Here is a 57671-nt window from a genome sequence, read left to right as displayed (position 1 = left end):
TCGACGCAGCAATAGCCGGCCAGGGAGGCGACGGTTTCGGCCAAAGCGGCGGAAATGCCGCCGTGTAAAAAGCCCATGGGTTGAAGGGTGCGCCGGTCAACGGGCATTTCGGCTTCCAGCCAGTCATCGCCTTTAGCGCTAAATTTAATTCCCAGATGAGCTATGGCGCAATTCTGCCCGATAAGATTCAGTTGATCGAGGCTATAATTTTTTTTCCAAATAGGCATATTTTTACCGCTTTATAGGGTGGCTAAAATAATTTGAGCGGGATCGATGCTCAGCCAGTATGTTTCACCGCATTTAATTTCTTCGGCTTTTCCCGCCAGCGCGCAGAAAGTCAGGTTTTCCGCCGGTTGCAACATGATTTCCCGGCCTTCTTCCATATCCGATACGGCACTGACTACCGCCTGAAAACGGTTGTGCGCATTGTGCGGCATATGTTGATGTATTTTAACCCAAGGGGCTTTGAACATCAGCATGACTTCTTTACCGCAAGCTAATTGTAAGCGCTGCGCACTTTTTTGAGTTATCAACACCCGCATCGGTTCAGTTAAGCCATCGATCAGAATTTCCACCGGGCAACGGCCTCCTTCCTCCGGTAGACGGCTGACCTTACCGAAAAACTGGTTGCGGGCGCTACTTTGCAGTGAAAAACGCGCAGTGGCGGAAAGCGCGTTATTCAGCGCAATATTTTCGTCTTGCAGAACCCGGAAGGCTTTTTCCTGTGTCAGCTCCAGCAAATCATAGAGTTGTAATAGACGTTGTGCATAGGCGGTAAGTACGGTACCGCCGGCATTACGTTCCAGTAGCGGTTTCGGGCTGATTTTGTTCATTGCCTCCAGATTATCCCAAGCGCTTTTATAACTGACCTTAGCATTTTTGGCCGCCCGGTTGATTGAACCGCAGCGATTAATCTCTTTCAGCAGAAGGATTCGTTTAGGATCAACGAACAGGGTCCGGTGCAGCTTAATGGTGAGTAAAATTTCTGTTTGCAGCATGGTTTTCCCCCTGTTTTCCATGTGGCCTCATTTTAATGGAAAGTTTAATTTTAATGTAGCTTTTATTTCAGGAAAGGTTATATAATTCGTTACATATGTTGTTAATTATATAGCGAGGTCTATAATGTTAAAATTCAAAAAACTGATAACTGCTATAGCTGCCGGCGCAATGTTGGTTTCCCTATCCCTTCAGGCAAAGGTTACCGTATTTGCCGCTGCTTCCATGACTAATGCGCTGCAGGAAGTGGCTGCCGCATATAAGAAAGTTAATCCAGAGGAAGAAATCGTATTTTCCTTTGCCTCTTCCTCGGTACTTGCCCGTCAGATTAGCGAAGGCGCCCCGGCGGATATTTTTGTTTCCGCCGATCAGAAGTGGATGAATTATCTGGCCGAGAAGCAATGGATTATTGCAGACAGTCGCTCCGATTTAGTTGGTAATCGCTTGGTAATGATTGCGCCGAAAAGCAGTAAAATCACGGCGCTGGATCTAACCGATGAGATATGGCAAAGGGAGCTAAAAAGTTCTTTTCTGGCGGTGGGGGATCCTGAACATGTGCCGGCGGGTATCTATGCGAAAAGCGCATTTATCTATTTAAACCAATGGTCGGCACTGGAAAATAAATTAGCCCGAACCGATAACGTACGCAAGAGCCTACTGCTTGTGGAAAAGGGAGAGGCTCCCTTAGGGGTGGTTTATGCCACGGATGCCGCAGTCAGTTCGAATGTGAAAGTGGTTGCGGTTTTTCCGCCGGAATCCCATGCGCCGGTGGAATATCCGGTTGCCTTGGTGAAGGCGCATGATAATGCGGAAAGCCGGGCCTTTCTAAATTATATGAAATCCGCCGCGGCAAAAGAAATTTATGCCAAGTTCGGCTTCTCGGCGAAATAAAAAGAGCGGTCATTTTTTTTAAAGTTTTTTTATAATTTTGCAGCCTGAACGGGACGGATGTTTATTTTTCCCGCAGATAGGCGAAAATCCTCGGCATTATAAATATTAGGAATTCGGATAAGTAACCTTATGTTAGCTTCATTAGTTGAATATTTTCGCTTATCAGCATCGGAAATTAACGCCGTATTACTTAGTATTAAGGTAGCGTTAGTGGCGATGTCGGTCAGTTTGCCCTTTGCCGTTTTGGTCGCCTGGTTACTGGCACGCAAAAATTTTCGCGGCAAATCCCTGCTGGACGGTATTGTACATCTTCCCCTGGTATTGCCGCCGGTGGTGATCGGCTACTTATTATTGATCATTATGGGACGCAACGGCGCTATCGGCAAATATTTGCTGCAATGGTTTGATTTCAGTTTCGGTTTCAGCTGGTACGGTGCGGCGCTCGCTTCCGCTATTGTGGCCTTTCCCTTGGTCGTGCGCGCTATTCGTTTGGCGCTGGAAAGTGTCGATTTCAAGTTGGAGCAGGCGGCGAGAACGCTGGGCGCCTCTCCGGTTCGGGTATTTTTCACCATTACTTTGCCGCTGTCGTTGCCGGGGATTTTAGCCGGGGTGATTTTGGGATTTGCCCGTTCTCTCGGCGAGTTCGGTTCGACGATTACCTTCGTTTCCAATATTCCGAATGTTACCCAGACCATTCCCTTGGCCATGTATAGCTTTATCGAAACGCCCAATGCGGAAAGCGCGGCGGCGCGCTTGTGTTTGATTGCAATTCTGATTTCATTGGTTTCATTATTGCTGTCCGAATGGCTGGCAAAATATACGCAGAAAAAACTGGGGCAGCGCGATGTTAGAGATTAAGCTTAAAAAGCAACTCGGTCAATTAGGGTTAAGCGTCGATTTAAAGATTCCCGGCAAGGGAATTACCGGGCTGTTCGGGTTATCCGGTTCCGGTAAGTCTTCATTGATTAATCTGGTTGGCGGACTGATTCGTCCTGATGAAGGATTCATTCGCTTAAACGGACGTACTTTGGTGGATAGGGCGCAGAAAATCTGGTTGCCGCCAAATTTACGCCGTATGGGTTATGTATTTCAGGATGCGCGTTTATTTCCCCATTACAATGTGCAGGGTAATTTAGGCTACGGCATAAAAAAATTTCAGCGGGCGGAATTCGAGCATATTGTGGAACTGTTAGGCATAGGCCATTTACTGAAGCGCTATCCGCAGACCCTGTCCGGCGGTGAAAAGCAGCGGGTGGCTATCGGACGGGCTTTACTGACCAATCCGGAAATGTTGCTAATGGACGAGCCGCTTTCCGCTTTGGATTTACCGCGCAAAAGAGAATTACTGAGCTATCTGGATAAATTATCGGAGCAGATCAATATTCCGATTTTATATGTAACCCACAGTCTGGACGAACTGTTCCGGTTGGCGGAGCGGGTTGTACTGCTGGATAATGGTAAGGTAAAAGCTTTTGATAGCTTGGAGAATCTGTGGCAGGGCGAGTTACTTGCACCTTGGAAAACCCAAAGTGAGCAAAGTGCGGTACTTTCGTTACCTATTTCAACTCAAAATATTGCTTACAAAATGACCGCTCTTCAGCTCGGTACGCAGCCGCTTTGGGTAAAAGCGGTGCCGGGCGAAATCGGTCAAAAAGTACGTATTCGGATTTATAGCTCCGATGTGTCCATTGCGCTGAATATTGCTGAAAAAACCAGTATTCGTAATATTCTGAGCGGGATAATCAGCGAGATTAAGGCATTTGAGGATCATAGCGAGATTGAAATCCGTATCGGCGAACAGAAAATTTGGGCCAGTGTGAGCCGATGGTCCTGCGAAGAGTTGGGGTTGCAAAGGGGGCAACAGATTTATGCACAAATTAAGGCGGTATCGGTACTTTAAGCGGGGCGGCCCTGCGCCCCAGAGCGGGTTATTTTTTCCGTGCCAGCATAGTAACGAATTTCATTCGGATACGATTGCCCTTTTCATCGGTTTTATGTAATTCACCCATTTCTTCATTATATTTAATCAGCTCCCAATCTCGGTAATATTCTTTCAGCTCATTTTGTTTGAAGGTAAAAGAAAAGGCCAGAGGGCAGGGAACATCCTCGGTAGACATGGCGGCGACGATTAAATTATAGCCGCCTGAATTGGTATGGGCCTGCATATTTTCGATAATGGCCGGTACCGCCTGCGGGTTCAGGAACATAAAGACCACGGTGGACAGGATAAAATCGTAATTCTCGCGGATATCGGCCCGGTTAATATCATAAAGAGCGGTTTGAATTTTCAGATTTTCCTTTTGCGCCGTATCGGATAGAAAAGCGATGCTGTTAGCATTATGATCCCAGGAAGTAACCTCATAGCCCGCCAAGCTTAAATACAGGGAATTGCGTCCCTGTCCGCAGCCCAAATCAAGCACCTTACAAGGCGCAATCAGGGTTGCGGCTTGCTTCACTTCCGAGTGAGTGGGGGTCATATTATATTTTTTACTGAAATAATCTTCTTTCCGGCAATAGAATTCGAGATAGCATGCCAGATCTTCACTCAGGGGTTCCACCTTATGCCAGCACTGGGGTTCGACAAAGGGCGTTTCTTGTTTTGCATCAAAAATATGCTCGGACAGAATATTTCCTTCTTCATCTAAGCGGTAGAATTTTAATTTACCTTGCAGCAGGGTGATTTTCGCCCAGGTACCGATTTTGGTATTGTGCTTTTCCTGAAACATTTGCGGCAGGCTGTCTTTATGCCAGACCGGCATTCTCTTATAGCAGATCAGTTGATTTTCCATCGGGGCTTCCTTTTCGGCAGGGACTAAAATAGTTGAGAGTAATAGTAGGGTATTTGTCGATAAGATGCAATAACAAACTGCCTTGCATCGGGCTTTTAATAACCCTAAGAAATATAGGAAGGATTCTTGTATAAATTTTTATTCTATCAATAGATGCTACATGCGGCATTTTGTATAAAGTTCAATCAAAAGAGGAATAAAGAGCGATTTATCTAAAAATTGTGATCTGGATCACTAAAATTCCTGAGGGGGAACGGAGTTCCCTTATTGACGGGCGTCTGTTTCTTTGGCAAGATTAAGCTCGCTTAGAGGGCGGAGTTTGACATTCTCAGTTTAAGAAAGTTCAGACTTTATAAAATAAACAAAATTCTGAAACAAGGAATTATCATGATGAAAAAGACATTAGTAGCACTAGCAGTTGCAGCTATGGCGGCAACTTCAGCAAACGCAGCGGTCGTATATGAACAGGACGGCGCTAAAGTTGAATTAAGCGGTTCTTTCCGTGCCTATTTAGGTAAAATGGGTAACGATCAGCGCGGCGATTTAGTTAACGACGGTTCTCGTGTTTATATTAAAGCCAGTCAGGATTTAGGTAACGGTTTATCCGCTTTCGCCGGTTATCAGTTACGTTTTGAAGATAAAGACAATACTAAAACAAATAAAGAAGCTACTGCAAACAGTAAGTTCGGTAGCCCTACAACCCGTGAATTATATGCTGGTATCGCTCATCAGGATATCGGTAAATTAAGCTTCGGTCGTCATACAACCAACGCCGATGATATCGTACAGGATGCTGCATACTACGGTAGTGGCGATTTAAATCCGTTAACTACTCGCAGTGATAAATCCGTGAAATTCCGTTCTGCCGAATGGAACGGCTTCAGCTTCGGTTTAGATTATCTGTTCGGTGATTCAGACAGAGAAGTTAATGATAAAGCTAACTATAAAAACGGTTATGCGGTAACTGCATTCTATAACTATGATATCGATCAGGATCAGAAATTAAACTTTGGCGCAGTATTCAGCCAGGATAGATATGATGCAATCGGTACCAGCGAATCAGCATTTAAAAAGACCGTTTGGGTCGGACATGTTGGTTATAACTACGGTCCGTTCGATTTAGGCTTAAGCTACGGTCAGTACAAAGACAAATATGAAGAACGTTTCAGCAATGAGCCTACAGTAAAAGGCCGTTATTCTTTAGTTGATGTGGGCTACCGTGTAATTGAACCTTCACGTCTATACGGTCAGTGGGAACGTTTAGATGCTAAGAAAGACGGTACTGACGGTCGTGATGTAACTAACCGTTATATTGCCGGTATCGACTATAAATTACATAAAAACGTTGTAACCTATGTTCAATACACACATCAGCGCGATAAATTTGCAGATGGCGCCGAAACTGAAAAAGATAATGTTTACGGTGTAGGTTTACGCGTATTCTTCTAATTTCCTATGTTTAGGTAATTTAATAAAGCCGTTCTTTGAACGGCTTTTTTTAGTGGCGGAAAAGCTTGAACAATGGTTAACCTCGCTAAGGCGGATTCGGTCGTATGCCTAATAAATGCCGGGTAAAAGCAAGGGATTTTATTGAGTTGACCATTTAAAATAGGACGCCTTGGGATTACAATATTTGCAGCGCATAAAAGTGCGGTTGTTTTTCCGAAAGTTTTACTAAGCAAAGATTGATCTGGATCGGTTTTTTTAGTTTAAAAAATAGACTATTGGCTGTGTTTGTTCAGAATTTACTATCTTTGCTTCAAAAAATCTAATAAAATTTGTACAATTTGTTAAAAATATGTGAATGATTATTTTGAAACATTCAGCATTATTTTAAACCTGTTTATCAACTGTTCGGTGTTTAATTTTGTTATCGAGGTTAAACGTAATTTATTAACTTATAAAAGGAAAAGATTATGTCAAAAATGGTTCATGACGTAGATCCAATTGAAACCAATGATTGGCTGGCGGCGATTGATTCTGTCATCCGCGAGGAAGGGGTAGAAAGAGCGCAGTTTATTATTGAAGAATTAATGCAGCATGCGCGCGCCAATGCGGTTTCATTGCCTAGCGGTAGCAAAACCGACTACATCAATACAATTCCGACTTCGGAAGAACCTAATTATCCCGGTAATCTTGATTTAGAGCGCCGTATTCGCGGTGCGATTCGTTGGAATGCCATTATGATGGTGTTACGCGCCTCCAAAAAAGATTTGGAGCTGGGTGGTCATATGTCATCTTATCAGTCTTCGGCGACAATTTACGAAGTCTGTTTTAACCATTTATTTAAAGCCCGTACCGAAAAGAACGGCGGCGATTTAGTTTTCTTCCAGGGACATATTTCTCCGGGAATCTATGCTCGTGCTTTCCTTGAAGGTCGTTTAAGCGAAGAACAGTTGGATAATTTCCGTCAAGAAGTGCATGGTAAAGGCCTGTCTTCTTATCCACACCCTAAATTAATGCCTGAATTCTGGCAGTTCCCGACCGTATCTATGGGATTAGGTCCGATTAATGCCATTTATCAGGCGCGTTTCCTGAAATATTTACATAACCGCGGATTGAAAGATACGGCGGATCAAACCGTTTATGCTTTCTTGGGCGACGGTGAAATGGACGAAGTGGAATCCCGCGGTGCGATTTCTTTTGCCGCTCGTGAGAAACTGGACAACCTGGTATTTGTAATTAACTGTAACTTGCAACGTTTGGACGGCCCGGTTACCGGTAATGGTAAGATTATTCAGGAATTAGAAGGCCTGTTTAACGGTGCCGGTTGGGAAGTTATCAAAGTTATTTGGGGTCGTCGTTGGGATCGCCTGTTACAGCGCGATACTTCAGGCAAACTTCTGCAGTTAATGATGGAAGTAGTAGACGGCGACTATCAGACCTTCAAATCAAAAGACGGCGCTTATGTGCGCGAACATTTCTTCGGCCGTTATCCGGAGACTGCCGCATTAGTCGCTGAAATGACCGATGATGAAATCTGGGCCTTAAACCGCGGCGGTCATGATCCGCTGAAAGTCTTCGCCGCTTTCAATAAAGCGAAACAGGTGAAGGATAAACCGGTGGTATTATTGCTTAAAACCATTAAAGGTTATGGTATGGGCGATTCCGCAGAAGGTAAGAATATCGCTCACCAGGTTAAGAAAATGGATATGTCGGGCGTTAAACACGTACGTGATCGCTTTAATATCGAAGTTTCCGATGCGGATATCGAAAAACTGCCTTATGTGAAATTTGCCGAAGGTTCCGAAGAGTATAAATATTTACACGAACGTCGTCAGGCCCTAAACGGTTACTTGCCGACTCGTTCGCCGCGTTTCTCTCAGAACTTTGAAGTACCGGCCTTAGAGGAATTCGCTCAGTTGTTTGAAGCGCAGTCCCGTCCGATTTCAACCACTATGGCTTTTGTACGTTCATTGAACGTGCTGTTAAAAGATAAATCCGTGGGTAAACATATTGTGCCTATTATTGCGGATGAAGCCCGTACTTTCGGTATGGAAGGTTTATTCCGTCAAATTGGTATCTATAACCCGCACGGCCAGAACTATACTCCGCAGGATCGCGAACAGGTGGCTTATTATCGTGAAGCCAGCGACGGTCAGGTATTGCAGGAAGGTATTAACGAATTAGGGGCGACCTCTTCATGGTTAGCGGCGGCCACCTCTTATTCAACCAACGATGTGCCTATGATTCCGTTCTTTGTTTACTATTCGATGTTCGGCTTCCAGCGCGTCGGCGATTTAATGTGGGCGGCAGGCGACCAGCGTGCGCGCGGTTTTATGATCGGCGGAACCTCAGGTCGTACGACTCTGAACGGTGAAGGGTTACAGCATGAAGACGGCCACAGCCATATTCAGTCTTTAACCATTCCGAACTGTATTTCTTATGATCCGGCCTTTGCCTTTGAGGTACCTGTAATTATTCAGGACGGTGTACGTCGTATGTACGGTCCGGAACAGGAAGATGTGTATTACTACATCACCACATTAAACGAAACCTATGAACAGCCGGCAATGCCGAAAGGTGCCGAAGAAGGTATCCGTAAAGGTATCTATAAATTCGAAACCGTTACCGGTCAGGGTAAAGCTAAAGTTCAGTTAATGGGCTCAGGTGCGATTTTACGTCATGTGCGTGAAGCGGCGAAAATCTTAGCCGACGAATACGGCGTAACTTCCGATGTTTATAGCGTTACTTCATTTACCGAATTGGCTCGCGAAGGCGCGGACGCGGAACGTTATAACTTCTTGCACCCTAATGCGGAGGCTCGCGTATCTTATATCGCTCAGGTAATGAACGATGCGCCTGCAATTGCCGCAACGGATTATATGAAACTGTTCGCTGATCAGGTGCGTGCTTATATTCCTGCACAAAGCTATCGCGTATTAGGTACCGACGGTTTCGGTCGTTCCGACAGCCGTGATAATTTACGCGAACACTTTGAAGTTAATGCGCATTATGTAGTTGTTGCAGCGTTAACCGAGTTAGTGAAACAAGGTTCTGTTGATAAGCAAGCGGTTGCCGATGCAATTGCAAAATACGGCATTAACGCAGATAAAATTAATCCGCTCTACGCATAATTAACGGGGAAATCAATAATGTCAAAACAAATTCAAATTCCGGATATCGGCGGTGATGAAGTAACGGTAACCGAAGTGATGGTTAAGGTCGGCGATACTCTAGCAGTCGATCAAAGCGTAATCAATGTTGAGGGTGATAAAGCCTCAATGGAAGTTCCGGCACCGGAAGCCGGCGTGGTGAAAGAAGTATTGGTGAAAGTCGGAGATAAAGTATCCACAGGTTCTCCGATGCTGGTACTTGAGTCCGCAGACAGCGCTTCTGCCGCACCGGCAGAAGCGCCGGTCGCCGCTGCAGCGGCACCAAGTGCGGTCAGTTTAAGCGATGTTTTTGTACCTGATATCGGCGGCGATGAAGTTAATGTAACCGAAATTATGGTGAATATCGGTGATAAGGTTGAAGCGGAACAATCGCTGATTACCGTTGAAGGCGATAAAGCTTCGATGGAGGTTCCGGCACCTTTTGCAGGTACGGTGAAAGAAATTCTGATTAAATCCGGCGATAAAGTTTCTACCGGTTCCTTGATTATGAAATTCGAAGTTGCGGGTACCGCCGGCGCCGAAACACAGCCGGCGGCACAGGCTGCCGCAGCACCGTCCGCCGCAGCGCAAAGTGCGGTTCAAGATGTTAATGTTCCCGATATCGGTGGCGATGAAGTTAATGTAACCGAAATCATGGTGAAGGTTGGCGATACGATTGCCGAAGAACAATCATTAATTACCGTAGAAGGGGATAAGGCTTCTATGGAAGTTCCGGCGCCTTTTGCGGGAACCGTAAAAGAAATTCTGATTAAATCCGGTGATAAAGTTTCCACAGGTTCACTGATTATGCGGTTTGAAGTGGCGGGAGCCGCGCCTGCACCATCTGCACCTGCAACCGCTCAGCAGCCTTCTGCTGCACCGGCAGCTGCAGCCCCTGCAGCCGCTGCAACCGCCTCGGCAAGTCAGAACGAAGTAACTGCAAGCGCCACATTTGCTCATGCGACTCCGGTAGTACGTCGTTTGGCGCGTGAATTCGGCGTTAACTTGGATAAGGTTAAGGGAACCGGACGCAAAGGTCGTATTCTGAAAGAAGACGTTCAGGCCTATGTTAAGGCGGCGATTAAAGCGGTGGAAAGCGGTAATGTTGCGCCGGCGGCGGCCGGTGCGGCAAATGGCGCAGGATTAGGTCTGTTGCCGTGGCCGAAAGTGGATTTCAGCAAGTTTGGTGAAACGGAAGAAGTGGAATTGGGTCGTATCCAGAAAATTTCCGGCGCTAACTTGCATCGTAACTGGGTGATGATTCCACATGTTACCCAATGGGATAAAGCGGATATTACCAATCTGGAAGCCTTCCGTAAGGAACAGAATCAGTTGGCGGAAAAACAGAAACTGGATGTAAAAATCACTCCATTGGTATTTATTATGAAAGCGGCGGCAAAAGCGCTCGAAGCTTATCCTCGCTTTAACAGCTCTCTGTCTGAAGACGGTCAGCGTCTGACCCTGAAAAAATACGTTAATATCGGTGTGGCGGTAGATACGCCGAACGGTTTAGTGGTACCTGTATTCAGAGATGTGAATAAGAAAGGTATTATCGAGCTTTCCCGCGAATTGGCGGAAATTTCGAAAAAAGCCCGTGCCGGCAAACTTACGGCTTCCGATATGCAGGGCGGCTGCTTTACGATTTCCAGCCTTGGCGGTATCGGCGGAACCCATTTTACGCCTATCGTAAATGCGCCTGAAGTGGCTATTCTGGGGGTTTCCAAATCGGAAATGACTCCGGTATGGAACGGTAAAGAATTTACCCCTCGTCTGATGCTTCCGTTGTCATTGTCCTATGACCACCGTGTTATCGACGGCGCCGACGGTGCGAGATTTATTACCTTTATCAACGGTGTGTTAAGCGATTTACGTCGTTTAGTCATGTAATCCCAGATATGAGGGTATGCTTGAGAGCATAGCCTCATATCCTTAAAGAGAGGTTAGAATGAATAAAGAAATTAAAACGCAGGTTGTGGTACTGGGTGCCGGCCCTGCAGGATATTCGGCGGCATTCCGTTGTGCGGATTTGGGGCTGGATACGGTAATCGTAGAGCGTTATTCTACATTGGGCGGGGTTTGTTTGAACGTCGGCTGTATTCCGTCTAAGGCGTTATTGCACGTTGCTAAGGTTATCGAAGAAGCTAAAGCTTTGGCGCAGCACGGAATTGTATTCGGCGAACCAAGTACGGATGTGGATAAAATTCGCGCCTGGAAAGAAAAAGTTATTTCCCAGCTTACCGGCGGTTTGGCCGGTATGGCGAAACAGCGTAAAGTTCAGGTGGTTAACGGCTATGGTAAGTTTTCCGGCCCTAATACCCTAATTGTTGCCGGAGAAGAAGGCGAAATTACCATTAATTTTGACAATGCCATTATTGCGGCGGGTTCTCGTCCGATTCAGTTACCTTTTATTCCTCATGAAGATCCGCGGATCTGGGATTCTACGGATGCACTGGCATTGAAAGAAGTACCGAAAAAACTGCTTTTGATGGGCGGCGGTATTATCGGCCTGGAAATGGGAACGGTTTATCATGCGCTGGGTTCCGAAATCGATGTGGTGGAAATGTTCGATCAGGTTATTCCTGCCGCGGATAAAGATATTGTGGCCATTTATACCAAACGTATCGAGAAAAAATTCAATCTGTTGTTAGAAACTAAGGTTACTGCGGTAGAAGCCAAAGAAGACGGTGTTTATGTTTCTATGGAAGGCAAAGCGGCCAATGAAACCCGTCGTTATGATGCGGTACTGGTGGCCATCGGTCGTACTCCGAACGGCAAACTGATCGATGCTCATGTCGCCGGCGTGGAGGTAGATGAGCGCGGCTTTATCCATACCGATAAGCAAATGCGCACCAATGTTCCGCATATTTTCGCTATCGGCGATATTGTGGGACAGCCGATGCTGGCCCATAAAGGGGTTCATGAAGGCCATGTGGCAGCGGAAGTGATTGCGGGACAGAAACATTATTTCGATCCTAAAGTCATTCCGTCCATTGCTTATACCGAGCCTGAAGTGGCATGGGTCGGTAAAACCGAGAAAGAATGTAAGGCCGAAGGCATTAACTACGAAGTGGCTAAATTCCCTTGGGCGGCTTCCGGTCGCGCCATTGCTTCCGATTGTGCGGACGGTATGACGAAGCTGATTTTCGATAAGGATTCTCATCGTGTGATCGGCGGTGCAATCGTCGGTACCAACGGCGGCGAATTATTGGGTGAAATAGGTTTAGCCATCGAAATGGGCTGTGATGCGGAAGATTTGGCATTAACCATTCATGCGCATCCGACCTTACACGAATCTGTCGGTTTGGCCGCGGAAGTATTCGAAGGTTCGGTAACAGATTTACCGAATCCGAAGGCGAAAAAGAAAAAATAATTTTCCGATTTAGCGGATTTTACTAAGCTTAAGGGGCGATTGAATAATTTTCAATCGCCCCTTAATTTTACAATATAAAGAAAGGTTTTTAGGCGTATTTTTGTGAGTTTTCAAAAAATATGTGATTTTTATCACATAAAATACCTTTCTGTACAAATAAAATCTGGAAATTTATGGTTTTTTCCGTTAGGATAGTTCGGTTATTAATCTTGTATATAATTTAAACGATGATGTTGAAGAAAGTTTTTGTAATTGCGGGCGCCTTATTACTCGCCGCTTGTTCGAATTCTCCGAGGCATACGGACAATGCTTATAGCGAGAAAGATGAAGCCGGATTAACCAGTCTTATCGGCCAGATAAAAACCAATCAGCCCTATAACCTTAATCATAAAGCCTTGCCTTTCGGAACCAAAGCGCTGAATCAGGTGTACAGCCAATGGGCGGGAACCCGCTATCGTCTGGGTGGCACCAGCGCCAATGGGATTGATTGTTCCGCCTTTATGCAACAGACCTTTGCGGCCGCTTTCGGGGTAAGTTTACCGCGTTCCACCTCGGAACAGCGTTCTGTCGGTAAGGCTATCCGCCGTAGCGAATTAAAGCAGGGGGATTTGGTTTTCTTCCGGGCCAACAGACATGTGGGCGTATATATGGGAAATAACCAATTTATGCACGCCAGTACGAGAGACGGCGTAACCATCAGCTCCCTTGATGACGCTTATTGGGCGCGTAACTATACCCAGTCCCGCCGGGTTCTGTGATCAACGGAAAAGAGCGGTCGAAAATAATCTAGTTTTTTTATCCGATGCTTAACCCTTTGCCTTATGGCAAGGGGTTTTGTTTTTCAGCAAAAATAAGAAGAACGGAATAATGGAGAAAAAATAACGCTGCCGAAAATAAAAAAAGAAGCGTTCCTTTGTGGGGGAGGGAACGCTTAAAATGTTGGAGTGATTATCTATTATTGTTTGAATGGTTCACATGATAATTATTCTCAACTAGGCTGTCAATAGCTAAATAAAAATAATTCTCAATTAACTGGTCTGACATTTCTTTCAGATAAGAAAGCGCCGCATAAGCCCTTAGCTATAGGTTTAGCGCTACGCTGTGGGTGAGACTTAGCCCAATGGGTCTTTCCCCCTCGAATTCGAAACTTGCGGCATAGCTGTATACTTCAACTCCTGCCGCAATAGCTTGGCGCAGTAATTTATCGTAATCGGGATCAATATGTTGCGCCGTGGTAAAAGAATCGAAGCCGTTGTGCAGACCGGCAAAGAAAATTACCGCACGATGACCTTGTTTTTTCATTTCCATCAGTTCGCGCAGATGTTTCTGACCGCGGCTGGTAACCGCATCGGGAAACATTCCTTTATTTCCTTCCACCAGGGTAACGGATTTAACCTCCACATAGCAGTCGGGTAAGCCCGGTCCCTTAAGTAAAAAATCAATACGGCTGTTTTCCGCGCCGTATTTTACCTCGGGTAAGATTTCGTGGTATGCGGCTAATTCAGTAATGACTTTGTTGCGTAGAGCCTCTAGGGTCAACTGGTTGGAACGATGAGTATTGATACAAACCAGCCGTCCCTTTTCCAGCTGGGTTAATTCCCATGAACAGGGATATTTCCGGGTCGTGCTGTCCGAGCGGGAATACCAGATTCGGTCGCCCTCTTGTCCGCAACCGATCATAGCGCCGGTGTTGGCACAGTGCAGAGTGATAATTTCTCCCTCGGGCAGGCGGACATCGGCTAAAAAACGTTTATAGCGTTTCAGTAAAGTGGCGGACTCGAGTAAGGGGAATTGCATAAGGTACCTCTTGAAATGGTTATGGGAGTTTGCGGAGCATCGGGTTACTTTAGATGAAATTGATGTTCCGGGGAAATTAAATTTACCTGTTGCATTAATTGTTTCGGCAAATAAAAAATCTTTCCAATTTTATCCTGATTAGTGATACAGTTAAACGGGCTTGACTTTTTGTCATACTATAGGGGTCTGGCGGGGTAACCTATCGTTCAGACTGGTCAATCAACCAATTTTAAGGAAAGATTATGCTAATTGGTGTACCTAGAGAGCTGCTTGATAATGAAAGCCGCGTGGCGGCCACGCCGAAAACTGTACAACAAATTCTTAAACTCGGTTTTGAAGTCATTATCGAACATGATGCGGGATTCAAAGCCAGTTTTGAAGATGAGGCCTTTCAGCAGGCAGGTGCCCGGCTCGGTGATCAGAACGCCGTCTGGAATGCGGATATTATTTTCAAAGTTAATCCGCCGAACGATGAAGAAATCGCATTGATCAAAGAAGGGGCTACTTTGGTCAGTTTTATCTGGCCGGCTCAGCGTCCGGATTTAATGGAAAAGTTGTCCGCGAAGAAAATTAATGTGCTGGCGATGGATGCGGTACCGCGTATTTCCCGCGCTCAGGCCCTGGATGCGCTGAGTTCGATGGCAAATATTGCCGGTTACCGCGCTGTGGTGGAAGCGGCCCATGAATTCGGCAGTTTCTTTACCGGCCAGATTACCGCTGCGGGCAAGGTGCCGCCGGCTAAAGTATTGGTTATAGGTGCGGGTGTGGCCGGATTGGCGGCGATAGGTGCGGCTAACAGCTTGGGTGCCATTGTGCGTGCTTTTGACTCGCGTCCGGAAGTGAAGGAACAGGTTGAAAGTATGGGAGCCAGTTTCCTTGAAATTGATTTTAAAGAAGAAGGCGGCAGCGGCGACGGCTATGCGAAGGTGATGTCCGAGGAATTTAATCGCCGTGCTCTGGCCCTGTATGCGGAACAGGCGAAAGAGGTGGATATTATTATCACCACAGCATTGATTCCGGGGAAACCTGCGCCGCGTTTGATTACCAAAGAAATGGTGGAATCCATGAAAGCGGGGAGCGTCATTGTTGACCTGGCCGCGGCAACGGGAGGAAACTGCGAATTATCTAAGGCCGGTGAAGTGGTCGTAACCGATAATCAGGTGAAAATTATCGGTTATACGGATCTGCCGAGCCGTTTACCTACTCAGTCTTCACAGCTATACGGGACGAATTTGGTTAACCTGTTGAAATTACTTTGCAAAGAAAAAGACGGTAATATCAATATTGATTTTGATGACGTAGTGCTACGCGGGGTAACGGTTATTCGCGACGGAGAAATTACCTGGCCGGCACCGCCGATTCAGGTATCCGCCCAACCGCAGCAAAAAGCGACTGCGGCAGCCGTTGCGCCAAAAGAACAGAAAAAAGCGGATCCGCGCATTAAATACGGCGTTATGGCGCTGGTCGCAATACTCTTCCTGTGGCTGGCTTCCGTAGCGCCTTCCGCATTTCTTTCTCACTTTACCGTATTCGTACTGGCCTGTGTGGTCGGCTATTATGTGGTATGGAACGTCAGCCATGCTCTGCATACGCCGTTAATGTCCGTAACCAATGCTATTTCGGGTATTATTATTGTTGGTGCGGTGCTGCAGATTGCACAGGGCGGATTCTTTATCAGCATTTTGGCGTTTATCGCTATTTTAGTGGCAAGTATCAATATTTTCGGTGGCTTTAAAGTTACTCAGCGTATGCTTGCAATGTTTAGAAAAGGTTAAGGAGAAAACGATGTCCGTAGGTTTAGTACAGGCGGCTTATATTGTTGCCGCATTACTTTTTATTATGAGTTTGGCCGGACTTTCTAAACATGAAACTGCAAAAGCCGGTTGTTGGTACGGTATCGTCGGTATGACGATAGCCTTGATCGCCACGGTTTTCGGCCCGGCGACAGAGGGACAGTTCTGGATTTTACTGGCCATGGCCATTGGTGCTGTGATTGGTATCCATCGCGCATTAAAAGTCGAAATGACGGAAATGCCGGAACTGGTGGCTATTTTGCACAGCTTCGTTGGTTTGGCCGCCGTGTTGGTGGGATTTAACAGCTTCGGGCTGCATATAACCCCTGTGTTTTCAATGCCTGAAGGGGTGGAATTGGTAACCGAAGCGGCTAAAGCCAAATTTGCCGCGGATCAGGCCGCTTTTGATGCGGAACAGGCAACCCTTGCCACAATTCATAATGTTGAAGTCTTTTTAGGTATTTTTATCGGGGCGGTTACCTTTACCGGTTCCATTGTCGCTTTCGGTAAATTGCGCGGAATTATTAATTCCAAAGCGCTGACTTTACCGCATCGGCATAAACTGAATTTGGCGGCCTTAGTAGTTTCCGCTTTGCTGATGATTGCGTTTTTGAATAATCCGCACAATATTTTCCCGTTATTACTGATGACGGCAATCTCACTGGCTTTCGGCTGGCATCTGGTGGCCTCTATCGGTGGTGCGGATATGCCGGTAGTGGTTTCCATGCTGAACTCCTATTCCGGTTGGGCGGCGGCGGCGGCGGGCTTTATGCTGGATAATGACCTGCTGATTGTAACCGGTGCCTTGGTGGGTTCTTCCGGTGCTATTCTTTCTTATATCATGTGTAAAGCGATGAACCGCTCCTTTATCAGTGTTATCGCCGGCGGTTTCGGTAATGATCCGGTGGCTTCCTCCGCTGAGGAGCAAGGCGAACATCGTGAAACCACGGCGGAAGAAGTGGCGGAACTGCTGAAAAATGCAAGTTCGGTGATTATTACCCCGGGATACGGTATGGCGGTAGCTCAGGCTCAATATCCGGTAGCGGAAATTACCCAGAAGCTGCGCGACCGCGGTATCAACGTGCGTTTCGGTATTCATCCTGTGGCCGGTCGTTTACCGGGGCATATGAACGTTCTGTTGGCGGAAGCCAAGGTGCCTTATGATATCGTACTGGAAATGGATGAAATCAATGAAGATTTCGCCGATACCGATGTCGTATTGGTAATAGGTGCCAACGATACGGTGAACCCTGCGGCCTTAGACGATCCTAACAGTCCGATTGCCGGTATGCCGGTGCTGGAAGTTTGGAAGGCACAGAATGTTATTGTGTTTAAACGTTCAATGGCGGTCGGTTATGCCGGTGTTCAGAATCCGCTGTTCTTTAAAGAAAATACGCAAATGCTGTTCGGTGATGCGAAAGAAAGAGTGGACGATATTCTGAAAGCGTTGAATTAGCCCAAAAAAACTCTTCAAAAAAATGACCGCACTTTAGTTAGGAAGTGCGGTTCATTTTTTGTTAAAGGGAACAATATTTATGTCAGAAGAAAATTTAATCGTAGAAACTCATCCTTTTCCCCCCCTATTACCGCCGCAGGCCAGAGTTATGATGATGGGGACTTTTCCGCCCACGGCGGATAAACGCTGTATGGAATTTCATTACCCGAATTTTCAGAATGATATGTGGCGTATTTACGGTCTGGTATTTTTTGATAACCCTCAATATTTTCAGGTTAAAGGTGAAAAACGTTTTGATCCGGAACGGATTAAAGCTTTTTTGTACGAACGGGGGATCGCTTCCTGTCCCACGGTATGGAAAGCGATTCGCGGGCAGGGTAACGCTTCCGATAAATTTTTAAAGATTGTCGAAGTGGTGCCTTTGGAGCAGGTATTGATGAAGATACCTCATTGCCGCTGGCTGTTTACTACCGGCGGTAAAGCGACAGAAGCTTTATTCAGTCTGATACCGGATAAGCTGAAAGAACCTAAAACCAATGAATATATTGATTTCCCCTATAAGGACTACGGGCTGAAACTATATCGCGTCCCTTCCAGTTCCAGAGCCTATCCGCTCAGTCTTGAAAAGAAGGCGCAAGCCTATGAGAACTTTTTCCGTTTGGCGGGTATTCTTTAAGAATCGCAGATTGAACAATAACTAAAGGCGGGTTTCCCCGCCTTGATTTTAGCATTTCCGGTTAGCGCAATAGGCTTAGTAAAGCCTGTAGCGGATGCTTAGGTTGCCATTGTTCGAAACGTTTCACCTGACTACGGCAGGAATATCCGGTGGCAAGGCATTGTTCAGGCGCTTTCCCGGCCAGTTTTTGCGCCCAAGAAGCCTGATAAATAGCTTTTGACATTTGCTGATTCGGGGTTTCATGCCCGAATACCCCGGCCATACCGCAGCAGCCGACTTTTTCCACCTGCAATTGCTGATTAAATAACGCAAAAATCTGTTGCCATTCCTTCGCACTATTCGGCATCGCGGTAGTTTCCGTGCAGTGCGGAAATAGGTACCAGTCTGCAGGCGAGGTTTCCGTTTCCGACATATGCCGATTTTTATTTGGGTTTTTTAGTCTGCTTCGTACCTCTTCGCCCTTTAACGCGGTTTTTAACCATTCATGGGCGGTAATCACCTGAAAATCGCCGCGCTGTGGGCCTAGTATTTCCCTGTATTCATCTCGGTAGGAGAGTACAATTGCGGGATCAACCCCCACCAGCGGCAGAGATAGCGCCGCCATTCGGTTTAGAAATTCGGCCTGATTTTTTGCGGTTTTTGCGAATTGCCGTAAAAAACCTTTAATGTGCATGGCCTTACCATTGGGTTTAAAGGGCAGAACTACGGGTTTAAAGCCGAGCTTTTGGGCCAGTGCCACAAAATCGCTAACGACTTTTGCGTCATAGTAAGAAGTATAGGGGTCTTGTACGATCAGCAGCATATTTTGCTTGGCTTCATCGCTTAGGCTCTCAAGTTGTTCAAGGGAATGGCCTTGGTAACCGATTTCAACCAGTTGCTGCTGCAGATTCGGTGTTGACAGCAGGGGTAAATCGGTCATTCCCAAACCGAAAGCTACCGCTGCCCGTACGGGGCGGGCGCGGGTAAAAAAGTTAAAGAATTTTGGCTGCTTAGCCAGATAGGGGGCGGTTTTTTCCAAATTCGCCACTACATAATCTTTCAACGGGCGCGGGTAGCGGCCGTAGTAAAAATAGAAAAATTTCGCACGGAAACTTGCCACATCGATTTTTATCGGGCATTGGCTGGCACAGGCTTTACAGGCCAAACAGGTATCCATTGCCGCTTTAACTTCATGGCTGAAGTCGTATTCTTTGCCTTTATACAGATAATGACGAATTTTATGTATGAAATCCCTTAACTTGATCTCCGAGGTACGGAAATCCAGTTGGGCAGGGGTAACCTTTTGTTCTGCCAACAGGCGTAACCATTCGCGTATCATGGCCGCCCGGCCTTTCGGCGAATAGATCCGATTTTTACTGACTTTCATGGAAGGGCACATGGTGCTGTGGGCATCAAAATTAAAACATAAACCGTTGCCGTTACAATTCATTGCGCCTGAAAATTCTTCGCGTATTGCCAGCGGGATTATGCGGTCGTAATCGGCGCGCATTGGCGACAGAATATCGTACAGTTCATGTTCGCCTTCCAGAGGAGTACAGATTTTTCCCGGATTTAAGCGGTTATGGGGATCAAAGAGGTATTTTATATAGCGTAATTCACGCCATAATTCCGGCGTAAAGAATTTTTCGCCATAACGGGAACGCATTCCTTTTCCATGCTCCCCCCAAATCAAACCGCCGTATTTTTTAGTGAGATTTGCTACCTGATCGGAAATACGCTTAAGCAGCTGAACCTGCTCCCTATCGCACAGATCCAAGGCGGGACGAACATGTAATACCCCGGCGTCCACATGGCCGAACATACCGTATTGCAGATGATGGCTATCCAATAATGCTCTGAACTCCGTAATATAATCGGCGAGGTGTTCGGGCGGTACGCAGCTGTCTTCCACAAAGGCTATGGGTTTTGCCGCTCCCTTCGCATTGCCCAGCAGACCGACGGCTTTTTTGCGCATCGCATAAATACGTTCGATCGAGGAAGGATCGGAAGTGATCTGGTAACCGATGATATTATCTTCACCGGCGGTGATTTTTTGGCTCAGACGGCGACATAATTCTTCAACCTGAGTTTCAATCAATTGCTTGTTATTGCCGGCGTATTCCACAATATTTAGGCCTAAAATAGGATCTTCCTTATGTTCCGTCAGTAATTCGCTGACGGAATGCCAAATAATATCTTCTTTTGCCAGATTCAATACTTTGGAGTCTAGGGTTTCTACCGATAGGGCTTTGGCCTTCACCATAAAGGGCGCATTACGCAGGGCTGCATCAAAGGAACGGTATTTTACGTTAATCAGCGTTCGGTATTTAGGGATTGGGGTCAGATCCAAAGTAGCTTCGCAGATAAAGGCCAGCGAACCTTCGGAACCGGTAAGAATACGGCTTAGGTTAAATTCGCTTTCGTCATGGTTAAACAGGTTTTTTAGGTCATAACCGGTGAGAAACCGGTTAAGTTGAGGCAAATCTTGAATAATTTGCTGACGTTTTTCTTTGCAGCGTTGAAAAATTTCATGATGCAGGCGGCGTCCCGTCGTGGTGAGGGAAAGCGACTGTAGGTTTTGATTAAAACCTTCGGTTTTAATCGCCTTTGTATCCAAAATTTCGCCATTGATCAGAACCGCACGCAAACCGAGAACATGATCGGAGGTTTTGCCATATTGTAATGATCCCTGACCGGAGGCATCGGTATTGATCATACCGCCCAGAGTGGCTCGGTTACTGGTGGAAAGCTCAGGTGCGAAAAACAAGCCGTAGGGCTTCAGAAAGCGGTTAAGTTGATCTTTGACTACGCCGGTCTGAACTCTGACCCAGCGCTGCTCCGTATTCAGCTCCAGAATTCCGGTCATGTGGCGGGAAAAGTCCACCAGGATATTATTATTCAACGCCTGTCCGTTGGTTCCCGTGCCGCCGCCGCGCGGAGTGAAGCTCAGGGATTGATATTCAGGACGTTGCGCCAGTTTGGTGATTCGAACCACGTCGGCCACGGATTTCGGAAACAAAATCGCCTGCGGCAGTTGCTGGTAAACGCTGTTATCCGTGGCCAAGCTTAGTCGATCCGCATAAGAACAAGCGATATCGCCGCTAAAGTGCTGGCTGCGCAGATTGTCTAAATAGTCGGCAACCGCAGGATTCAGTTCGGGGATGTTTTTTAAACGGGGTAACATGATGGTTGTGCTCGTAATAGTTATAATCTGCTTAAATTCTAGCATATAGATTTATAATTAACATGAGGAAAAATCCGATTGCGCAAACGGAAATGATAGAGAGAGGTAAACTGAAATTATTTAATATGATTTTTTATTTATGTGTAAGATTATAGTTGCCTTTATTTTGATTACATTTAATAATACATTAATTTTTAACGGAATTAATTAAAGATAAGGGCATACATCCTTTGAATCCGTTCTTGAAACCTAGGTCAAGGTACAAACTGAGCCGGGATTTTTTACTGAGATGTTTATTTTCGGCAAGAATTATTAACTAAACAGAGGAAAATACAATGAAAAAAACAGCAATCGCATTAGCTGTCGCCGGTTTGGCCGTTGCTTCAGCTGCCCATGCCGCTCCGCAGGCAAATACTTTTTATGTCGGTGCCAAAGCCGGTTGGGCTTCATTTCATGACGGGCTGAAATATCATTCCGAACTTTTGGGCGAGGACTTCGGTTATTTACGCAATTCCGTTACTTACGGTCTATTTGGGGGTTATCAGTTTACGGAGAATTTTGCCCTTGAATTGGGATATGATGATTTCGGACGAGCCAAATTCCGTCAAAACGGAATAACAACGGATAAACATACCGCTCATGGCGCGCATCTAAGCTTAAAGGCAAGTTACCCGCTGATTGAAGGTCTGGATGTTTATGCCCGCGTCGGTGCGGCCTTGGTTCGTTCCGATTATAAAATTTATACGCCGGAAGGACCTTTCGAAGGCGATCAGAATAGCTTAAAAGTTTCCCCGTTATTTGCCGGCGGTGTGGAATATAGTTTACCTTCATTACCGGAATTAGCCTTCCGTGTGGAATATCAATGGTTGAATAAAGTCGGTAAATTTGAGGAGGAAGAGGGGGGCCGCTTCGATTATACCCCGAGTATCGGTGCGGTAACCGCTGGTTTATCTTATCGTTTTGGTCAGGGAGCGGCGCCGGTTGCTGCGGAAGTCGTCAATAAAGCTTTTACGCTGAATTCCGATGTAACTTTTGCTTTTGACAAAGCCAAGTTGAAACCGGAAGCCCATCAGGTGTTAGATGGCGTATATGCGGAGATCAATCAGCTTAAGGCTCCTCAAGTTAAGGTTGCCGGCTATACCGATCGTATCGGTTCCGAAGCCTATAATATGAAATTATCCCAGCAGCGTGCGCAAAGCGTTGCCAACTATTTGGTGGCTAAGGGGGTAGCGCAGCAGGATATCAGCGCGACGGGTTATGGCAAAGCGGATCCCGTTACCGCCAATAATTGCGATGGGGTGAAAGGGCGTAAGGCGTTGATTGCCTGCCTTGCACCGGATCGCCGTGTTGAAATTTCCGTTAAGGGTAACAGAGAAATTACGATGTAATTATTTTCTCAGCATTATATACTGTCCTACAGTAAAGCCCGGTTTTACCACCGGGTTTTTTTGTTCTTTATCGTTTATTTTTTGAGCAATTAAAAGCCTGAAATTTGCTTTTATCTTAATTAACGTTGATAATTCAAAGGCTTGATAAGCCTGGAAATTCTGAAAAATCCAGTGTGCTATTCTAAAAACGCTGTTTTTCGGGTTTTGTTTTGTTCTTTCAAGCTTAAGGATAAGGAAGAACGCGTAAGCGTTCGTTTCGGTCGTCAGTCGGCCGAAATAGAATGTTATTGATAACAAACAGAGGACAATGCAATGAAAAAAACTGCACTCGCATTAGCTATTTCAGCAACTATTATTGTTCCGTCGGTACAGGCCGCGGCACAGGCAAATACTTTTTATGTCGGTGCCAAGGCTGGTTGGGCATCCCTTCATGAAGGATTTAAATACCATTCCGAACGTTTTGGCAGTGATTTCGGTTATTTACGTAATTCCGTTACTTACGGCATATTCGGCGGTTATCAGATCAGCGATAACTTTGCGCTCGAACTGGGCTATGATGATTTTGGCCGCGCCCGCTTCCGTAAGAATGGGGAAACTATTATTAAGCACGGCAATCATGGTGCGCATTTAAATTTAAAGGCGAGTTATCCGGTTGTTGAAGGACTGGATGTTTATGCCCGTGTCGGCGCAGCATTGATTCGTTCCGACTATATAGGTTATTCCGGACAACGACGCACGGATCGTGCACATTCTTTGAAGGTTTCTCCGCTATTTGCCGGCGGGCTTGAATATAGCTTCGCTTCATTGCCTGAGTTGGCATTTCGCCTTGAATATCAATGGGTGAATAAGGTCGGAAAACTTGAGGATAAGCGCGGTGAACGTATTGATTATACGCCTCATATAGGTTCGGTCAGTGCGGGAATTTCTTATCGCTTCGGACAGGGAGCGACTCCGGCAGCTGCAGAAGTTATGTATAAAACCTTTAGTTTAAATTCTGACGTAACCTTTGATTTCGCCAAAGCAAGTTTGAAACCCGAAGCAAGAATAGTGCTAGATGGGATCTTTGCCGAAATATCTCAGATCCGTACTTCACAGATTGCAGTGGCGGGCTATACGGATCGCATCGGTTCCGATGCTTATAATCTGAAATTATCACAACAGCGGGCCCAGACAGTTAGCGATTATTTAACTGCGAAGGGAATTTCCTCGCAGATAATCAGTAGCAGCGGTTATGGTAAATCCGCACCGGTAACCGGACATAGTTGCGATAATATTGCCGGCCGTAAAGCACTTATTGCCTGCCTTGCTCCGGATCGCCGAGTCGAAATCACCGTTAAGGGACAGCGCGAGATTACCATGTAACCCCTGTAATCCGCTTGGTACAGAAATAAATCATTTATTCTGCCTATAACTGCAAAAGCCTAATCCTATTCGGGAGCGGGCTTTTTTATTTGGATCGGATCTTTGGGCGATAAAGGAAAAATAATGAAAGATTTTGATTAAAAAATAATCTAAAAAATTAAATTCTATTTGATTTTATCAAATTATGTATAGATAATACGCTCACTTTTGAGAACTTTCCCTCTTTGCTGTGGGAAAAGCGTTTTGCAAAAGGCTAATGAGAGTGTTAAACTCTTCTACGATCAATCTTAGTTGTCATATAAGTGAAAATAACTTCTTATTTACGGACTAAGATCGGGGGCGCATTTATGCGCCGGGATTTCGGCCTTTGGGCTGATAATTTATAAATAAGATGACTGGATTACTTAAGAGGATCATCAAAATGAAAAAAACTGCAATCGCATTAGCAATCGCTGGTTTAGCAGTAGCCTCAGCAGCACAAGCTGCTCCACAAGCAAATACATTCTATGCCGGCGCCCGTGTGGGTTGGGCATCATTCCATGATGGCGTAGATGATTTTAAATCTGCTGATTCAAGCGTAAAATCAAATTCTGTAACCTATGGTGTTTTCGGTGGTTATCAGATCATCGATAATTTAGCGGTAGAATTGGGTTATGATCACTACGGTACAATGAAAGTAACCAACCCTGATGCTAAAGCTGATAAATTCACTAACCACGGTGTAAACTTAAGCTTAAAACCTAGCTATGATTTAGGTAACTTAACTCCAGTTTTAGAAGGCTTGGACGCTTATGCCCGTGTCGGTGCTGCATTAATCCGTAGCGATGTTAAAGCCTATGAGGCTGATGGCAGCAAAGTTACCGGCCACTCATTAAAAGTATCTCCGGTGTTTGCCGCAGGTCTTGAATATGCTATCCCAGGCTTCACTGATTTAGCTGCACGTGTTGAATATCAGTGGATCAACGGTGTTGGTAAAGATCAGAAATGGTCTGGCAACGATGGTGCAGACTTCACTCCAGATATCGGTTCTGTAACCTTCGGTTTATCTTACCGTTTCGGTCAGGGCGCTCCGGTAGTTCCTGAAGTTGTAAACAAAACTTTCACATTAAACTCTGATGTAACTTTCGGTTTTGACAAAGCAAGCTTAAAACCTGAAGCACAGAACGTATTAGACGGCGTTTACGGTGAAATCGCTCAGGTTAAATCTGCACAGGTTGCTGTAGCAGGTTACACAGACCGTATCGGTTCCGAAGCTTACAACCTGAAATTATCTCAACAGCGTGCTGAAACCGTAGCAAACTACTTAGTTTCTAAAGGTATCGCTCAGCAGGATATCAGCGCTACCGGTTACGGTAAAGCTAACCCTGTAACTGGCAGCACTTGTGATGCGGTTAAAGGTCGTAAAGCGCTTATCGCTTGTTTAGCACCGGATCGTCGTGTTGAAATCGCAGTAAAAGGTACTAAATAATCATTTACCGGTTAATCGGTAATGTTATTTTTATTAAGACCTAAACATAATGTTTAGGTCTTTTGTTTATGGGCAGAAATTTAGGAATAGCAAATGAAAAAATGGCTGATTGTCATTATTGCCGCCGTAGTTATTGGTTTTAGCCTGATGTCCGGCTATAACGGTTTGGTAAAAGCGGAAGAGGAAATTGATTCCGTATGGGCGAATGTAGAATCCGTTTATCAGCGTCGCGCCGATTTGATCCCTAATCTGGTAAATACGGTGAAAGGGCAGGCAAATTTTGAAAAAGACACCTTAACCGAGGTTGTGGAAGCTCGGGCCAAAGCGACTCAAACCAAAATTGATCCGGCTAATATGACGGATGCACAGCTGGCTGAATTTCAGCAAAATCAAAATGCGGTGGGGAGCGCTTTATCCCGTTTGCTGGTTAGTGTGGAACGCTATCCGGAATTAAAAGCCCATGAGGGTTTTATGAATTTACAGGTTCAGCTGGAAGGTACTGAAAACCGGATTAATGTGGCCCGCAATAAGTTTAACGAAGCTGCGAAAATCTATAATCAGAAAGTACGCCAGTTCCCGACTAAATTTATTGCATTGATTTTCGGTTTTAAGGATAAACCTTATTTCAAATCAGCGGCAGGTGCTGAAAATGCCCCTAGCGTCAGTTTTGATTAAAATTACAGGCACGGATTTTCGTGCCTTTTTAATCTGAAAGGCCGGATTCCGGCATAAGGTTATCAGGTAGGATTATGTCTTTATTTTCAATGCCCTTTGATAAAACACAGATTGAGCGGGCCATAGCGCAGGCGGAACAAAAAACTTCGGCGGAATTGCGCGTATATATCGAACCTCGGATGGCGGAGGATTCTTCCTCTTGTTTTGAGCGGGGGTTACAGTTATTTCGTCAGCTGGAGATGGAAAATACGGCGGAACGCAACGGGGTTTTAATCTATATCGCTTATGCGGACAGAGCTTGTGCCATTATCGGCGACTGTAATATTCACCATTATGTGGGACAGTCCTTCTGGCAGCAGCAATATAGCTTAATGGCGGAAGATTTCGCCGCCGGGCGTTACAATCAAGGAATGCAGGCGGTGATTGAGCGTATTGCCGAAGTTTTGGCGCGCTATTTCCCTTATCAGCCGGAAGATCGTAACGAATTGCCCGATGAGGTGATTATCAATGAATAAATTGCTTAAAAGAGCGGTATTTTTTTGCTTACTTTTTTTCGGGGGAGCAAGTTTTGCCGTTACTTTTCCGCCGACTCCCGAACCTTTTAGCTATGTGAATGATTATACGCGCACATTGAGCGCTACGGACAAGCAGCTACTGGAACATAAACTCAGCGAATATGGGCGCGAAACCAGTTCGCAAATCGCCGTAGTTATTATTCCCTCGACTCAGGAATATGAAATTTCGGATTATACCTTTGCCCTCGGCGATAGATGGGGGATAGGACGTAAACAGCTGAATAACGGCGTGCTGATGCTGATTGCGAAAAATGATCGTAAGGTCTTTATTGCTACCGGACAGGGGTTGGAAGGGGTATTGCCCGATGCTTTTTTGGCTCAGGTAATTCGACGTACGCTTCTGCCTTACTTTAAGCAGGGGCAATATGCACAAGGTATAGATGCGGCATTAAATGAAATAATAGCCGCCTCAAAAGGGGAATTTGACGCCGCAGCCGCTACACAGGGGTTGCAACAATATATCCCCTATTTGATTATTGCCTTGTTTATTTTATTTATTGTGCTGGGAGAAATCGGCCAGCGGCGTCGGCCTTATCTTAGTCCGAGTGCCAATCATCAGTTGCAAAGCGCTATACGCCGTTCCGTACTAAATCGGCGCGGGGGCGGCAACGGCGGATTCGGTGGTGGCGGATTCGGCGGCGGTTCCGGCGGTGGTTTCGGTGGCGGAAGTTTCGGCGGAGGCGGAGCCGGCGGTAGCTGGTAGGCGATGTTTTTAGCAAATGCGGCGAATGATAGTTGATAGTTTTAGTCGGACTATTGGTGGGAGATAAAGCTTATGCTAAAATGCCCAAGGTTGAAATTTTAGTGAGAAGGAAGGAATACAATGGAAACCTTAGAAAAGATCAAAAAACAAATTGCGGAAAATCCGATTTTAATTTACATGAAAGGTTCGCCGAAGTTACCGGCCTGCGGTTTTTCCGCACGAGCGGCCGAAGCCTTGATTAATTGCCAGGTGCCTTTCGGTTATGTGGATATTCTGCAACATGCCGATGTACGCGCCGAATTACCGAAATTTGCCAATTGGCCGACCTTTCCGCAATTATGGGTGGAAGGCGAGTTAATCGGCGGTTGTGATATTATGCTGGAAATGTATCAATCCGGCGAGTTGCAAAGCTTGCTACAGCAAGTGGCCGCAAAACAGCAGGATTAATCCGGATTAAAAAACCTCGTTAATATTTAACGAGGTTTTTTGTCTATTTTTCGGACCGCACTTTAGCCTAAAGTGCGGTCTTTTTGATTAGAATTTATAGCTGATGCTTGCTACCGCACTGATACCTTCCGCATAGTAGCAATAATAGTCGCATCCGGCCAGGTATTTACGGTTAGCCAGATTATTAATATTGAGCTGCGAAACCAGATTTTCGCTCAAATTGTAGCGGGCGAAGAGATCCACCAGCGTTGCGGAGGAAATTTTCTTACCGGCATAAAGGGAACCCGCATCGGAAACGCTGTTGCCTATATAACGAACACCGGCACCGGCCGTCAGCTTCTGGTTAAACTGATAGGAAATACGGCCTGAGGCGCTATGTTTAGGAATTAACGGGCGCATTACATTACCGCCGGCACCTTGGGTTTGGGCTTGCAGATAAGTATAGGCGATAACGGCGTTGAGCTTTTCGCTAAGATTTAAGTTGGCCTGCAATTCCGCACCTTTGCGTTTAATCGGATCGGCACTGCTTATGGTATTACCTAATCCCTGCCCGATTAACGCCCCTTTGTCCTTAGCTTTGAAGAAGGCGAGGGAAATTGTTCCTTCCACCCAACTCGGCATATATTTTACGCCCACTTCATGTTGTTTGGTGATATTCGGATCATACAATGTTTGATTACCGCTCAGACCGTTCGGCATGGTAAAGGCTTCCGTATAAGCATAATAAGGATTAAGCCCCAGGTCGTTATAATACATGACTGCAGCGGAGTAGGAGGTATGATCTTTTTTCACTTCCTGAGTGTATGTGGACTCGCTGTTATGTACTTTATCATGGCGCAGTCCTAAGCTTAATCCCAGGGTATTCCACAGGGTTGCGGCATTTTGCAGATAATAACCCTGTTGGCGGGATTTAATCAGAATTCTCGGCGCCTTACTGACATCTTGCGGACTGCCGTAACTGGCCGCAGGATTCAAAATATTTACCTTACTCGTTGTTCCGAATTGATAGTAGAAGGCATCGAATTTCTGATGGCGGTAATCAAATCCCGCTACTAAGGTGTTTTCCAACCAATCGTTGTTATATTTCCAACTGATCCGGTTGTCTAGGCTGTGGCTGCGAGCGGTTCCGTCGTTATAGGTGAGGCTGCGGGTAATATCATAACTGTCTGTAAAGGGCAATGGATTGTATGCGCTATCATATAGAGAGGGCCATACATAAGCGCTTTGATGATGGCTGCCCATATGCTGATAGCGGTAATTCTGCCGGAAGGAAATTCCATTGCCGAAGTCATGGGTAAATTCATATCCTATAGTGCGAACCAGATTTTTTTCGTTATCCTGAGTCGGATCGCCTAAGTTGCTGTGCGGCGAGATTTTTCCTGCCGGGGTAGCGACCAGAGAACCGCTTTGCGGAACAAAGTTGGAACTCGGGGTGCCGACGTTTTTCAGATAACTGGCCAGTATCGTTAAGTTAGTTTTATCGGAAATATCCCAGGCGATGCTCGGGGCAAAATAATAGCTTTCCGAATAGGTTCCCGCCCATTCACCGCCCGCATGACGATAAGCACCCACCAGACGGTAACGTAAACTGTTATCCTCATTCAGAGCGCCGGTATAATCAATTCCCGTACCACGCTGATTTTTGTTACCGAAATGGGTACTGATTTCCCCTTTACCGACCGATTCTTTATGCGGGCGTTTACTGATGTAGTTAATAAGACCGCCGGAATTGGCGGCGCCGAAAGCCATGGAGTCCGCTCCTTTAATCACCTCCACCGCTTCCAGGCCGAAGGTTTCTATTTGAGGTGTGAAAAATCCCTGATTCAGGGCCGGCATTCCGTCAATAGCTTGGCTGGCCTCGGTACCGCGCAGGCGAAACCAGTTGGTATTGGTATCGCTGCCGAAAACCTGATTAGTGAATCCCGCCTGGTAACGGCCGATTTCATCTGCTTTATCCGCGCCTTCTAAGCGCATTTCCCCTTCGTTTATCACTAGCGCGGATTTGGCCTGATTAAAGGGTTGGATTTCCAGCTTATTCATGCTGCCCACCACTTCGATTTCCTCAAGTTGGCCGGATTGTTGTTGCGCCGCGGCGGAATTTAAAGCAAATAGCACTGCACCCGCTATGGCGCTGTAGATAAAGTTTTTTTTCATAAAGGTTCCTATGCTTAGGTTAGGCCGGATCCGTTAAGCGGCGGTACCTGAGATTAAGGCTTGTGGCGAAATGGCGCCGCTGCGGAGTTTATTAAGTGAACAGCCCGCTCATTTTTTGTCATTAATCATCAGGGGCTGCTGAAAAGCGCACGAATTCTATATGAAAACTATTCTTATTTCAATTAATTTTGAGCGGGGTAAAAGGGGGATTGAAAGGCGAGGTTATTCCCGCACGGTTTTTATCCAGTATAGGAATACCCAGTATTTTATCAACAGTACGGCGGCAATTAGGCTTTTGCCGATAACTCCGGGGGTGAAATAAAAGCCGATCAACAATACGGTTGTCGCAATTGTCAGAATATAGGTTTTGGCTTTTTTACTTAATGCGCGCTGTTCGCTGAAACTTTGCAGATGATTGCGATAAAGCCCTGTTTGGGTAAACCAATGGTGCAAGCGGGGAGAACTTTTGGAGAAAAAATAGAGGGTCGCAAGCAGGAAAGGCGTCGCCGGCAGACCGGGCAGAATTACGCCCAGAATGCCTAATCCCAGGCAAATAATACCGCATAAAATATAAATAATTTTCATTTCCATACCCTGCAAAGATTAAAACGCCTTGATTATCCCCGATTTTTTCACTTTTTCAAACTTGATTTTGCGCAATTTTCCCCAATATATGCCGAACACAGTCAATATTAAGGAAAGGTTTATGACAAATCCATTACTTGAAAATACCCTTTTACCGCAGTTTAGCAAAATTAAGCCGGAACATATTCAGCCGGCGGTGGAAACTCTGATCCGGGAGTGCCGCCAGGTAACGGAAAATCTATTAAAACAGGAAACCTTCAGTTGGGATAATTTCTGCCAGCCTTTGGCGGAAGTCAATGATCGTCTGAATAAGGCTTGGTCGCCGATCAGCCATTTGAATTCGGTTAAAAACAGCCCCGAGCTGCGCGAAGCCTATCAAGCCTGTTTGCCGATGCTATCGGAATATTCCACCTGGCTCGGACAACATCAGGGATTATATGAAGCTTATGTACAGCTAAAAAACTCGCCGCAATTCGAAGGCTATACTCAGGCGCAGAAAAAAGCGATTGAAAACAGCCTGCGTGATTTTCGCCTGTCCGGTATCTCTTTGCCGCCACAGCAACAGAAACGTTATGCTGAAATTGTCGCCCGTTTGTCGGAGTTGAATTCGGCATTCAGTAATAACGTCCTAGACGCTACTATGGGCTGGGATAAACTGATCGAAGAGGAAAATCAGTTACAGGGGCTGCCGGAAAGCGCCCTGCAGGCGGCAAAACAAGCGGCGCAGGCTAAGGGTTTACAAGGATATCGTTTTACCCTTGAGTTCCCAAGCTATCTGCCGGTGATGACTTATTGTGAAAACAGGGCATTACGTGAAGAAATGTACCGTGCTTTCGTTACCCGCGCTTCTGAACAGGGACCTAATGCCGGTAAATGGGATAACAGTGCGATAATGGAAGAAATCCTAAGTTTAAGGGTTGAACTGGCGCAGTTATTAGGCTTTAACACCTATACCGAACTTTCCTTAGCGACTAAAATGGCGGAAAGTCCGCAACAGGTCTTGGATTTTCTACAAGATCTGGCCAAACGCTCAAAAGCCCAAGGAGAAAAAGAACTGGCTCAATTAAGGGAATTTTGCCGTCAAGAATACGGGGTTGATGAACTTGAGCCTTGGGATATTAGTTTTTACAGCGAAAAACAAAAGCAGGCTCTGTATGCGCTGAATAACGAAGAATTGCGCCCTTATTTCCCGGAAAACCGCGTATTAACGGGATTATTCGAGTTGGTGAAAAGAATCTTTAATATTCGGGCGGTAGAACGCTTTGATGTGGATTGCTGGCATAAAGACGTGCGTTTCTTTGATCTTATTGATCAGAATGATGAGGTACGCGGCAGTTTCTATCTGGATCTCTATGCGCGCGAGCATAAACGCGGCGGTGCCTGGATGGACGACTGTGTCGGACGGCGACGTAAACAGGACGGCGCTATTCAAAAACCGGTGGCTTATCTGACCTGTAATTTTAATGGGCCGGTCGGCGATAAGCCCGCATTATTTACCCATGATGAAGTAACCACTTTATTCCATGAATTCGGTCATGGTATTCATCATATGCTGACTCTGATTGATGAGGGAGATGTTTCCGGTATTAACGGGGTACCTTGGGATGCGGTGGAATTGCCGAGCCAGTTTATGGAAAACTGGTGTTGGGAAGAAGAAGCCCTGGCGTTTATTTCCGGCCATTATCAGAGCGGGCAACCATTGCCGAAAGAAAAGTTGGCACAGTTGTTACAAGCGAAAAATTTCCAGGCAGCGATGTTTGTGTTGCGCCAGCTGGAATTCGGTTTATTCGACTTTCTTCTGCATCACCATTACCAACCGCAAATCCAGGGACAGATTCTTGCGACCCTTAATAAAGTGAAACAGCAGGTGGCGGTTATCAAAGGGGTAGACTGGGCACGAACTCCGCACAGTTTCAGCCATATTTTTGCCGGCGGGTATGCGGCGGGCTATTACAGCTATCTATGGGCGGAAGTGCTGTCAGCCGATGCCTTTTCCCGCTTCGAAGAAGAAGGTATTTTTAACCGGAATACGGGGCAGGCTTTCTTGGAAGAAATCCTAACCCGCGGCGGTTCGGAACAGCCGATGGTATTATTCGAGCGTTTCCGCGGACGTAAACCGACCCTTGATGCCTTGTTAAGACATAAAGGCATCGCCTAAGTTGAAACATAATGACCGCACTAAAAAGTGCGGTCATTTTTTTTAGGCTTTTTCCGTTAGCCGATATATGCAGCAAATAGCGTTTAAAGGTGCTGAATGGGCGGCGGAAGGGGGGCTGCTATGCCTCTTTCCAATGCTGTCGTTTTGCCTTTTGTAGTTTGGCGTAGGCCTTCAGCAGATTCTGGTGGGCATCAAAACGGCGTAAATGCTCGTCATCCGCAAATAGATCATAGAACGGATTGTCGCCGCCGATAGCTTTCCAAGCCAAATCCACTGCCGCCGTGCCGTACATTTTTTCAAATACCGCACGATACTGTTGCGGCTCGCGTGCTTTATCCAAGAATAATTCAAGGCTGCTAATCAGACAGCGGTAATAATTGGCGCGTTCGGCGCTAAATACCGAAGCGTTCATCTGATACGTCCAGTTGGCCCAGTCCAACGCTCCATCCAAATCGCCGCAGGCCAGGTTCAGCATGGATTTTAATTCACCGATTCGCAAGGTACTCCAGCCGGATTTCGGCGGCGCAACGATACCGATAAATTCGCGAACCCGTACGGCATCGTCGATGCCCTGCTGATCCAGTTCCTGCAACAGCTCCAGATAGGTTTCGCGCGGATGATGGAAATGGGGCAGATCAAGCAGAATTTCACGCCAATCCATGCCCATATTGTTATTGGCATAGATTAAATCATCGGCCGGATAAATATCGGACATACTAGGCACGATAATTCGGCAGGCATATACGCCGAGATGATTGTAATCCATAATATAGACTTCCTTCTGTTCCTGGTGGAAGATCTGCATTAACTGATTAAATTCCTGTTCGGTGGTGCCGGAGAAATCCCAGTCGGCGAAGGGATAATCCGCCTGTTGCTTAAATAGATCCCATGAAATCAGGCCGCTGGAATCGATAAAATGGGTTTCCAAATTGGCATGTTCCGCCACATCTTGGTTATCAAAAGAAGGGGCGGTGAAAACGTCCAGATCCTTTAAGCTGCGCCCCTGTAGTAATTCGGTTACGGTACGTTCCAGAGCGACGCGGAAATTCGGATGCGCGCCGAAAGATGCAAAACAGGTACCGTTCCGGGGATTGAGTAAAATAACGCAGATAACCGGATATTTACCGCCTAGGGAAGCATCATAGGCCAGAATCGGGAAGCCTTCTTCCTCCAATTTTTGAATTGAAGCCTGAATGCCCGGATAACGGTTCATCACCGCCGGCGGAATTAAGGGCAGGCTGATGGCTTCGGCAATAATTTTGTTTTTCACATAGCGTTCGAAGACTTCGGAAAGGCCCTGTACGCGCGCTTCGTTTTCCGTATTTCCGGCGGACATACCGTTGGAAACGTAAAGGTTGGCGATAATGCTTTGCGGAATATAAACCTGTTGTTGATCCGATTGACGAACATAGGGTAGCGCCACAATGCCGCGCGAGTAATTACCGGATTGTAAATCCACCAGTAATTCCGGCGTCAATTCTCCCTGGGGATCAAAATGGCGGCGCAGATTATCGTCCAGAATACCTTCCGGCAGCTGTTCGGGATCTGTGATTGGAAACCATTTTTCATGCGGATAATGTACAAAATCCGCTTCGGCCATCTCCTGTCCCAAATAATAGTCGGCAAAAAAATAGTTGGTGGAAAGACGCTCGAAATATTCACCCAGGGCCGAAGCCAGTGCGGCTTTCCGACTGGCGCCTTTACCGTTGGAAAAGCACTGCGGGCAGTCTTTATCACGGATATGCACAGACCAGACATTAGGTACCGGGTTTAACCAGGAAGCCTGTTCTATATTGAATCCAAGGGCGCTGAGTTTCTGTTCGAATTTGGTGATACTGTCTTCAAGGGCGGCATCTTTACCCGGAATAAAAGTTTGTTCCGTCATATTGTTCTCTCATGGCTAAAAATCGCAAGCATCATAGAGAAGAACCGTCTAACAAGCAAGATTCAGAGATCATTATTTATCTGTTTAAATGCCCCCATGGGTTCAAATCCTTTGTGCTGACGGAAAATATTTTTGGCCGGATTAAGGGTTAGAGGTAAGCTGCGTTTTTGTGCCACCAGTACGCTTAAGGGCGAAAAGAGCGGTGCTTTTTCTGCATTTTTTTTCGCGACGGAAAGATGCCTGTAGGCCAAAATTTCAAAGCCAAGTAATTCCAGCCAGTCGATAAGGCGGTAAATAATATAATGACGGAACTCGAATTTTCGTTGCTCGGGAAGCCCCAGACGGCGTTTAAATAAAAGCGGGCTACAGGGATTGAACAGGGAAATAAATAAGTAGCCCTCTTCGTCCAACACTCGAGTGATTTCTCGCAATAGCTGATGCGGATCATGGTAAAAATTCAAGCCGTTGGCTAACAAACAGGCGTTAACACTGTTTTCAATAAAGGGCAGATTATCAAGGCGAGCTTGCAGCACGGATACAGCATCTTGCCCGTTCAGCTCAATAAGGGCGGGGCTGAGTTCGGGGCAGAGGATAATTTGATGGCGCAGCGGTAAGTCGCAGCTGATTTCTGCGCTCAATCCGCCGATTTTTACTAGCTGATAACCGGAGATTTTTGCCAGCCAGGGGGCGAAATAGTCTGTAATTGCGTTACAATATGCTTCTCCCTGAGGAAGCTGATGCCAGCTATAAGGTAATTTAAATTCCTGCGGGTATTTGGCTTGCCAGTTTATTTTCATTTTAGCTCCGAGGATATTTTTATGTTAGTTGCACTGCCCGCTCTCGATGATAACTATATTTGGCTGTATGGGCGGGAAAATTGTCCTGTTATTGTAATAGATATTGCGGAAACGGAAAAACTATTCGCTTATTTAGCCGAGAGAGAGTTGCAGGTTGAGGCAGTATTACTGACCCATTACCATGATGATCATACTGCCGGTGTTGCGAGCTTTAAGCGGGCTTATCCGCAGGTACCTGTGTTCGGCCCGCCGGAAACTCGGGAGAAAGGCGCCGAACATATTGTTGCCGCGGGGAATATCCGTTTACCCCATTATGATATTCAGGTGATAGAGAGCGGAGGCCATACCGCCAATCATGTCAGCTATTTGACCGAGGACCATCTGTTTTGCGGCGATACCTTATTTTCCGCAGGGTGCGGCAGAGTTTTTACTGGCGATTATGCTCAGATGTTTCAGTCTTTACAGCGCCTTAAATCTTTACCGCCGGAAACCCTTATTTGTCCCGCCCATGAATATACCTTAAGTAATCTAGGCTTTGCCGAAAGTTTAAGCGATCCGGCTATTGTACGGCAGGAGGTTTTACAACAACGTTTCACTGAGGTACGGGCATTACGCGCAGAGAACCTCCCGAGTTTGCCGACAAGCTTAGGACTGGAAATGCAGATTAATCCCTTTTTACGGGCGAAAGACATCAAGGAATTTACCCGATTACGCCAAGCGAAGGATAATTTCTAACCGCTTTCCGGTACGGGCTGCGGCAAGTAAAATGGTTTTTCGGTGCCTCGGCGGCAGCGATAAACCATAAGTTCGACTAGTTTGCCGGTTGCGCTTCTTCCACTATTGCCGGCCCCTTGTTATTTGGCGCGGAAGGGGCGGGAACGGCGCTATTTCTTTCCGGCATTGGCGGTGTCGTTGCGGTGCTTGCTCCCGCCGGCTGCGCCTGTACTACAGGTGCTGCGGATGAAGCAGGTGCGACCGTTGGCGATTGTTGACAGAAGGATTGATTCTTATCCGCCCAGACCGGAATATTGCGTACCGGTGCATAACAGTTCCAACCGCCGTAGGCATCTATTCCCACCCATTTTATGCTCGGGGGCTTATTATTCAGCTTAAGCGCTTTGGCTCGGGTACGTTTTAAATAGTCTTTATATAGGTATAATGCGCCGCTGGCACCGGTCAGGTTAGTTTCGCCGTTATCGTCGCGGCCCAGCCATACGGTGGTAACATTTTCACCGTCGATTCCCACGAACCAAGTATCGCGCGCATCATTCGTGGTACCTGTTTTCCCCGCCAGACTGAGGGCGGCAAAATCAGCTTGCAGGCTGCGCCCCGTTCCCCGTTCAACCGCCTGCTGCATGGCATACAGGGTTTGGAAGGCGGCTTCCTGCGCAACCACCTGTTCCGCTTTTTTATTGTGTCGATAAATAACGGCGCCATTACGATCGGTAATGGTATCTATGGTGCTTAAGGGGATTTTTGCCCCGCGGTTGGCAATCACCTGATAAAGTTTGGTTACATTATAGGGGGATACGGAATAAGACCCCAGTAACATGGAGGGAACTTTAGGGATATTGTCGTGATCCCAACCCATTAGGCGCTGAGTTTCAATTACTTTTTTCAGCCCGACCCTCATACCGATATTTACCGTCGGAATATTTAAAGAGCGGGCCAGGGCGTCGACCAGCATGACCGAGCCGCCGTATCTGCGATCGTAGTTACGCGGCTGCCAAGGCGGGCTTCCTTTGATATTAATGGTAATCGGCCGGTTATTAATCGGCGTATTCAGACGGAACTGTTCCGGATCGGAAAGTGCGGCCAGATAAACGGAAGGTTTTACCAGAGAACCGATCTGACGTTTGGCGTTCAGGGCGCGGTTGAAACCGGCATAGTTTACCTGGGTTCCGCCGACAATGGCTCGGATTTCCCCCCGCTGATAATCGGCAATAATCATTGCCGATTGCAGATGGGGATTTTTGACCCGCAGCTGTAATTCGGCGGTGCCTTGGATAATCGCTTGTTCCGCATATTGCTGTTGTTTCGGATCCAATGTGGTGAAAATACGTGCGCCGAGCAATACGCCTTCGCGCTTATCCCCCAGATTTTCACGCAGTTCGCTTTGCAGGGTTTGGATAAATGCCGGATAACTTCGGGTTATTTTCCCTTTATCCTGCACCCCGAGCGGTCTTGCGCTGAGTAAGTCGAAGAGTTCCTGGCCGATCATTCGATGTTCGAGCATCAGTTTTAGAACCACATTACGCCGTGCCAGCGCCTTATCCGGGTTACGCCAAGGATTATAAAGGGAAGGGCCCTTAACCATACCGACTAACAAGGCTATTTGATCCAGACTGATTTCGCGGATAGGTAAACCGAAATAAAAATGGCTGGCAAGTTCGAAACCGTGAATTTGGGTATCGCCGTTTTGTCCCAGGTAAATTTCGTTCAGATAGGTTTCCAGAATGGTATTTTTGTCATAACGCAGATCCAGAATTATCGCCATTAAGGCTTCGTGAATTTTACGCCGAAAAGTACGTTCGTTACTGAGAAACAGATTTTTTACCAATTGCTGAGTCAGGGTGCTTCCGCCCTGGACCGTATGTCCGGCGCGGATATTATTCAGGGTGGCGCGCAGAATTCCCAGCGGGCTGACGCCGCCATGCTCGTAGAAGCGACGATCTTCAGTAAGAATGAGGGCATCGATCAGTAAGCGCGGATAGTTTTGGAGAGGAATCGCCAGTCGTTCTTCCTTTTCCGATTGCAACATAGCAATCAGCTTCGGCGCCAGAGAAAATTCATCAATAGTGCGTAAGTTTATGAGATCTTCGATTGTTTTTAGTCGCTCTTCCTCAAAACGCAAGCGAAAAACTCGTTGTGCTTCTGCTCCGCCGGGGAAAGGAAAGGCGCGGCGAATCATTAGGAGGCTGTCTTTTTCGATTTTAAAATCACCGGGTGCGGCGACTAATGTGGTTTGGCGATAATCGTTTTCCAGCAAAATTCTTTTTACCTGTTCGGCGTTCAGGTTATCGCTTAATCGGATACTCGGAATTCTGCCGTAAACCTCCGCCGGCAAACGCCAGATTTGGCCATCCATTTTGCTGCGGATCTGACCGTCCAGATAAATTGCATAGAATGCCGCCAGACAAAACAGGGTGAAGCCGAGTTTAAACATAAAAATCAACCTGTTTTTTCTGTTGCTTTGTTTCTGTTGCTCGGGCGCGGCGGCGGTTTCTTCTTGTTCGGGATTAGGGGATTGTTTCCACATGATTGCTTATATTTCCGGCGTTCTTGCCATAAAACCGATGGGACGGATTCTAGCATATTTTCAGAGGAGGAACAGCGTATGTTAATGATTTAGGCGAAGGGCGGAGAAAATAAAAACGGTCGGTTGTTCCCTTACATCTGATCCGCTTAATATAAGCGGCGGGAAAAAAGGGTTAAAAAAACAACCGCACTTTTACTTGCGGGCAAAAGTGCGGTGGAAAAATAGAGCGTTTTTTAGTCGCAGATAACCTTTATGGCTAATCCGCCCTGAGAGGTTTCGCGATATTTAGCATTCATATCTTTGCCCGTTTCATACATGGTTTCAATTACCTTGTCCAGGGTTACGCGCGGATTGGTGGTGCGTCGCAACGCCATACGGCTGGCGTTAATGGCTTTCACCGAGGCGATGGCGTTACGTTCGATACAAGGAACCTGCACCTGACCGCCGACAGGATCGCAGGTTAAGCCCAGATTGTGTTCCATGGCGATTTCCGCTGCAATACAAACCTGTTCCGGACTACCGCCGAGAATTTCGGTCAGCCCTGCCGCAGCCATGGAGCAGGCGACCCCGACTTCACCCTGGCAACCCACTTCGGCGCCGGAAATGGAGGCGTTCATTTTATATAGCGCGCCGATCATTCCGCAGGCGAGCAAATAGCGTTCGATGGTTTCCTGATCAAGGGCTGAAATAAATTTAGCATAATAGGACAGGACGGCAGGGATAATACCGCAGGCGCCGTTAGTCGGCGCGGTAACCACGCGTCCGCCCGCCGCATTTTCTTCGTTAACCGCCAGTGCGTACATATTGACCCAATCGATAACGCGCATCGGATCATTGGACAGTCCGGAGTTAGCCTGTAACATACGGTACAAGGAAGGCGCACGACGCGGTACTTTCAGCGGTCCGGGCAGAAGGCCTTCGGTTTTTAAGCCGCGTTCGATACAGGCGTGCATAGTGTTCCAGACCAGAGCCAGATGTTCGGCAACCGCCTGTTTACCATGGAGAGCGATCTCATTTTCCAGCATTAGGGTGGAGAAAGTCAGCCCGTTATTGTTGCAATGGGCCAGAATATCGGCGGCATTGTTGTAAGGGTAAGGAACAGGAGTGGTTTGCGCTTCTTCCTGACCGAAATGGGCTTCGTCGACGATAAAACCGCCGCCGATGGAATAGTAAGTCTGTTTGTACAGCAGCGCACCCTGCGCATCGAAGGCGCTGATGGTCATTCCGTTTTCATGCAAAGGTAAAAAAGTCTGATGAAATTGCATATTTTCATCAAAATTAAAATGTACCTTCGCCCGGCCTTCGGCAACGGGTAAAGAGGCACTCTGTTTTAGTTGCTGAATAAATTTCGGAATTAATTCGATATCCACATTATGGGGTAAATAACCGGCTAATCCCATGATAATCGCCGTATCGGTACTGTGTCCGCGTCCGGTCATAGAGAGCGAGCCATAGACGTCCACATGAATTTTATCCGTTTGGGTCAGTTTATTTTGTGCGATTAAATCATCAATAAACTGTTTACCGGCTTTCATCGGGCCAACGGTGTGCGAACTGGAAGGTCCGATACCCACTTTAAACATATCAAATACACTAATCATAATTTTCTCGTTATTGTTATTCTTACAAACGAATTCCCTTTGCCCGTAAGAGCAAAGGGAATGGAGCTATGCAATTAAGAATGCGGATTGTAGCCTAAATTTTAAAATAGTCCATATACAACCGCAGAAATTGCGATTAAACCCATGATGGTAACGAATAGGTTACTTAATTTACCCTGATAGCGCTGCATTGCAGGTACTTTGCGAATGGCGTACATCGGCATGATAAATAGGATCATGGCGATAATCGGGCCGCCCAGAGATTCGATTAATCCCAGAATGCTCGGGTTGATTACCGCAACACCCCAAAGGGTCAGCAAGAAGAATAAGGCAGTACCATAGTTTAATTTTTTACGATTGATACTCTCTCTGTTGTGCGCTGTCATTTTGAGGTATAGACCTTCCAGACCTTCACGAGCGCCCAGGTAATGACCGAAGAAAGAACTGGTGATCGCCAAGAAAGCAACTAAAGGACCGAAGTAGGAAATATAAGGGTTGTCAAATTTATTGGCTAAGAAGGACAGAATACTGATGTTCTGTGCTTTAGCCAGCTGTAATTCTTCCGGCGTTAAGGTTAATACGCAGCTGAAGACGAAGAACATAACGAATACCAATAGGATTGTTGCAGTACCTTTTAAGGTTTTGCTGGCGTGTTTTTCGGTCAGTGCTGCATCTTTGTATTCGCGTTGCTGCGATTGGGAGAAGGCGGAAATTGCCGGAGAATGGTTAAAGGAGAATACCAATACCGGAATAGTGATCCATAATGTGGTCAGGAAGCTGCCGGCACTCGGTAACTGTTCCAGCATGGAGGTGTTCCATTCCGGAATTAAGTAAATGGAAAGTGCAAACAGAATAAGAACAAGGGGATAAACCAACAGTTCGGTTAGTTTCAGCATCACTTTTTCATTCATTAACATAACCGAAATCAGTGTCGCAATCAGAATGAAGGACAGCAATACACGATTCGGCGAAGCCATACCCAGTTGGTTGACGATAAAGGAATCAACGGTGTTAGTGATACCATTACCGTAAATTAACAGAATCGGGAAAATGGCAAAGAAATAGAGCAGGGTGATTAATTTACCCGCCGTTTTACCGAAATGCTCTTCTACTACCTCGGTAATGTCGCTGCCGGGTTTGGAGGAGGATAAAACAAAACGGGATAAACCGCGGTGAGCAAGGTAAGTCATAGGACCGACCAGTAAAACCATTACCACTAAAGGCCAGAAACCGCCCATACCGGCATTGATGGGTAAAAATAAAACGCCCGCACCGACCGCAGTACCGAATAAGTTAAGGACCCAAGTAATGTCGAACTTGTTCCATTTCATGGATGTCTTCGATTGAGACATAAAAACTCCTCAGATAGATATTGTTAGTAGATATTGTTGTTATTAAAAAAAGCGTGCGTATATTATTCGGTAGTCAAAGTTATTTCAAAAATAAAATATCGGATTTGTGATCGGGTTAAAATTTTTATATCTGATCTGATTAAATTTATAGCAAGCAGGGAAATGCGATGTTCGGAAAAAATCCCCGGGGGTAAAGCTGAAGCTTTTCAGCGAATAATCCACAACCTAAGAATCCGGGTAATTTTTGCTGTTATAGGTTAAAGTTTAAGTAGGCCGAAATTAAGGCTTCGAAGTCCTCTAAGCCGCAGAAAGCAAGGCTTTCTTCATCATAATAATGGAAATCCGGCTCAAGGAGTTGTTGGGCGGGCGCTTCAAGATCCAGATTATTGGCGCGGATCATAATTTCCTGCGCATTAATATACAGACTGTATTCCGCCCCGCATAAGCGAATATCTTGATATGCGGGCGAGTTGCGCACCTGAAGGATACTTTTAAGTACGCTTTCAATCAGCGCCGGATTTAAGCGCACTTCGGTATTGAACCAATGGGCTACGGCCTGATGTTCCATGGAACATTTCAGGGAAATTTCCCCGCCGGAGGAGGTGAACTGGAAGTCCATAATTAAGGGTTGTAATCCGGAGCTTGAATATTGTTAGATACTGAAAGAGGAACCGCAGCCGCAGGTTGTGGTAGCGTTCGGATTATTGACGATAAAGCGTGAGCCTTCCAGCCCTTCGGTATAGTCTACGGTACCGCCGATTAAATACTGCAAACTCATCGGGTCGATAACCAGTTGTACGCCGGCATTCTCAACGGTCAGATCCCCTTCATTAACTTTTTCATCAAAGGTAAAGCCGTACTGGAAACCGCTGCATCCGCCGCCGGTGATGTAAACGCGTAATTTCAGATCCTGATTGCCTTCGTCGCTGATCAGCGCTTTCACTTTATTGGCCGCGGCATCGGTAAATGTTAGCGGTACTGCGATATCTGTCATAATATTATCCCACCTTTGCATATACATATTATAAAATCGATTGGCTATTATCTAATAACCGACTAAATCGTTCAACCGGAAATTTTATAAATAGGTAAGGAAGCGGAACCCTCTTCGCTTAACCTATTAAAAAATATAATTTTTAAATTGTAAAAGGCTATTTTTACTCTGTTGTGGATAAAGTTAAAATATGGTTACGAATGTTAATTAGTGCTATTATAGCCCCGTTATTTTTTACCTGTTTAATTTAAAGCGAGAGAGAAAATGAGCATTCCGTTAAGAAAGGAAGAAGAAATTATTAAACTGCGCGAAGCCTGTAAATTGGCGGCGGACGTCTTAGTGATGATTGAACCCTATGTTAAGGCCGGTGTCAGCACGGGAGAATTGGATCGAATTTGCCATGATTATATGGTGAAGGTTCAGAAAGTGATTCCTGCCTGCCTGAATTACCACGGTTTCCCTAAATCTACCTGTATTTCCATTAATGAAGTGGTTTGCCACGGTATTCCGAGTGAAGATAAGTTGCTGAAAGAGGGTGATATTCTAAATATCGACGTTACCGTAATTAAAGACGGGTATTACGGCGATAATTCAAAAATGTACATTGTGGGCGATACCAATATTCGCAGCCGAAAATTATGCGAAGCGGCGCAGGAAGCCCTTTATATCGGATTGCGTGCGGTAAAACCCGGTATTCGTTTAAATGAAATCGGCAAAGTGGTACAAAAATATACCGAAGCCCAGGGATTCAGCGTGGTGCGCGAATATTGCGGACATGGTATAGGTACCGAGTTCCATTGCGAACCTCAGGTATTGCATTATTATGCCGATGACGGCGGTGTGATTTTAAAACCCGGTATGGTGTTTACCATCGAACCTATGATCAATGCGGGCAGAAAAGAAGTGCGTTTGATGGGCGACGGTTGGACGGTGAAAACTAAAGATCGCAGTCATTCCGCCCAGTACGAACATCAGCTGGTGGTTACCGAAAACGGCTGCGAAGTCATGACCATTCGTGAAGAAGAAGAAAAGGCCGGACGTATCAGCCGAATTATGGTGAATGTTTAATCGCGCAGAGACATCTCCCTGTTTTAGTTCCGGCGCGGCTTAATTCGCTTCAGAAAATCGTCGCTGTTATTTCGTCGCCATGGGGAGTAGGAGAAGATTATGCAAAATAGCAACAAAACTTTTTATTCGGCCTTATTCGGGGTTATTCTCGCCCTCGGTTTAATGGCCTCTTCCTTTATTTTAGGGCAGCAGTTTAAAAATCTGCGTCAGAGCGGAGTCATTACGGTCAAAGGGCTGGCGGAAGCAGAATATAAGGCCAGTTACGGTACCTGGACGGTGAGTGTGGAAAACTGGGGCGCGGATTATAAAACAGCAATGACGGAGAATGCCCGCCAGTTGGAGGTCGCCCGGGCTTTTTTAGCCAAACAGGGATTTAGTGCGCAGGAGGTTTCCTTAAATCCGTTGGATGTGTATGTACATACGGAAACCTATACCGATGAAAAAGGCAAGGAAAAGACTGTGCGTAACGGCTACGATGCCAGACGAACGCTGAGTATCGCCAGCAAAGATTTGGCGAAGTTACAGCGTGCCTTGGATGAAATCAACAATCTGCGCGCCGAAAACCAAGCCGTGAATTTTTCCTCGCCAAGTTATTATCTGGAAAATTTGGAAACTATTAAGCGTGAACTGATTTCCAAAGCGACTCAAGATGCCTATGTGCGCGCTCAGGAGTTTGCCAAAACCAGTAATATTAACGTCGGTGTATTGCGTTCCGCTTCTCAGGGATCCTTTGATATCAGCGCTAATTTACCGGATGCGGAAAGTCAGAGCGATTACGGCGGCGGCTACGATACCTCTACCATTGATAAGAAGGTACGTCTGGTGGTAACCATTCAATACGATATTAATTGATTTCCCCAGCCTTTTCCTATCGCCGATATTTACGGCGATATTTTTTTATCCGAGGAGCAGCTTATGTTATTTAGCTACAATTCCTTAGCGGAACCGACGCCGAGTGCGGTTAAACTTCAGAAAGATGCGCTGAAACGTAATGAACTGGAGAATTTTTCTCACACCGATATTAACGCACTGATTGCCAACCGAACTTTATTTTGTGATCGGCTGCTGATTGAACTGTGGCATTTTTTCGGACTGGAGCGGGAAGGTTTAACTTTGGTTGCCGTAGGCGGATACGGCAGGCAGGAAATGTTTCCTTTGTCCGATCTGGACTTTCTGATTTTAACCCGAGCACCGGTTACCGAACATAGGGCGCAAAAAATCAGCCGATTCGTTCAGTTTTTGTGGGACTGCGGGTTCGATGTCGGCCATGCGGTACGCACATTGGCAGATTGCGAGCGGGAAGGTAAAAAAGATATCAGTATTGCGACTAATTTACTGGAAAGCCGTTATTTGAGCGGAGATAAAAATCTGTTTGCGGAACTCAGCCTGTTATTGCGCCAACAGGAGTTCTGGCCGGCCTCGGCTTTTTTTCAGGCTAAAACCGCAGAACAGCGGGAACGTTATCAACGCTACAACAATACCGGCTATAATCTCGAACCGGATATTAAATACAGCCCCGGTGGCTTACGGGATTTACATTTGGTTTACTGGCTTGCCCTGCGCCATTCCGAGGCAAAAAATTTACGTCAGATTTTAGATTCCGGCTTTATTTATCCGGAAGAATTCGAATTGCTGGAGCAGTGCCGGGATTTTCTGTTTAAAGTACGTTTTGCTCTGCATTTAATTCTGAAACGTTATGATAATCGGCTGTTATTTGATCGTCAGTTAAAGGTCAGCCAATTGCTGGGCTACCGAGGAGAAGGCAATAGTGGCGTAGAAGCCATGATGAAAGCCTTCTTTCAATGCTTACAGGATATATCCACCTGTAGCGATATTTTGGTGAAACATTATCAGGAACATTTTTTGGCGGCGAGTACATCCGCACAAACCATTACACTGGATCAGTGTTTTATTGCGATAGATAATGAAATCCGCCTGCTTGACCCGTATTGTTTCCAGCGCCGTCCGGACAGTATGTTGGATTTGTTCTATCATCTGACCTGTTACCCCGATATGGGGATTCATTCTTCCGTTCTGCGCCGTTTGCATCTTGCCGTAAAAGCATTTCGCGGATATTTAAGCGATATTCCGACTGCAAGGGAGAAATTTATCCGCTTATTCGCACAACCTAAGGCTATTGAGCGGGCCTTTGTACCCATGCATAAATACGGCGTTCTGAACGTTTATTTACCTCAATGGCAGGGAATTAAAGGATTGATGCAGTTCGATTTGTTTCATACCTATACGGTGGACGAACATATTCTGCGCGTTATGATGAAACTGGAATCTTTCGCCGGCGGAGATAATCAGATTTCGGCGCTGTGCACGGATATTTTTAGTCGCTTATCCGACCGCACTTTATTGTATATTGCCGCCTTATTTCACGATATTGCTAAAGGGCGGGGCGGTGATCACGCCCGGCTTGGCGCTCGGGATGTTCGCTCTTTTGCCGAACAACACGGGTTTGATCGGCGCGAAGCGGAAACCATGGCCTGGCTGGTGGAGCAGCATCTGTTAATGTCGGTTACCGCTCAGCGCCGCGATATTTATGATCCCGGCGTAGTACGCGCTTTTGCCGAACAAGTATGTAATAAAGTGCGCTTGGATTATTTGATTTGTTTGACCGTAGCCGATATCAGCGCTACCAACGAAACGCTTTGGAACAGCTGGAAACGTTCGTTGTTGGAAAGTTTGTATCAGTATAGCGAGCAGCAATTCCGCCGAGGTATGGATAATTTACTGGATCAGGGAGAAAAAATCGAAGATAACTGTCGTCGAGCGGAAGCGCTTTTACGGGAAAGGGAGGGCGATGAGATTATGCAGCGAGTGCATCACTTATGGCGCAATTATCCGCAGGATTATTTTTTACGCAATAATCCGAAGCAACTGGCATGGCATACGGCGGAAATTCTCCGCGCCGAGCAGCCTTTACTGGTTAGAGTGAGTAATCGTTTTTCCCGCGGCGGTACGGAAATTTTTGTTTATTGTCGGGATCAGAGTCATTTATTTCATAAACTGGTATGCGCTATAGGCGCGCGTAAATTCAGTATCCATGATGCGCAGATTATGACTACGGCGGAGGGTTACGCACTGGATAGTTTTATTGTTACCGAGCTGAACGGTGAATTGCTGCAAAAAGATCGGCGTCGCTTATTAGAACAAAGCCTGCTCCGCACATTAAGCGAGAATAATATGCCGAATCCGGTATTAAGTATAAATCCTAAGCTGGAAAACTTTCAGGTAGGCACCGAAGTCCGCTTCCTGCATATGAATAAAAGGGAACATACCGAACTGGAATTAATTGCATTGGATAAAACCGGTTTGCTGGCGACTGTCAGTCGTGTTTTCTGTGATTTATCCCTGAACTTGTTGAATGCAAAAATTACTACCGTGGGAGAAAAAGCCGAGGACTTTTTTATTCTGACCAATAAAAAGGGCGTCGCACTGGACGCCGCAGAACGAACATTGTTGGAACAGCGTTTGCGCGATGCCTTAGCTTAAGGATGAGCGGCGGAGGTGCGCCATTGAGGCTGCAGGAATTTAAGCGCATCGGTTAAGGATTTATAGACGACGCTACCGTGGTTTTCATCGGGATAGATAAAAAATTCCGCATCGGCTCCCTGTTTTTTCAGGGTCTGAAAAAATTCCTCGGCATTGCCGAGCATATCTCTTGCCTGTCTTTTATCCTCATTTCTAGGGTTGCGCGCCCGTTCCAGTTGACCTACGGTAATACGGACTTTGACGCCTTTCAGATTCGCCTTAAAATTGGCATCATCAGGGATAAAATCCAGTAACCGCTTGTTTTGCCACCAAATTGAAGGGCTGGATAAAATAAAATACTGGAATCGACCGTTGCCCCGCAACAGATTATAAGCGGCGAATAAGCCGCCGTAAGAATGTCCGAAAAGCGCCTGGCGCTTCGGATCGATAACAGCGCTTTGAGCTAATAGGGGTTTGAGTTCCCGTTCAATAAATAAACCGAAAGCATCAGCTTGGCCAAATTGTTTTTTCAGTTCGGCTTCGGCGTTCGGCGCTAGCGGCGGGGTATAATCCAGCGCTCTTTGTTGCAGATCCAGCAATTTTTGGCGGGAATAGCCGATACCGACGATTAGGGCGGGACTATTGCTGCCGCTGATCGGATTCACCAATAAAGCCTGTGCCGCACTTGCCAGAGGCGCAAATAATGCGTCGCCGTCCAGAACATACAGCACGGGGTAGCCTGTGGCTGGTTGTGCTCCTATTTTGCTGATTTGGATACGGTAGGTTCGGCCGGTAAACCGGGAGTTAAGGGTGGTTTCCTGTGCAAAAGGCAGATGGGCTTCGGCAAACTGCACCGAGGTTTTTTGTTCAGCGTAACTCATTGTCCCACACCAGAAAATTAAAATAAAACTAAGTAAATATGGATTCATAATTTGCTCCGCTTTCCGAAAGGATAGGGCAACATGATTCTGCATCGGTTAAATATAGCGCCGGCCTGGTTAGGCACGGCGCCGGAATTTGTATCTTTTTATCTGTTTAGTCCGTTTAGAAAGTATAACGGATGCTGGCGAAAATGGTACGTCCCTTACCCGGAATATTAAAGGTGGATACGCTGCCGGCTCGTACATAATAATTGCGGTTAAGCAGATTATCCACATTTAGCTGTCCTTTCAGCTTCGGACTAAAGGCGTAAGACATCATGGCGTCAAAGGTCGTATAGCCGCCGGCTTTGATTCCGGTGGAGGAGGTTACCTCGCTCATGGCGTTCATACCGGCACCTAAGGTGAATTTTTCATTGATATCGTAGGTTGTCCAGATATTTCCGCTATGGCGCGGCATCAGATAAATTGCCACATCCGATTTAGTGGGTACCACCAGTTCGGTATCCAAATAGCTATAGCCCGCATGAATACGCCATTGATCAGTAATATTTCCGCTGATTTCCGCTTCGAACCCTTGCATAACCCGTTCGCCCAAGGCTACGGACGGCGATTTCGCATCGGTCGGAATACTCGGTGCCGCCGCATTCACGTCTTTTAAACGATAAACACTGAAGCGCAGGTTTAAGGCTTCATTAAAGAATGCGCCCTTATAGCCGCCTTCCAATTGGGTACCTTTACGCGCTTTGAGTAATTTACCGTTAATATCGGTATCGGTCTGCGGTGTATATAGGCTGGAATAGCTGGCATATAAACTATGGTTGGTATTAATATCGAATACGACCCCCGCATAGCCGGTGGCTTTGGTTTTGCTCTGACTTTCTTTATCCGCACCGCTGCCGGATTCAATTTTGTAATGCCCCAAACGACCGCCGACAATTACCGATAGGGGATCCAGCGGGCGTAATACCAGTTTCCCGTATAAACCGGTTTCGCTCAGTTCTTCCAGGGTATTGGTTAAACTGTAGCCTTTTAATTTATTTCTGGCATTGGACATAATATCCACATAGGACAGGGAAGAAAAATTGCGATAATCCAGGCTACCTAAGCTGGCTCTGGCCTGATCATAATCATATTTAAAATGGTTATAATCCGCGCCCAGCACAAAATCGCTGGTTCGGTTGCCGAGCTTAAAAGGTTGGCTGTAGCTGGCATCCAGGGCGAAGGAACGCTGTTTCACCTCTGTCGCCAGTCCGGTAACCTTAGTGATATTATTTGCATTGAGGGCGGAACCTGAGAAAGCATAGTTGGAATCCGCTTCACGGTCGGAATAGCGCAGTCCGATTTTTCCGACCCCTTCTGTGGCAAAACGATGTTTTAAATCGGCAAAGAAGTCATGGCTTTTCATCGTAAATTTATTCCACCGGGCGCCCACAAAGGTATGATTCGGCAGGGATAACAGACTGCCGTCGGCCCATGCGGGTAAACCGTTATTCGGCGTTAATTCCCGTTGTTGAAATAAATAGCCCAGTCCTAATGTCGTATCCGCATCCAAATCCCAATCCAGAGCGGCATACAAGGTTTCATGATGATTGTTTTTCTCGGCCGGTTTCGGTGATTCGCCGTTAGTTTGTGCGACTAAGCGGCCGCGAATGCTGCCGGATTCATTTAACGGGCCGGAAATATCTGCATCGGCATTATATTTTTGATAGGAACCGTACCCGGCACTAAGACTGCCTTTAAATTCTTTGCTTGGACGTTTACGTACAAAGTTGACGATACCGCCCATTTCACCGCTGCTATCGAATAGACCGCTCGGGCCGCGCATGATCTCCACCCGGTCGAAAGCGATCAGGTTGGGTAGCGTACCGACGATACTTTGCATCTGTGCCGGTAATCCGTCGATATTGTATTCGCTGTATTCATAACCGCGCGCATAAACGGAAGAGCGACCGTCATCATTGGCCAATACCCTTAATCCCGGCGTTTTTGCCGCCAGCTGATCGAAGGTACGGACATCGCGATCTCGGATTTGTTGATTGGTGATAATACTGATGGATTGAGGAATTTCCCGAATTGAGGCGGGGCTTTTGGTTCCCACCGTTGCGGCGAAAGAACTATAGTCGCGGGTATTTTCCGTAACTATAGCCTCATAGGCTTGCTCGGTAACTACATCGATGGTTTCCAATGATGAAGCTTTATCCGCCGTTTGCGGGCTTTCCGCATAAGCGGAGGAAGACAGCACGGCGAACACAAGAGTGCTGGCAACACTTAATTTAAATTCTTGCATAATAAATATCCTTAGGTGAAGGGAAATTGTCAGTGGGGTTATTTTAGCGTTAAAATACAGTATTAATGAGAATTAATCTTATTTTCACCTGACAACTCTTATTGATTTTCAGCCAAAGGAATCCCATGAGTATTGAATATCTGAATAGCAGCCAGTTTATCCGTCTTGTCCGCAATGATAGCGGGCCGGAATTTCTTAAGGGTAGCTACCGTTTTGATGAATTTAAGAGCGGTATCAGTATTCATGGGGGCATGATTTGTCCGCAAAAAAATATGCGTTGCGGACAATTGGTGGGCAGCTATATAAATTTTATTGTGTTGCTGGAAGGAAGCTTGTCTTTCGCCATCAACGGCTTACGCTATCATATTGCGGCGGAAGGCGGGCGTATTATTATGGTTTCGCCCGGAGAAGAATGTTTGTTTACCCGTTATTTAATTAAGGACGAACCCTGTGTTAAGGTGTCGGTTAAAGGGGTGGAAAAATGGTTTTCTCAATATGCGCCGCAGCAAAAACAGCCGGCGGTGTTTGAACGAACCGTCCGAATCTGGTCGCTGCCCTCGGATATCCGGCAGTTAAGCTTAGGTTTTCTCCAGCCTCAGCCCGCTACGATTTATAATGATTTATGCCGAGAAGCGAATGCCCTCGAGTTACTGGCGAAATTGTGGCGGGTGTTTGAAGATAACTGCAAGGATTATACGGACGCCCCATTGCCTAAAGGGGATAATGAATTTGTGCGTCGCCTTAACAGTGTTTTTCTGCATAAACAAAATGTTACTCAGTTGGCTCAGGCGATGAATATGAGCGAACGAACTTTGCAGCGGCGGATAAAAGAATATTTCGGGCTGAGCATCGGCGACTGGTTGCGACATAAAAAGATGAAATACGCTCTGCATGCTTTAAGCAATACGCCGCTTAGTATTAGTGAAGTGGCATACGAATGCGGTTACCGCCATGTATCTAATTTTACCCAGGCCTTTAAGCAGTATTTTCATTGTACCCCGGCGGAATTAAAAAACGGTTTGAGCCGATAAAGGGGGCAGAGCATCGGGAAGGTTGCGGAAAAAACTTTAGTTTTTTTGACCGCACTTTTTACAGGCCAGCCCTTCAATAATCGGACAATGTTCGGAATTATCTCCGGGGCATTGCTCTGCTAGGGTTAATAATTCTTGCCGGATCTGCTGGAGTTTTGCAATCTGTTGATCGATTTCGTTGATTTTTGCCAGGGTTTTTCCTTTTACATCGGCGCTGCGACGGTGGGGATTGTTATACAACTGCATTAATTCTTTACATTCCGGTAGGGAAAAACCCACCAAACGAGCCTGATGCAATAAATTCAGCTCGCGAATATGTTCTTCGTTATATTGTCGATAGCCGTTGGCGGCACGTTGCGGAGGGGTAATGATTCCTTTTTCCTCATAAAAGCGGACGGATTTGGCGCTAAGGCCGGTACGTTTCACGATTTCTGCAATATTCATCCGGGTGATCCTATTTTTACTATTGGCACTTGACTTTACCCTTGGGGTAAGGTTTATCTTGTATCTCGTCTAACAACGGAAGGAGAAAATATGGCGACAATTATTCTTGCTCTGACAGATCTTTCATGCGGGCATTGTATCAAAAATGTAAAAGGGAGTTTAGAGGCGATTGAGGGAGTGCAAAGCGCTGAAGTCGGTTTAAACTTTGCCAAGATTGTCAGCGATAAGGAGCCTCGGCAATTTATTGAGGCGATCGAGAAAGCCGGTTACGGCGCACGGCTTGCAGAACCAACATTTCGCCTGGCCCTGAGTGGATTATCCTGCGGCCATTGCGTTAAAAATACTGAAAAAGCGCTAAGTGCGGTGGAAAACGTTGAAGTTTTTAATATCAGTAAAAATGAAGCTGAAATCTACGGTGAAAAAGCGCAGGCGGAGGCCGTGATCGCTGCAATTCAAAATGCCGGGTACCAGGCGGTTTTATTAAAGGGAGAGAATTCTCGCCCAAAGCCTGAAGCGCCGGCGCAAGAGACGCCGGCGCAAGCCACACGGGCTGCTCAATCTGAGGCGCTATCTGATGAAATAACTACGACAGCGTCCGATGAAATAATTATTTCATCGGCGGCGCAAACCACTTTATTACTGGAAGGATTAAGCTGCGCCGCTTGCGTACGTAAGGTGGAAAAAGCCTTATCCGCCGTTGCCGGCGTGGATAACGTACAGGTGAATCTTGCCGAAAGCAGCGCCCTGATTTTTGGTGATGCGGCGCCGCAGGCATTGGTCGCTGCGGTACGGGAAGCGGGCTATGGCGCCGAGGTGGTGGAAGATGAAAATCTGCGGCGTGAGAAGCAACGGCTGCAATCGCAGGCTGAAATCCGCGGGCGAAAATGGCAGGCGATTATCGCCTTGATAGTCGGCTTCGGATTAATGTCCTGGGATATGCTGATGGGAATGAGCATGGTTAGCGCAAGCAATCGCTTCAGCTGGCTTATGGTTGGATTGGCGGTTTTGGCGGTCATGCTGTTTTGCGGCGGACATTTTTATCGCGGTGCCTGGAAAAGTTTGGTTAAGGGAACGGCGACAATGGATACTCTGGTGGCGCTGGGTACCGGTGTCGCTTGGCTGTTTTCAATGTTTATTGTTGTTTTTCCGGATTTCTTCCCGCCTCAATCCCGCCATCTTTATTTTGAATCGAGTGCGATGATTATCGGCTTAATCAACTTGGGTAAAATGCTGGAGGCTAAGGCTAAACAGCGTTCTTCCAAAGCTTTGGAACGGTTGCTGGATTTAACTCCGAAAAGCGCTCGGGTTGTTGATGCCGAGGGCGAACGGGAAATTCCCCTGGCGGCTGTGGTCGAAGGAATGATACTGCGCCTGCAAACCGGTGATCGGGTTTCCGTTGACGGAGAGGTACAGCAAGGCAGTGCCTGGATTGACGAAAGTATGCTGAGCGGCGAGCCCCTGCCGGTATTCAAACAAAGAGGAGATAAGGTCAGTGCCGGCACCTTAGTCAGCGACGGTACGGTACTATTTCGCGCCCAACAAATCGGACGCAATACCCGCTTGGCAAATATTATAAAATTAGTTCGCCGGGCACAAAGCAGTAAACCGAAAATCGGCCGTTTGGCAGATAGTATTGCCGCCGTATTTGTTCCCGTGGTAATTATGATTGCTTTGATTGCCGCCGCACTCTGGTATGTTTTCGGGCCGCAGCCGCAATTATCCTATGCCTTGACCGTATTAACCACGGTATTGATTATTGCCTGCCCATGCGCATTGGGACTGGCGACACCTATGTCCGTTATCGCCGGGGTGGGGCGCGCTGCCGAACTGGGGATACTGGTGCGTGATGCGGATGCATTGCAAAAGGCGGCGGATGCGGATACGGTGATTTTTGACAAAACCGGGACCTTGACCAAAGGGCAACCCAAAGTCAGTGCGGTTTACTGCTTTAACGGTTTTAGCGAAGAGGAAATTATCCGTAGCGCCGCCTGTCTGGAACAGGGTTCCGCCCATCCTTTGGCAAAAGCGCTATTGGCGTTGGCGCAAGAAAAGGGTTATAGAATTACCGATGAAGTGGCGGATTTCCGTACCCTAAAAGGCTTAGGCGTAAGCGGGCGGATACAGGGAAAAACATTGTTGTTGGGGAGCCGCACTTTATTACAGGGGCGGAATATTGATACTGAGATTGCAGCCCTTGAGTTTGCACGCGAAAGCGAAGGGGGCGCAACCCTGGTTTTTCTGGCGGTTGAAGGCATGCTTGCAGGGGTATTGGCTATTCGGGATCTGTTACGGGAAGATACGGCGATGGCATTAGCCCGCTTACATAAACAGGGCTATCATCTAATTATGCTGACCGGGGATCAGGAACGAAGTGCACAAGCCATAGCCCGCGAAGCCGGTATTGATCAGGTGATTGCCGGCGTATTGCCGGAGGGTAAGGCGGAAGTTGTTCGACAGTTACAGCAACAGGGGCGCAAAGTAGTTATGGTGGGCGACGGTATCAATGATGCTCCGGCACTTGCCCAGGCGGATGTCAGTATAGCCATGGGCGGCGGCAGTGATATTGCGATTGAAACCGCCGAGCTGACCCTGATGCGGCACAGTCTTAATGGCGTTGCAGATGCTTTGAGTTTGGCGAAAGGTACCCTGGGTAATATGAAACAGAATCTATTTGCCGCCTTTATTTATAATTCCCTGGGGATTCCCATTGCCGCCGGCGTACTCTACCCTTGGCTAGGTCTGCTGCTGAATCCCATGATCGGCGGGGCAGCCATGGCGCTTTCTTCAATTAGCGTGGCGACCAATGCCAACCGCCTATTAAAATTTCGTCCGCGGCAATAATTGATAGGGGCTAATAGTTAAGATAGTTAAGATAAAGGAGGAGAGCTTTTTTCCTCCTTTTTCTTTTTAGGTCGAAAACTGATAGAATCGGTGCGATTTTTTTATCCGTTTTATTGAGAAGTTAAGAATATATGGCATTAATCAGTGTAACAGAGGCTTACCTATCCTTCGGCGATCATCCGCTGCTGGATCATACCGAACTGCATATTGAAGCTAATGAAAGAGTTTGTCTGGTGGGGCGCAATGGTGCGGGTAAATCCACCTTATTAAAAATTTTATCCGGCGAAATAATTCCGGACGAGGGACGGGTACAGCGCGAGAAAGATCTGATGGTTTCCCGTCTGGAACAGGATCCGCCGCGTAACGCTGCCGGTAGCGTATTTGATTATGTCGCGGAAGGAATCGGACATCTTGCCGAGCTAATTAAAGAATATCACCGTATTTCCAGACAGCTGGAAAAAAATTATGATGAAAGTCTGTTGGCACAGCTCGCACAGGTACAAAGCCGACTGGAACATGAAAACGGTTGGCAGTTTGAAAATAAAATCCATGAAGTATTGGTAAAGTTGGAGCTGGATGAAAATACGCTGTTATCGGAACTGTCCGGCGGTTGGCAACGAAAAGCCGCATTGGCGCGCGCTTTGGTTTGTCAGCCGGATGTATTATTACTAGATGAACCTACCAACCATCTGGATGTAGATGCAATTGAATGGTTAGAAAATTTTTTAACGGAATTTACCGGCAGTATCGTATTTATTTCCCACGATCGCTCCTTTATCCGCAAAATGGCTACCCGCATCATTGATTTGGATCGCGGAAAGTTGGTTTCATATCCCGGAAATTACGATCTGTATCTTGATAAAAAAGAACAGAACTTGCGTGTGGAAGCTCAGCAAAACGAATTGTTCGATAAAAAACTGGCACAGGAAGAGATCTGGATTCGGCAGGGTATTAAAGCACGACGTACCCGGAATGAGGGACGGGTTCGGGCATTAAAAGCCCTGCGTGAGGAACGGCGTCAGCGCAGAGATGTTACCGGAACGGCTAAATTGCAATTGGATACCTCCACCCGTTCGGGAAAAATCGTGTTTGAGCTAACCAATGCTGGCTACCGGATAGAGGATAAAACCCTGTTAAAGGATTTTAGCGCGACAATTATGCGCGGCGATAAAATCGCACTGGTCGGCCCGAACGGTTGCGGTAAAACCACCTTTATCAAGCTACTGTTAGGCGAAATTAAAGCGACGGAAGGGAAGATTCGCTGCGGAACCAAATTGGAAATTGCATATTTTGATCAGTATCGAGCGGAACTGGATCCGGAAAAAAGCGTTATGGATAACGTGGCGGACGGTAAACAGGATATCGAAATCAACGGAGTTAAACGGCACGTTCTGGGTTACCTGCAGGATTTCTTATTCCCGCCCAAACGGGCGATGACTCCGGTTAAAGCCCTGTCCGGCGGCGAGCGTAACCGCCTGCTTCTGGCCAAGTTACTACTAAAACCGAATAATTTACTGATTCTTGACGAGCCGACCAATGATCTGGACGTGGAAACCTTAGAATTGCTGGAAGAAATCCTGGCCGACTACCAAGGAACCTTACTTATAGTCAGCCATGATCGCCAGTTTATCGATAACGTCGCTACCGAATGCTATATTTTCGAAGGCGAGGGCATACTGAATAAATATGTGGGCGGTTTTTACGATGCGAAACAGCAACAGGCCAATGTATTGGCGAGCAAAGCCAGAGAAGCGCTTTTAGCCCAGCCCCAAAAAAACCAGCAGAAACAGAGCGCACAAAGTGCGGTTGAAAATAGCAAAGTTTTAGCGGCCAAAAACCATAGAAGCTCAGCGGAAAAGCTGTCTTACAAAGAACAACGCGAGCTGGAAAGCCTGCCGCAGTTATTGGAAACATTGGAACAGGAAATTGATGCCTTACAGCAGGAAGTTTCGGCACCGGATTTCTTCGCACAAGCGCACGAATATAGCGCACAGCGCTTACAGTTACTGGCGGATAAGGAAAAAGAAATGGAAGCCGCTTTCTTACGCTGGGAAGAACTGGAAGGCAAAAAAGCAAAACTATCTAAAAACTGAACGGATTAATGCGGATTTCTAATCAATTTGAATAAATTGCAATCTAACGGAAAAATTTTTTCAAAAAGTACTAGACAAGCATTTTATAAACTCTTAATATACGCCCCGCAACGACGCAATGTGCGCTCGTAGCTCAGCTGGATAGAGCGTTGGCCTCCGGAGCCAAAGGTCGCAAGTTCGAATCTTGTCGAGCGCGCCAGGTCAAGTCTTTTGCAGTTGAAACAAACAATGGTGGCTATAGCTCAGTTGGTAGAGCCCCGGATTGTGATTCCGGTTGTCGTGAGTTCGAGTCTCATTAGCCACCCCATTCAAATATCGAAAGATATATGTCGGCGAGTAGCGCAGCTTGGTAGCGCAACTGGTTTGGGACCAGTGGGTCGTAGGTTCAAATCCTATCTCGCCGACCATTTTTTTGCTCTTTAACAACTTATCAGACAATCTGTGTGGGCACTTGTTAAGTTTAAGTGAAAAACATTTAAAAGACTTAAGAGTGCACGAAAATTCATTATAAGAGTAAGGCTCAGGCCTTACAGATGAAGTCAGGACTTTTGAGCACAAACTTTTTGAATTGAAGAGTTTGATCATGGCTCAGATTGAACGCTGGCGGCAGGCTTAAC

At 46.5% G+C, this 57671-nt stretch carries 43 protein-coding genes and 3 tRNA genes (1 of these 46 running past the window's edge); 29 read left to right on the top strand and 17 right to left on the bottom strand.

What is annotated here, in order from left to right:
- Together EDC45_RS07795 and EDC45_RS07790 are read right to left on the bottom strand one after the other, a co-directional pair.
- Positions 1-227, bottom strand: partial view of a hotdog fold thioesterase gene (locus tag EDC45_RS07795; protein ID WP_133545158.1) — the 5' portion only. Its footprint begins 196 nt before the window's first position; 227 of the gene's 423 nt are visible here — the first part of the coding sequence; its start codon is at positions 225-227; its stop codon lies beyond the left edge, outside the window.
- A gap of 12 nt (positions 228-239) precedes the next feature.
- On the bottom strand, positions 240-998 hold the full coding sequence (locus EDC45_RS07790; protein WP_133545156.1) for a TOBE domain-containing protein: 759 nt from the start codon (positions 996-998) through the stop codon (positions 240-242).
- A 124-nt stretch (positions 999-1122) separates the two neighbouring features.
- On the opposite strand from EDC45_RS07790, the gene modA reads away from it, so the two are divergent.
- The 3 genes from modA to modC all read left to right on the top strand — a co-directional run bounded on the left by modA (position 1123) and on the right by modC (position 3787).
- Positions 1123-1887 carry a molybdate ABC transporter substrate-binding protein gene (gene modA / locus EDC45_RS07785; protein WP_133545154.1) on the top strand — a complete coding sequence of 255 codons (765 nt, stop codon included), beginning with the start codon at positions 1123-1125 and terminating at the stop codon, positions 1885-1887.
- Between the two features lie 129 nt (positions 1888-2016).
- A complete protein-coding gene (gene modB / locus EDC45_RS07780; RefSeq protein ID WP_133545152.1) occupies positions 2017-2745 on the top strand; it encodes a molybdate ABC transporter permease subunit in 729 nt (242 codons plus the stop codon).
- Entirely contained in the window at positions 2732-3787 is a 1056-nt protein-coding gene (modC, locus tag EDC45_RS07775) for a molybdenum ABC transporter ATP-binding protein ModC (protein WP_133545150.1), read from the top strand. The genes modB and modC overlap by 14 nt, the downstream gene beginning before the upstream one ends.
- A gap of 28 nt (positions 3788-3815) precedes the next feature.
- On the opposite strand, the gene tehB is transcribed toward modC, so the two are convergent.
- Positions 3816-4676, bottom strand: coding sequence for an SAM-dependent methyltransferase TehB (tehB, locus tag EDC45_RS07770; RefSeq protein WP_133545148.1), 861 nt, complete (start codon positions 4674-4676; stop codon positions 3816-3818).
- A 387-nt stretch (positions 4677-5063) separates the two neighbouring features.
- On the opposite strand from tehB, the gene EDC45_RS07765 reads away from it, so the two are divergent.
- The 5 genes from EDC45_RS07765 to EDC45_RS07745 all read left to right on the top strand — a co-directional run bounded on the left by EDC45_RS07765 (position 5064) and on the right by EDC45_RS07745 (position 13399).
- On the top strand, positions 5064-6125 hold the full coding sequence (locus EDC45_RS07765) for a porin (protein WP_481822770.1): 1062 nt from the start codon (positions 5064-5066) through the stop codon (positions 6123-6125).
- A gap of 467 nt (positions 6126-6592) precedes the next feature.
- On the top strand, positions 6593-9253 hold the full coding sequence (gene aceE, locus EDC45_RS07760; RefSeq protein ID WP_133545146.1) for a pyruvate dehydrogenase (acetyl-transferring), homodimeric type: 2661 nt from the start codon (positions 6593-6595) through the stop codon (positions 9251-9253).
- An 18-nt stretch (positions 9254-9271) separates the two neighbouring features.
- Positions 9272-11158: a pyruvate dehydrogenase complex dihydrolipoyllysine-residue acetyltransferase gene (gene aceF, locus EDC45_RS07755; protein WP_133545144.1), complete on the top strand. Its 1887-nt coding sequence runs from the start codon at positions 9272-9274 to the stop codon at positions 11156-11158.
- A gap of 58 nt (positions 11159-11216) precedes the next feature.
- Positions 11217-12641, top strand: coding sequence for a dihydrolipoyl dehydrogenase (lpdA, locus tag EDC45_RS07750; RefSeq protein WP_133545143.1), 1425 nt, complete (start codon positions 11217-11219; stop codon positions 12639-12641).
- Between the two features lie 230 nt (positions 12642-12871).
- A complete protein-coding gene (locus EDC45_RS07745) occupies positions 12872-13399 on the top strand; it encodes an NlpC/P60 family protein (RefSeq protein ID WP_133545252.1) in 528 nt (175 codons plus the stop codon).
- A gap of 322 nt (positions 13400-13721) precedes the next feature.
- Here the strand turns inward: EDC45_RS07745 and sfsA are convergent, their stop codons facing one another.
- On the bottom strand, positions 13722-14438 hold the full coding sequence (gene sfsA, locus EDC45_RS07740) for a DNA/RNA nuclease SfsA (protein WP_133545141.1): 717 nt from the start codon (positions 14436-14438) through the stop codon (positions 13722-13724).
- Between the two features lie 242 nt (positions 14439-14680).
- Between sfsA and pntA the strand changes: the two genes are divergently transcribed.
- The 3 genes from pntA (at position 14681) to EDC45_RS07725 (ending at position 18363) form a co-directional block, all read left to right on the top strand.
- The gene (gene pntA / locus EDC45_RS07735; protein ID WP_133545139.1) at positions 14681-16213 is read left to right on the top strand and encodes a Re/Si-specific NAD(P)(+) transhydrogenase subunit alpha; all 1533 of its coding nucleotides are present in this window, start codon (positions 14681-14683) and stop codon (positions 16211-16213) included.
- 10 nt (positions 16214-16223) lie between these two features.
- Entirely contained in the window at positions 16224-17687 is a 1464-nt protein-coding gene (pntB, locus tag EDC45_RS07730) for a Re/Si-specific NAD(P)(+) transhydrogenase subunit beta (protein WP_133545137.1), read from the top strand.
- Between the two features lie 79 nt (positions 17688-17766).
- The gene (locus tag EDC45_RS07725; RefSeq protein WP_133545135.1) at positions 17767-18363 is read left to right on the top strand and encodes a DNA glycosylase; all 597 of its coding nucleotides are present in this window, start codon (positions 17767-17769) and stop codon (positions 18361-18363) included.
- A 61-nt stretch (positions 18364-18424) separates the two neighbouring features.
- Here EDC45_RS07725 and ydiJ read toward each other — a convergent pair whose 3' ends face one another.
- Complete coding sequence (gene ydiJ / locus EDC45_RS07720; protein WP_133545133.1) at positions 18425-21526, bottom strand: D-2-hydroxyglutarate dehydrogenase YdiJ; 3102 nt, start codon at positions 21524-21526, stop codon at positions 18425-18427.
- A 335-nt stretch (positions 21527-21861) separates the two neighbouring features.
- On the opposite strand from ydiJ, the gene ompA (EDC45_RS07715) reads away from it, so the two are divergent.
- From ompA (EDC45_RS07715) to grxD, 7 genes are all read left to right on the top strand, one after another.
- Entirely contained in the window at positions 21862-22914 is a 1053-nt protein-coding gene (gene ompA, locus EDC45_RS07715) for a porin OmpA (protein ID WP_133545131.1), read from the top strand.
- Positions 22915-23226: 312 nt separating this feature from the next.
- On the top strand, positions 23227-24276 hold the full coding sequence (gene ompA / locus EDC45_RS07710) for a porin OmpA (RefSeq protein WP_133545129.1): 1050 nt from the start codon (positions 23227-23229) through the stop codon (positions 24274-24276).
- A 421-nt stretch (positions 24277-24697) separates the two neighbouring features.
- On the top strand, positions 24698-25744 hold the full coding sequence (gene ompA, locus EDC45_RS07705) for a porin OmpA (protein WP_133545127.1): 1047 nt from the start codon (positions 24698-24700) through the stop codon (positions 25742-25744).
- 93 nt (positions 25745-25837) lie between these two features.
- A complete protein-coding gene (locus EDC45_RS07700; protein ID WP_133545124.1) occupies positions 25838-26419 on the top strand; it encodes a LemA family protein in 582 nt (193 codons plus the stop codon).
- Positions 26420-26493: 74 nt separating this feature from the next.
- The gene (locus EDC45_RS07695; RefSeq protein ID WP_133545122.1) at positions 26494-26934 is read left to right on the top strand and encodes a TPM domain-containing protein; all 441 of its coding nucleotides are present in this window, start codon (positions 26494-26496) and stop codon (positions 26932-26934) included.
- The gene (locus EDC45_RS07690; RefSeq protein WP_133545120.1) at positions 26927-27697 is read left to right on the top strand and encodes a TPM domain-containing protein; all 771 of its coding nucleotides are present in this window, start codon (positions 26927-26929) and stop codon (positions 27695-27697) included. Before EDC45_RS07695 ends, EDC45_RS07690 begins: the two co-directional genes overlap by 8 nt.
- Positions 27698-27817: 120 nt before the next feature.
- Positions 27818-28144 (top strand): Grx4 family monothiol glutaredoxin, encoded by a 327-nt coding sequence (grxD, locus tag EDC45_RS07685; protein ID WP_133545118.1) that lies wholly within the window; start codon positions 27818-27820, stop codon positions 28142-28144.
- Positions 28145-28231: 87 nt separating this feature from the next.
- On the opposite strand, the gene EDC45_RS07680 is transcribed toward grxD, so the two are convergent.
- Together EDC45_RS07680 and EDC45_RS07675 are read right to left on the bottom strand one after the other, a co-directional pair.
- Positions 28232-30298 (bottom strand): TonB-dependent siderophore receptor, encoded by a 2067-nt coding sequence (locus EDC45_RS07680; protein ID WP_133545115.1) that lies wholly within the window; start codon positions 30296-30298, stop codon positions 28232-28234.
- Positions 30299-30520: 222 nt separating this feature from the next.
- Entirely contained in the window at positions 30521-30883 is a 363-nt protein-coding gene (locus EDC45_RS07675; RefSeq protein ID WP_133545113.1) for a YbaN family protein, read from the bottom strand.
- A 121-nt stretch (positions 30884-31004) separates the two neighbouring features.
- Here EDC45_RS07675 and prlC point away from each other — a divergent pair, with 121 nt between their 5' ends.
- On the top strand, positions 31005-33041 hold the full coding sequence (prlC, locus tag EDC45_RS07670; protein ID WP_133545111.1) for an oligopeptidase A: 2037 nt from the start codon (positions 31005-31007) through the stop codon (positions 33039-33041).
- Positions 33042-33159: 118 nt separating this feature from the next.
- Here the strand turns inward: prlC and ycaO are convergent, their stop codons facing one another.
- Both ycaO and EDC45_RS07660 read right to left on the bottom strand, forming a co-directional pair.
- Positions 33160-34926 carry a 30S ribosomal protein S12 methylthiotransferase accessory factor YcaO gene (ycaO, locus tag EDC45_RS07665; protein ID WP_133545109.1) on the bottom strand — a complete coding sequence of 589 codons (1767 nt, stop codon included), beginning with the start codon at positions 34924-34926 and terminating at the stop codon, positions 33160-33162.
- Positions 34927-34988: 62 nt separating this feature from the next.
- Positions 34989-35717, bottom strand: a complete 729-nt coding sequence (locus EDC45_RS07660) for a class I SAM-dependent methyltransferase (RefSeq protein ID WP_133545250.1) — start codon at positions 35715-35717, stop codon at positions 34989-34991.
- A gap of 27 nt (positions 35718-35744) precedes the next feature.
- Between EDC45_RS07660 and gloB the strand changes: the two genes are divergently transcribed.
- Positions 35745-36458, top strand: coding sequence for a hydroxyacylglutathione hydrolase (gloB, locus tag EDC45_RS07655; protein WP_133545107.1), 714 nt, complete (start codon positions 35745-35747; stop codon positions 36456-36458).
- A 76-nt stretch (positions 36459-36534) separates the two neighbouring features.
- Here gloB and mrcB read toward each other — a convergent pair whose 3' ends face one another.
- The 5 genes from mrcB to erpA form a co-directional block, all read right to left on the bottom strand.
- Positions 36535-38889: a penicillin-binding protein 1B gene (gene mrcB / locus EDC45_RS07650; protein ID WP_424960667.1), complete on the bottom strand. Its 2355-nt coding sequence runs from the start codon at positions 38887-38889 to the stop codon at positions 36535-36537.
- 326 nt (positions 38890-39215) lie between these two features.
- Positions 39216-40583 (bottom strand): L-serine ammonia-lyase, encoded by a 1368-nt coding sequence (locus EDC45_RS07645; protein ID WP_133545103.1) that lies wholly within the window; start codon positions 40581-40583, stop codon positions 39216-39218.
- A gap of 101 nt (positions 40584-40684) precedes the next feature.
- On the bottom strand, positions 40685-41935 hold the full coding sequence (locus EDC45_RS07640) for an HAAAP family serine/threonine permease (RefSeq protein ID WP_166635119.1): 1251 nt from the start codon (positions 41933-41935) through the stop codon (positions 40685-40687).
- Positions 41936-42185: 250 nt separating this feature from the next.
- Positions 42186-42554: a YacL family protein gene (locus EDC45_RS07635; RefSeq protein WP_133545101.1), complete on the bottom strand. Its 369-nt coding sequence runs from the start codon at positions 42552-42554 to the stop codon at positions 42186-42188.
- 33 nt (positions 42555-42587) lie between these two features.
- Entirely contained in the window at positions 42588-42929 is a 342-nt protein-coding gene (erpA, locus tag EDC45_RS07630; RefSeq protein ID WP_133545098.1) for an iron-sulfur cluster insertion protein ErpA, read from the bottom strand.
- A gap of 264 nt (positions 42930-43193) precedes the next feature.
- Here erpA and map point away from each other — a divergent pair, with 264 nt between their 5' ends.
- The 3 genes from map (at position 43194) to glnD (ending at position 47498) form a co-directional block, all read left to right on the top strand.
- Positions 43194-43997, top strand: coding sequence for a type I methionyl aminopeptidase (gene map / locus EDC45_RS07625; RefSeq protein ID WP_133545096.1), 804 nt, complete (start codon positions 43194-43196; stop codon positions 43995-43997).
- Between the two features lie 99 nt (positions 43998-44096).
- Positions 44097-44849, top strand: coding sequence for an SIMPL domain-containing protein (locus tag EDC45_RS07620; RefSeq protein ID WP_133545094.1), 753 nt, complete (start codon positions 44097-44099; stop codon positions 44847-44849).
- Positions 44850-44912: 63 nt separating this feature from the next.
- Positions 44913-47498 carry a bifunctional uridylyltransferase/uridylyl-removing protein GlnD gene (gene glnD / locus EDC45_RS07615; protein WP_133545092.1) on the top strand — a complete coding sequence of 862 codons (2586 nt, stop codon included), beginning with the start codon at positions 44913-44915 and terminating at the stop codon, positions 47496-47498.
- On the opposite strand, the gene EDC45_RS07610 is transcribed toward glnD, so the two are convergent.
- Together EDC45_RS07610 and EDC45_RS07605 are read right to left on the bottom strand one after the other, a co-directional pair.
- Entirely contained in the window at positions 47495-48406 is a 912-nt protein-coding gene (locus EDC45_RS07610) for an alpha/beta hydrolase (protein ID WP_166635118.1), read from the bottom strand. The genes glnD and EDC45_RS07610 overlap by 4 nt on opposite strands.
- A 115-nt stretch (positions 48407-48521) precedes the next feature.
- On the bottom strand, positions 48522-50645 hold the full coding sequence (locus tag EDC45_RS07605; RefSeq protein ID WP_133545088.1) for a TonB-dependent siderophore receptor: 2124 nt from the start codon (positions 50643-50645) through the stop codon (positions 48522-48524).
- 125 nt (positions 50646-50770) lie between these two features.
- Between EDC45_RS07605 and EDC45_RS07600 the strand changes: the two genes are divergently transcribed.
- Complete coding sequence (locus EDC45_RS07600; RefSeq protein ID WP_133545086.1) at positions 50771-51676, top strand: helix-turn-helix domain-containing protein; 906 nt, start codon at positions 50771-50773, stop codon at positions 51674-51676.
- A gap of 36 nt (positions 51677-51712) precedes the next feature.
- On the opposite strand, the gene cueR is transcribed toward EDC45_RS07600, so the two are convergent.
- The gene (cueR, locus tag EDC45_RS07595) at positions 51713-52120 is read right to left on the bottom strand and encodes a Cu(I)-responsive transcriptional regulator (protein ID WP_133545084.1); all 408 of its coding nucleotides are present in this window, start codon (positions 52118-52120) and stop codon (positions 51713-51715) included.
- Positions 52121-52210: 90 nt separating this feature from the next.
- Here cueR and EDC45_RS07590 point away from each other — a divergent pair, with 90 nt between their 5' ends.
- The 5 genes from EDC45_RS07590 to EDC45_RS07570 all read left to right on the top strand — a co-directional run bounded on the left by EDC45_RS07590 (position 52211) and on the right by EDC45_RS07570 (position 57461).
- Positions 52211-54961, top strand: coding sequence for a cation transporter (locus EDC45_RS07590; RefSeq protein ID WP_133545082.1), 2751 nt, complete (start codon positions 52211-52213; stop codon positions 54959-54961).
- A 131-nt stretch (positions 54962-55092) separates the two neighbouring features.
- A complete protein-coding gene (locus EDC45_RS07585; RefSeq protein ID WP_133545080.1) occupies positions 55093-57054 on the top strand; it encodes an ABC transporter ATP-binding protein in 1962 nt (653 codons plus the stop codon).
- A 122-nt stretch (positions 57055-57176) separates the two neighbouring features.
- Positions 57177-57253: transfer RNA gene (locus EDC45_RS07580), tRNA-Arg, on the top strand.
- A 32-nt stretch (positions 57254-57285) separates the two neighbouring features.
- Positions 57286-57361, top strand: a tRNA-His gene (locus EDC45_RS07575).
- A 23-nt stretch (positions 57362-57384) separates the two neighbouring features.
- Positions 57385-57461: transfer RNA gene (locus tag EDC45_RS07570), tRNA-Pro, on the top strand.
- The last annotated feature ends 210 nt before the right edge of the window (positions 57462-57671 follow it).

It is taken from the genome of Mesocricetibacter intestinalis, from assembly GCF_004363295.1.
GTDB lineage: Bacteria > Pseudomonadota > Gammaproteobacteria > Enterobacterales > Pasteurellaceae > Mesocricetibacter > Mesocricetibacter intestinalis.
Note: the sequence above shows the minus strand (reverse complement) of the source record. Positions and strands in the feature narration are given on the sequence as shown.

What these genes read in the sequence shown, in the direction of transcription:
- ompA (WP_133545131.1), top strand. Translation starts at nt 21,862, where the DNA reads ATGAAAAAAACAGCAATCGCATTAGCTGTCGCCGGTTTGGCCGTTGCT.
- EDC45_RS07590 (WP_133545082.1), top strand. Translation starts at nt 52,211, where the DNA reads ATGGCGACAATTATTCTTGCTCTGACAGATCTTTCATGCGGGCATTGT.
- EDC45_RS07585 (WP_133545080.1), top strand. Translation starts at nt 55,093, where the DNA reads ATGGCATTAATCAGTGTAACAGAGGCTTACCTATCCTTCGGCGATCAT.
- EDC45_RS07600 (WP_133545086.1), top strand. Translation starts at nt 50,771, where the DNA reads ATGAGTATTGAATATCTGAATAGCAGCCAGTTTATCCGTCTTGTCCGC.
- cueR (WP_133545084.1), bottom strand. Translation starts at nt 52,120, where the DNA reads ATGAATATTGCAGAAATCGTGAAACGTACCGGCCTTAGCGCCAAATCC.
- EDC45_RS07605 (WP_133545088.1), bottom strand. Translation starts at nt 50,645, where the DNA reads ATGCAAGAATTTAAATTAAGTGTTGCCAGCACTCTTGTGTTCGCCGTG.
- ompA (WP_133545129.1), top strand. Translation starts at nt 23,227, where the DNA reads ATGAAAAAAACTGCACTCGCATTAGCTATTTCAGCAACTATTATTGTT.
- EDC45_RS07635 (WP_133545101.1), bottom strand. Translation starts at nt 42,554, where the DNA reads ATGGACTTCCAGTTCACCTCCTCCGGCGGGGAAATTTCCCTGAAATGT.
- erpA (WP_133545098.1), bottom strand. Translation starts at nt 42,929, where the DNA reads ATGACAGATATCGCAGTACCGCTAACATTTACCGATGCCGCGGCCAAT.
- EDC45_RS07700 (WP_133545124.1), top strand. Translation starts at nt 25,838, where the DNA reads ATGAAAAAATGGCTGATTGTCATTATTGCCGCCGTAGTTATTGGTTTT.
- sfsA (WP_133545141.1), bottom strand. Translation starts at nt 14,438, where the DNA reads ATGCAATTCCCCTTACTCGAGTCCGCCACTTTACTGAAACGCTATAAA.
- pntB (WP_133545137.1), top strand. Translation starts at nt 16,224, where the DNA reads ATGTCCGTAGGTTTAGTACAGGCGGCTTATATTGTTGCCGCATTACTT.
- tehB (WP_133545148.1), bottom strand. Translation starts at nt 4,676, where the DNA reads ATGGAAAATCAACTGATCTGCTATAAGAGAATGCCGGTCTGGCATAAA.
- modC (WP_133545150.1), top strand. Translation starts at nt 2,732, where the DNA reads ATGTTAGAGATTAAGCTTAAAAAGCAACTCGGTCAATTAGGGTTAAGC.
- map (WP_133545096.1), top strand. Translation starts at nt 43,194, where the DNA reads ATGAGCATTCCGTTAAGAAAGGAAGAAGAAATTATTAAACTGCGCGAA.
- EDC45_RS07645 (WP_133545103.1), bottom strand. Translation starts at nt 40,583, where the DNA reads ATGATTAGTGTATTTGATATGTTTAAAGTGGGTATCGGACCTTCCAGT.
- EDC45_RS07790 (WP_133545156.1), bottom strand. Translation starts at nt 998, where the DNA reads ATGCTGCAAACAGAAATTTTACTCACCATTAAGCTGCACCGGACCCTG.
- modB (WP_133545152.1), top strand. Translation starts at nt 2,017, where the DNA reads ATGTTAGCTTCATTAGTTGAATATTTTCGCTTATCAGCATCGGAAATT.
- ompA (WP_133545127.1), top strand. Translation starts at nt 24,698, where the DNA reads ATGAAAAAAACTGCAATCGCATTAGCAATCGCTGGTTTAGCAGTAGCC.
- aceF (WP_133545144.1), top strand. Translation starts at nt 9,272, where the DNA reads ATGTCAAAACAAATTCAAATTCCGGATATCGGCGGTGATGAAGTAACG.
- glnD (WP_133545092.1), top strand. Translation starts at nt 44,913, where the DNA reads ATGTTATTTAGCTACAATTCCTTAGCGGAACCGACGCCGAGTGCGGTT.
- grxD (WP_133545118.1), top strand. Translation starts at nt 27,818, where the DNA reads ATGGAAACCTTAGAAAAGATCAAAAAACAAATTGCGGAAAATCCGATT.
- EDC45_RS07765 (WP_481822770.1), top strand. Translation starts at nt 5,064, where the DNA reads ATGATGAAAAAGACATTAGTAGCACTAGCAGTTGCAGCTATGGCGGCA.
- mrcB (WP_424960667.1), bottom strand. Translation starts at nt 38,889, where the DNA reads ATGTTTAAACTCGGCTTCACCCTGTTTTGTCTGGCGGCATTCTATGCA.
- EDC45_RS07745 (WP_133545252.1), top strand. Translation starts at nt 12,872, where the DNA reads ATGTTGAAGAAAGTTTTTGTAATTGCGGGCGCCTTATTACTCGCCGCT.
- EDC45_RS07690 (WP_133545120.1), top strand. Translation starts at nt 26,927, where the DNA reads ATGAATAAATTGCTTAAAAGAGCGGTATTTTTTTGCTTACTTTTTTTC.
- aceE (WP_133545146.1), top strand. Translation starts at nt 6,593, where the DNA reads ATGTCAAAAATGGTTCATGACGTAGATCCAATTGAAACCAATGATTGG.
- EDC45_RS07620 (WP_133545094.1), top strand. Translation starts at nt 44,097, where the DNA reads ATGCAAAATAGCAACAAAACTTTTTATTCGGCCTTATTCGGGGTTATT.
- ycaO (WP_133545109.1), bottom strand. Translation starts at nt 34,926, where the DNA reads ATGACGGAACAAACTTTTATTCCGGGTAAAGATGCCGCCCTTGAAGAC.
- EDC45_RS07675 (WP_133545113.1), bottom strand. Translation starts at nt 30,883, where the DNA reads ATGAAAATTATTTATATTTTATGCGGTATTATTTGCCTGGGATTAGGC.
- pntA (WP_133545139.1), top strand. Translation starts at nt 14,681, where the DNA reads ATGCTAATTGGTGTACCTAGAGAGCTGCTTGATAATGAAAGCCGCGTG.
- lpdA (WP_133545143.1), top strand. Translation starts at nt 11,217, where the DNA reads ATGAATAAAGAAATTAAAACGCAGGTTGTGGTACTGGGTGCCGGCCCT.
- EDC45_RS07725 (WP_133545135.1), top strand. Translation starts at nt 17,767, where the DNA reads ATGTCAGAAGAAAATTTAATCGTAGAAACTCATCCTTTTCCCCCCCTA.
- EDC45_RS07695 (WP_133545122.1), top strand. Translation starts at nt 26,494, where the DNA reads ATGTCTTTATTTTCAATGCCCTTTGATAAAACACAGATTGAGCGGGCC.
- modA (WP_133545154.1), top strand. Translation starts at nt 1,123, where the DNA reads ATGTTAAAATTCAAAAAACTGATAACTGCTATAGCTGCCGGCGCAATG.
- EDC45_RS07640 (WP_166635119.1), bottom strand. Translation starts at nt 41,935, where the DNA reads ATGTCTCAATCGAAGACATCCATGAAATGGAACAAGTTCGACATTACT.
- ydiJ (WP_133545133.1), bottom strand. Translation starts at nt 21,526, where the DNA reads ATGTTACCCCGTTTAAAAAACATCCCCGAACTGAATCCTGCGGTTGCC.
- gloB (WP_133545107.1), top strand. Translation starts at nt 35,745, where the DNA reads ATGTTAGTTGCACTGCCCGCTCTCGATGATAACTATATTTGGCTGTAT.
- prlC (WP_133545111.1), top strand. Translation starts at nt 31,005, where the DNA reads ATGACAAATCCATTACTTGAAAATACCCTTTTACCGCAGTTTAGCAAA.
- EDC45_RS07680 (WP_133545115.1), bottom strand. Translation starts at nt 30,298, where the DNA reads ATGAAAAAAAACTTTATCTACAGCGCCATAGCGGGTGCAGTGCTATTT.
- EDC45_RS07610 (WP_166635118.1), bottom strand. Translation starts at nt 48,406, where the DNA reads ATGAATCCATATTTACTTAGTTTTATTTTAATTTTCTGGTGTGGGACA.